We start from the raw sequence: 56,537 nt of genomic DNA, 5'->3' as shown, positions 1-56,537 counted from the left end.
GAAAGCGGTCAGAGTATTGGCAAGCAGGCAGGCAATGGTCATCGGCCCGACCCCACCCGGAACCGGGGTGATGGCGGCGGCATGGCCCGCTTCCTCGAACGCGACATCGCCGGTGATACGGGATTTGCCGTTCTCTTCGACGCGGTTGATGCCGACATCAATCACGGTCGCGCCCGGACGAATCCAATCGCCGCGCACCAGACCCGGACGGCCGACGGCCACGACCAGAATATCGGCCATGCGGCACAGATCGGGCAGGTTCTTCGTCTTGGAATGGGTGGTGATGACGGTGCAGTTTTCCGCCAAAAGCAGCTGCGACATCGGTTTGCCGACGATATTCGACTTGCCGATCACCACTGCGTTCAGGCCGGTCAGATCGCCCAGACGGTCCTTCAGCATCATCAGGCAGCCAAGCGGCGTGCAGGGCACGAGCGCCTCTTGCCCGGTGGCGAGACGTCCGGCATTGACCGCGTGGAAACCGTCAACGTCTTTGGCAGGATCGATACGCTCGATCACCTCCAAGGCGTCGAGATGGGCGGGCAGGGGCAGTTGGACCAGAATGCCATGCACAGCGGTATCGGCATTCAGTTGATCCAGCAGCGCCAGAAGATCGGCCTGCGAGGTTTCGGCCGGCAGGCGATGCACGAAAGAGGCCATGCCCACCGCCATTGTCTGGCGATGTTTGGCATTCACATAGACGGCGCTGGCGGCATCCTCTCCGACCAGAACCACGGCGAGGCCGGGAAGCAGGCCGGTGTCGGCGCGGATCTGCGCGACCTCGGCGGCCATGCGCGCGACCAGACCATCCGCAAAGGCCTTGCCGTCGATACGGTCCGCAGTCGCTGCGGCGAGAGCTTGATCTTCCATGAGCGTAGTCCTCCATGTTGGGCAGGGACAGGCCGCGCGGCCTGCAGGGACAAAACAGACGCCTTCTCAGGCAGTTAGGGCCGCACCTTTGGCCATGAACTCTTCAAACTGAGCTTCGGGCACGAAAGCGCCACCGGTCGTCCAGACGATATGGGTGGCGTCGTTCATCTTGCCCGCCAGACCTTCGGCGGCCTGATAGCGCTGGCCCGCCGCGCTTTCGACCAGAAAGCCGGGCCCCGCGATACCGGCGGTGGCTGAGGGCTCCAACCGGATGTCTTGCGTGGTTTGCGCCTGCCACAGCCAGCGGAAAAGATCGTCATCCGCGACGGTGAAAACGCCAGCCAGCATCGGCTTCATCACCTCGGCGACAAAGGCCGACATGCGCGCAACCGCCATGCCATCGGCCTCGGTCTGGTTGGTCAGCCCGACGTCATAGACCGAGACCAGCTCGTCACGGCCGCTCATCATCTGGACCATGGCGCAGGGCGATTGCACCGGCTCGACAAAGAAGCAATGCGCGGCATCGCCGAAAATCGCCTTGATCCCGTAAGCGGCCCCACCCGGCGCGCCACCGATGCCGCAGGGCAGATAAACGAAGAGCGGATGATCTGCGTTCACCGTGATTCCGGCCTTGGCCAGCTGCCCGGCCAATTCCTGCGCGGCGGCGCTATAGCCGAAGAAAAGAAGCTCGGACCGTTCGTCATCGACGAAATAGATCGTCGGATCGGCCTCGGCCCCCGCGCGAGCTTCCTCGACGGCGGTGGTGTAATCGGCCTGATGCTGAACGACCTCGACGCCGAGCTTCGTCAGCCGCTCGACCTTCCAGGCCTTGGCATCCGAGGACATATGGACAACGGCGCGGAAGCCCAAAGCGCGCGCGGCAATGCCGACGCTGAGGCCGAGATTGCCGGTGCTGCCGACCGCGATCGTGTGGCGCGCGAACAAAGCGCGGGCCGCATCGCTGCGCAAAGCCATGATATCGCCATCGGGCAAAAGCCCGTTCTGGCGCGCGAGGCTTTCGGCAAACATGAAGACTTCATAGACCCCGCCGCGCGCCTTGATCGAGCCCGCGACTGGCAAAGCATTGTCAGCCTTGACGAAAATCCGGCCGAATTCGGGCGCGCCATAGCCAAGCGCATCGCGCAATTCCACCGCCTCGATCAGATCTGAGCGGATCCGACCACCAGTCGCGGCGAGCTCGGGGAAGCTTGCGGTCAGAAGAGGAGCGAGGCGCTGCCAGTTCGCTTCCGCCAGTTCGACCTGAACCGGGCGGATCGGCAGGGCAGAGGAGTGAACCCCATCCGGGCGCCGCTGCGGGTTCAGCCACAGCACGGGCTTGCCCGCAAGGACCGCGCTGCGCGCCGGGTCATCGGGTAGGGTGATGCTCATCGCTCGCCTCATCTCCTGTTTGGCTTGACCTTTGGGCGTTCTCCGCCCTTTGGATCTGGCCGTGTCAGAGGAAGTTTAGGCAGGAGAATGCTTCAGAAAAAGAAAATATTTCTTGCCTATATGATTAGGGATCGTAAATATATCCCCGTGGTTGAAGCACCGGCTTTTCACCGCCAGAGTTCAGTGGGACGCATGAACAGGTTACGAACTCGCCGCAGAAATCTTCGGCTTTACTTGATCATTCATCATGCTTAGCTTAGATTTTCTTAATTAAAATCTTCGAAGGAAAGTTCACGGGATGGATCTGGGCCGGCTGCGCGCTTTGCGTGAACTGTCTGTGCGTGGCACGATGATCGCGGTTGCCGAGACGCTTTATGTCTCGCCCTCTGCCGTCTCGCAGCAGATCTCGCTTCTCGAAAAAGAGGCGGGTATTCCGCTGATCGAGCGGCGGGGGCGGCGCGTCGTGCTGACGGCGGCCGGGCAAAAACTGGCGCGACGTGCGGATAAGATCTTTGCCGAGATCGAGGCCGCTCAGGCCGATATTGCGGCGATGAAGGAGGTCATTACCGGCGAGCTTCGGGTTGCGGCCTTCCCGTCGGTTGCGGCGGCGATCCTGCCGCGCGCGATCCGCAGTATGCAGGCGCTTCATCCCCATCTGCTGATCCGTTTTGCCGAAATGGAGCCGGGCGAGAGCCTTGCCTCGCTGCGCAGCTGGCAGACGGATATTGCGCTGATCGACGATTTGAACGTGCCGCAGGGCGCGCTCGAGACGAATATTGAACGCATTCCCCTAATGACCGATGTCTTCAACGTCATGGTCGCGCCGGGGCATCCGCTTGACGGGCGCTCGTCGGTGACGCTGACCGAGTTGAAGGATGAGCTCTGGGTCGTCGATACTGCCTCGGGGCATTATACGGCGATGCTGACCGAGGCCTGTCAGGCGGTGGGCTTTACCCCGAATATCACCTCGCGTTGCAATGGGTTCGAGGTGGTGATCGCAATGATCCGCGAAAACTGCGGCATCTCGATCCTGCCCGGATTGCGGGCGAGCCATGACCTTGAAGATGTCTGGGTGGCGCGGTTGAAACCCGAGATCCGGCGGCAGATCTTCGTGGCCTTTCGCAAAAGCGAGCGCCAGAAACCGGCGCTGCAATCCTTCATCACGCAGATCCGCGCCCAAGCCAAAGCCTGAGCGCGGCGCGTTTTATCGTCGGGCTTAGTGCTTGAGCACGCGCGACAGGAACGCACGGGTGCGTTCGCTTTTCGGATTGTCGAAGAACTGCTCGGGCGTGCCGCTTTCGGTGATCCGGCCCTGATCGACATAGATGACGCGGTCGCTCACCTCGCGGGCGAAGCCCATTTCATGGGTCACGATCATCATGGTCATGCCTTCGCGGGCAAGCTCGCGCATGACGTCCAGGACCTCGCCGACCATTTCCGGATCGAGCGCCGAAGTCGGCTCGTCGAAGAGCATCAGATGCGGTTCCATCGCGAGCGAGCGCGCGATGGCGACGCGCTGCTGCTGGCCGCCTGAAAGCTGGCCCGGGAATTTATGGGCGTGATCGATGAGGCCGACCCGCTCGAGCAGTTTCATCGCCTGAGCTTCCGCCTCGGCGCGGGATTTGCCGCGCACGCGCATCGGCGCGAGGGTGATGTTCTGCGTCACGGTCAGATGCGGGAAGAGGTTGAACTGCTGGAAGACCATGCCGACGCCGCGACGGATCTCGCGCAGGCCTTTGACCTCGCCGAATTCGCGCTCTTCGGCGCGCGGCATCAGGAAGCCGTCAACCTCGAGCTCGCCCGATTGATATTCCTCAAGCCCGTTCACGCAGCGGATCAGGGTCGATTTGCCCGAACCCGAAGCGCCGACGATCACCAGAACCTCGCCCCGGGTCACGGTCAGATCGACTTCCTTGAGGACGTGGAAATTGCCGTAATATTTGTTCAGCTGATTGATGCGAACGATCGGCTCGCCATGTGCGGCTTTCATTTGCGCACCCCCTTGTTCAGTTTCTGCTCCAGCCGGCGGGCCTGGAAGGTGATGATGCTGCCGACCGCGAAATAGGTCAGGAACATGAAGACATAGATCTCATAGGTGCGGGCGCTGTTTTCCGGATTCGCAAGGATCATTTGACCCGCGCGCAGGAAGTCGGTCAGCCCGATGATGAAGACCAGCGGCGCATAGTTGAAGATGTCGAGAATATTGCCGACGAGCCCCGGCACCGCGACGCGCAAAGCTTGCGGCAAGATAACGATGCGCTTGAGATCGAAATCCGACAGGCCAAGCGCCTCGGCGGCTTCGGTCTGGCCGCGCGCGACCGATTGCAGGCCCGAGCGGATGAATTCGGCGGCATAGGCGCTATAGAAGAGCGTAAAGCCAATCAAACCGCGCACGACATCGGGGATCGGGAAGTTCGGCAGCACCAGCGGGAAAGCGACCCAGATGCAATAGACCACGAGGATCAGCGGCACCGAGCGCATGACCTCGATATAACCGGTGGCCAGCGCGCGCACGCTTGCGACCTTGCTTTGACGGCCGAAGGCCAGCAGGACGCCAAGCGGGATGGTCAAAAGTGCGGCGGTCAGTGTGATGAGGATCGACAGCAGCAAGCCGCCCCAGCTTGACGGACCCGCAGGCGACAGCACCAGCAGCACGGCGAAAAGCGTGCCAAAGGCGATGCCCGCCAGATGATCGCGCAAAAGGCTGACGCGTTGGCCGAGGATCCAAAGCCCGTAGAACGCCGCCAGCACAAGCAGCGCCTCGGGCGCGACATGGGGGCTGGTCAGCGCGCCGACCGTCACAGCGCCAAAGGCAAGAACCGCGATGATCGACGCAGTGCGGCCAAAGTCCATGCTGGTCGAGGTCGCAAGCCCGGCAAGGCCCGCGATCATCCCCGCTGCGACCCAGACGAGCCAGAGCTTGCTCACCGGGAACATGCCCGTCATCAGCACCTTGAGACTGTTGAGCACAACGCTCCAATCTGCGAGCGCGAAGGCCCAGTGCAGGAAGGCCCAAGCGGCCCAGACCAGTAGCGGCACGATGACCAGCGTCAGCACCGTATCCGAGGGTTTGGCAAAAAGGTTCACATGCACCCAGCGGATTTTCTTTTGCAGCGCGGTCATCAGCGGACTCCCGGGATCGTAAAGCGGCGGTTCACCAGGTTGACGAGCAGACTGATGCCCCAGCTCAGGACAAGATAGATCGCCATGGCGATCAGAATGCCCTCGAGGTTGCGCCCGGTCTGGTTCGAGACGGTGCCATAGACGTTGAAGAGATCGGGATAGCCGATGGCGATGCCAAGCGAGCTGTTCTTGGCAAGGCTGATATATTGGTTGCCAAGCGAGGGCATGACGACGCGGAAGACCTGCGGCAGGATGACATGGCGCAACTGGTCGCGGCGGGTCAGGCCAAGCGAATCCGAGGCCTCCCATTGGCCGCGGGGCAGGGCTTCGATCGAGCCGCGGATGATCTCGCCGATATAGGCCGCGCTATTGGCGGTCAGAGCGATCATCAGCGCGGTATATTCGGGGCTGACAGCGACGCCGCCACTGGCACGGAAGCGACCGGCCTCGGGGAAGTCGATGCCGATGCGGAAGCCGGCGATGAAGGCCGCGATCAGCACGAGACCCGCGGCCAGCAGGATATTGCGGCGCTGGGGCTTGAGGCTGCGCAGGCACGAGACCAGCAAGAGCGCGAAGGCAGTGAGCGCGATCCAGCCGCCGACGCCACCGGAAAAGACCGGAGCGGGCAGCCAAAGGCCCTGTTTGCTGATGAGCGCGCCGAAAAGATGCGGGGCATCCTTCAGACCGGGAAGCTGCAGCACGACCGCGACATACCAGAAGGTCAGCTGGATGAGCAGGGGCGTGTTGCGCAGGAATTCGGTGGCGGTGAAGGCAAGCTTGCGGATCAGCCAGTTGGTCGAAAGCCGGGCCACGCCAAGCGCGACGCCGAAGATCGTGGCGAGCAGGGTCGCGACGATTGCGACCTTGAGCGTATTGCTCAGGCCCGCGACCAGCGCCTGCCAGTTTGCCATATCCGACGAGAACGAGGCCGCGCCATTGGCGGTAATCGTATGGCCCTCGGAAATCTCGAAACCGGCGCGTTGCCACAGGAAGTCGAAGCTAAAGCTGACGCCCCGCGCCGCAAAGCCGTTGCGGACGGCAAGGCCAAGAAGCACCAGCGCCAAAAGCGCGAGCCCAAGGACGCCCGCCTGCACCGATGTTCGGCGCAATTTGCGCCAGCGAAGTGATGTGGATACCGTCATGCCAATTTTCGTTCGGGCCAGATTAGGAATGAGAATGAGCGCAGCCGCCGAAGGGGGAGTCCGGCGGCTGCGCTGTCAGGAGCACACGGGGGCGTGCACTCCTGATCCGGATCAGTTCCAGAGCGGCGAGATCATGGCCCCGCCATCGGCGCTGAGCGCATTCGGCGTGCCCTTGCGGTCGATATAGATCTTGGTGTCGGGCCCGAGGTTGCGCTCGTAGATCTCACCGTAGTTGCCGACTTGTTTGACGGCTTGGTAGATGAAGTCTTTCGGAATGCCGAAATCGGCGCCGAACGTGCCGTCTTCACCCAGGAACATGCGGGTGTTCGGATCTGCCGAGGCTTTGGCTTCGTCGACATTGGCCGAGGTGATGCCACGCTCTTCCGCTTCGATCAGGCCGTAGCTGATCCAGCGCAGAGCATTGCGCCAGCGGCTGTCATTGGCTGCGACGAAACCGGCGAAGGGCGATTTCTCGATGATCTCGGGCAGGACGACGTAATCGCTCGGATTGGCCGAGTTCGCACGCCACGCGGCCAAAGCCGATTTGTCGGTGAACATGGCATCGCAACGGCCGCTGTTGAGCGCGCCGAAAAGCTTCTCGAGGTTCTCGTAGGTCAGGACCTGGTTCGACCAGCCATTGGCCTTGAGCATATTGGCGAGCGCCGCTTCGGTGCTCGAGCCTTGGGTGGTGCACAGGTTCGCGCCGTCAAGATCTTTGATGCTTGCAACGCCGAGATCGGCCTTCACCATCGCGCCGGTACCGTCCCAGAAGTTGACGGGCAGGAAGTCGACGGTGATCGCGGATTCACGGCCCGGTTTCAGCGTGGTATGGGCGAAAACGACATCGACCTGACCGGTCTGAACCGCGGTGAAGCGGCTTTTGTCGGTGACGTTGACGAAGTTCACCTTGTTGGCATCACCCAGAACAGCGGCAGCCACGGCACGGCAGAAATCGACGTCGAGCCCCTCCATCTTGCTCGTCGTCGTATTCAGATAGCCGAAGCCCGGTGCGGTGTTGTCGGTGCCGCAGTTCAGCGTGCCGCGCTGCAGGACATTCTCAAGACCGCCCGCAAAAGCGCTGCCGGTGGCGGCCAGAGCCAGTGTCGCGCTGAGCGCCAAAGCCTTAGTCTTCATTCCTCGTCTCTCCCTGTAATGAAGCTGGGGTGCGGGGCGCGATGCCTCCGCAGGTGTCCGGGTTGACCGGTGATATTCTCGTCAGAGTAGATAGGCCAGAATATTCAAACCAGTTAATTTGATTCAGGTTATAGATTAGAAGATCTTCAATGACGAGTCTCGAGATTTGCCCTTCAAACCCGACCCGCGTGAATTTTCCACCAATGCCGCGCGGTTAGCTGCTGGATGCGGTTCTTCCCGCAAATAACGGTGTCATGCGGGCTGGGCAAGGCGTGGGGCAAACTGTGCTCTGCAATCTGGGCGCGTGAGGGCGGCGCGAGCATCGCCAGAAGCGGAAGGTGTATATCTTCAGATAAACTAATCATATAAGATAGAATTATTAACTGTAACGAAACCCAACCTGCATCTAGTTTCTACCGAAACCCAATCCCGTCCGGAGTACAGTCATGAATGATCTGACCAAGTCATTCTTCAACGCATCGGTTCAAGAGACCGATCCGCTGATCGCCGAAGCCCTTGCCAATGAGCGCAAACGGCAGATGAACCAGATCGAGCTCATCGCCTCGGAAAACATCGTGAGCCAAGCGGTTCTGGATGCGCTCGGGCACGAGATGACCAACAAGACGCTCGAAGGCTATCCGGGCAACCGCTTCCATGGCGGTGGTCAGTTCGTCGACGTGGTCGAGCAAGCGGCCATTGATCGCGCGAAAGAGCTCTTCAACTGCGGCTACGCCAACGTTCAGCCGCATTCCGGCACGCAGGCGAACCTTGCAGTCTTCTTCCTGCTCGTGAAGCCCGGCGACAAGATCCTGTCGCTCGATCTGGCAGCCGGTGGCCACCTCTCGCATGGGATGAAGGGCAACCTGTCGGGCCGTTGGTTCGAATCGCACAACTACAACGTCGATCCGCAAAATGAAGTCATCAACTATGACGAGATGGAGCGCATCGCCGAAGAAGTGCAGCCGAAGCTGATCATCACCGGCGGCTCGGCCTATCCGCGTGAACTCGACTTCGCGCGCATGTCCCAGATCGCGAAGAAGGTCGGCGCCTATTTCATGGTCGACATGGCCCATATCGCGGGTCTCGTCGCCGGTGGCGTGCATCCCTCGCCCTTCCCGCATGCCGATATCGTGACCTGCACCACCACGAAAACCCTGCGCGGCCCGCGCGGCGGCCTGATCCTCACCAACAACGAGGATTGGTTCAAGAAGCTCCAGACCGCCGTTTTCCCGGGCGTTCAGGGCTCGCTGCATTCGCAAGTGCTTGCGGCCAAAGCGATCTGCCTTGGCGAAGCGCTGCGCCCCGAGTTCAAGGCCTATGCCGCTCAGGTCGTGAAGAACGCCAAGGTTCTGGCCGAGACGCTCGCCTCGCGTGGGGTTCGCATCGTGTCGGGCGGCACTGACACCCATATCGTCCTGCTCGATCTGTCGAGCAAAGGGCTGAACGGCAAACAGGCCGAGGATGCTCTGGCCCGCGCCAACATCACCTCGAACAAGAACCCGATCCCGAACGACAGCCCGCGTCCGGCGGAATGGGTCGGGATGCGCCTTGGCGTCGCCGCAGCCACCACGCGCGGCATGACCGAAGACGATTTCCGTACCCTCGGCAATATCGTCGCCGATCTGCTCGAAGCTGAAACCGCAGGCAAAGGCGAAGAAGCCGCCGCCGTCGCGCGTGTGACCGTGCAAGAGCTGACCGAGCGTTTCCCGGTCTACGCGCACTAAGCACATCTGAAGACGAAATTGATCCGGAGGCGGCCCCCGCCTCCGGATTTTTCATGGGATATGGTCGGAGGGTAATTCTCCCCGTTTTAACGGGGCGCAGAAGAAGACTTCAGGCAGTCATCTGTAGTTGTTCGAGCGGGTGTAATGCCGCCGATGCCCGCGCTCATTGGCCTCGAGCCAATGGCGACACAATTCGCGCTGGGGCGCTCACTGTTGTCAGTCCGTGGCCAGTCGGTTGCGATCTTCTCCGCGTCCTCAATGGTGTCAAAGATGGAGGGGTCCAGCCATTCATGTCGGACCGTCCTGTTGTAACGTTCGACGTAGATCGAGCCCGAACGCCATGCGTTCAAGTGTGGGTGAGATGGTCCTGCTGCGGCTTTCCGGGCTGAGTGTGGTTCAAGGCAATGCCTTGCCTCTCGGTCCAGATCATCATCGTGGAGCTGGTGTATTCCGGGAGGTCGCTTGGGGAGGACTCGAACCGGTGGTCGCAACCCCTGACAACTCCACCCTTGTCGCTAGGGGCTTCCCCCGCCATTCGATGATCTGATTGAGGGATCGGACCACCCGCTCGGCTGGGAGCGAGAAGTCGACCTTGATCCCTAAGCCTTCGCGGTCGAAGTCGTCCAGCACGTTCAAGAGCCGGAAATGGCGGCCATCGGCCAAACGATCAGCCATGAACCGAAGGTCCGCGAAGCGAAACCCATTGACCAGACCGTGTTCGGGGGGGGCGTAAAGCAATCGATCCAGTGGATCGATTATAGCAAGAACGGAACACTGAGCTCGTCAGGCTTGTCGCGCTTGATCCTGCGCCGCTGCGTTCGCCATCGGGCTCGGACCAATTGCGCCTCGCTGGCTCGCTCCGCAGGTTCAACCTCAGCTCGCAGTGGACCCGATGGACAAGCTTATGGTTTCAAGGACGCCCCCGGACGTAGCGCATGCGCAGGAAGCACATTCCAAAGCTCTCGGTCAGGTGCGCCTTTGTCAGCCCTTCTAGCGATCTGCAATGAGTTCATTCTCGGCGTTGCGCTTCGGGCTGTGGCGAAAGCAGGTCTTGCTCACACCAAAGGCTCGGCAGGGCGAGACCATGTCCGCCATCGATCCGAGGACCATGCTAGAGCGCGATGCTGACCCTGTTGTCGCCACCGCCTTCTCTGCGTTTGCCTGCAGCCTCGAACTGGTGGCGGCGCGCAGGCTCACCCCAAGCGTTGAGCTGGCCGTGTCATTTTTCTCCAAGGCTTCCTTGAGCCGCTCGGTCTGCGTGCTCAGGTCGGCGAACATGCACCTAAGCCATCGGTTCTCGTCTTCGAGTACCTTCATCTGGCTCATCATCGACGCATTCAAACCGCCATATTTCGAGCGCCATTTGTAGAAATTTGCTGTGCCGATCCCACGCTCTCGACAGAGTTCAGTCACTGCCATGATCCGAGGCTCGGTGAAACGGCTCCTTCTCATTCGACTTTCTCAGCTCATGACTCACGAGAAAATTCTGCTTATAAAACCCCTTAACCATGGGCAGGATTACCGGGGCATCCAGCGAGGACTGAAGATGTCTGCAGAAACTTATTCCTTGCATCATCGGAGAACAGAAAATTACACACGAATGCCTTAAGTTTTCTGAATCCGCTCAACGAGCTATGGTCAATGCAGTTGACTCTGATCGTGAATGGGAGAGTTAGCGAGACAACACAATGACTAGGACATAAGCGGGCGTGTTAATTGACTATAAGTTCAGCATGAAGTGCCCCAGCTGAGTGGACTACTTTGAGAATTTCGATCAAATCTCTCGGCTTTACTCCGAGAGCATTTAGTCCCGCCACAACCTCTGAGAGTGAGCTAGGTGCGTCGACCTCGGCAAGGGATACTCCCGAATTTTGAACAATCTCGGCTTCCGAGCGGGGAACCATAACGGTCTCGCCAAGGGAAAACGGATTGGGTTGCGAGACAAGTGGGCTTTCTCTTACTTTAAGAGTCAACCCTCCCTGTGACACAGCGACATGAGATATTCTGACGTTCTGTCCGATTACGATCGTTCCAGATTTGTGATCGATTACGACCCTAGCTGCCATGTCTGGTTCCACCCGAATATTTTCAATCCTTCCGATCAATCTAGCTGTATTAACGGTTCCCAATTTTCTCGAATCTATTGAGATCGTCCCGGAATCAATCAAGCTAGCTATGCTAATAGAAAACTCTCGGTTGATGGCGGCCTCCATGCGGGTCGCTGTCGTGAAGTCTGGAACGCGAAGCGCGACTCTCAATGTCGTCATCGCCGATAGATCAAATGGAACTTCTCGCTCAACACGTGCGCCGGACGGGATTGTTCCTGTGGTGGGTGTCCCAATAACTACTTTTGCAGCCTCGCCTGTTGCCTCTACACCACCTGACAATATAGCTCCTTGGACGACCGCGTAGACATTTCCATCTGCAGCATTCAGTGCTGTCATAACGAGTGTTCCACCAAGTAAACTTTTCGCATCCCCAATGGCTGCAACATTGGCGTCGATCTGTGAGCCCGCGCGAGAAAATGGCGGAAGTGTTGCCGTAACAATAACTGCCGCAACATTCTTTGGGCGAAACGTCTCGTTGGTGACGTTTACGCCTAGGCGCTCAAGTAGTCCCGCCATTATCTCCTCTGTGAAAGGAGAGTTTCTTAGGCTGTCACCTGTGCCATTTAGGCCTACCACGAGTCCGTAGCCAACTAAGTCGTTTCCTCGAACGCCATCGAAATTTGCAAGGTCTTTGATTCTAACGGAATTAGCAAAAGTTAATGGCGGAAATAGGCAGATCACGACCAGAAAAAACCAATACCTCATCTGAGATAATCCGTAAGTGATAGAGTGGAAAGCCTAGCTGTTAGAGTGTAGATGTTCTTAAGGCCGGATTCCGCCTCCTTCAACGCCAGTGCTGTTTCAAAGGGGTCGGCGGAAATAAATTTATTGCGGGATATGGCCAGCGTGGTCATTTCGGATTCATTCTTGAGGATCGCCTTTGCTACAGTTTCTTGTGCAGCCCCGATTGAAGCCCTCTCAACGGATAGCCTATCGTTGCCATTGATAATATTTAGACCTGCATGGCGGAATAGTTGTTTTTTGTCGTCGACAGAAAAGGAAGAGCTTGAATCGCCCGCGATTGTAAATATTAGTGCACCTTTTATTATATCGCGAATTGATTGGTTGTGTGCCGTGAAGTTAATTGAAGCTGTTTGACCTGGAGAGACCGGAATCTTGAAAGGTGCTTGCTCATTTCCCTGATAAACGTTATCAAAAAATCCTCCATCTCCGAAGGGAGCATCTAACCACGAAGATAGAGCGGAATCTATATCGCTCGCTGTGGTCGCGCCACTAATGGTCAACCTGGCGCCGGCGATTATTTGGTCCAATGTGGGGAAGGGGGAGGTGCTTGTTATGCTTCCACCGAAGAGACTTCTGCCGGAAATTGAGGTGTTTAACGAGGAAATCACAGAGGACAGGAACTCCATCGCTTGCGTTCCTAAGATATCAATTTGATCTGCTGTTCCTGATGTGGAAGCAGCAAGTATCGACGGGCCCAACTTGGATGATTTATCCTGTATGGCTTGCAGAGAATCTTGGACGCTCGTGAGTAGAAGCTCTGCGTGATGGGCGTTCTTGTTTAGTATAGTAAGACGAGATATCTTATCTTCAAGCTGGGTTATGATGGAAAGATCTCCTCCCAAATGAGATGCAATATCTGCCCTTATGCCAGTTGAAACTTCTTTAGACAGAACTTCAATTTTCTTGTTTAAAAAATTATTCGCCAATCTTGTGTGAAACGCTCGTGATAGATCGCTAACTGAACTATAATTGCTCATGATATCCTCAGTATTTCGTCTAGCATTGCGCCGATTGCCTGGATAACTTTGGCGTTTGCCGCGTAGTTTTTCTCGAGCTGCAACAGCTGCGCCATCTCCTTATCGCGATCAACACCGTGTGAAAGTAATGATGCTTTGACTGTGTCGCGGTAGGTTGAATCGTGCTGTCTTCCGGTTTCAGCTCTGACTCTGTTGGTTGCAGCGGCGGAGAGCAGATCAGATGCGCTTTTAAAGATTGACTGCGCCTGTCCATTTCCGGGGGTGCTTGATGTGCTCGAGAATGCGGACTGGATTCTATTTAGGAGACTACTATCTGACACTGGACCCGGCGCGGATGCTTGCAATCCCGTGCGCACCTTCCAAAGATGACCACCTTGTGTCTCGTCGACTATAATCGATATCGATATGCGACTGGAGAAGCCAAGAGTGTTTTGCGGATCGAAGGCCGCCTGCCTATCTGCGAAGAGCCCAGGATCACCGGATTGTAGGGATAGATCGACCGAGGGATCTGCAAGCCGGTGGTAGAGATCCGAGGCAAGCTTATCTAAGCCAGATTGGTACTCAGGTATTAATCGGTCTCGCGTTAGGAAGTTAGCCTCTAAACTGCCGCCTTTAAACATGACCATTTGCGATTCGGTTAATGAAACACCGTCGATGCTTAAAAATCCCAATTGACCGGCAGCAGCGGACATTTGAGGAGTTACTACAACGTGGGCGGTGAAGGTGACCTTGATTGGCTCACTTCCGTCCAATAGGGTGGCGCCGCCTTGGGTAAAGAGAGATATGGCTCCGCCTGAGCGTGGTATTTCCTTAATCGGAATAATGTCAGATATACTATCTAGTGTTGATTGGCGCGCATCTATCAAAGAGGACGCGTCTTGCCCCTTTGCTTGTGCAATTGTGACCAGACGGTTTAGGCGGGCCACCTCGCCGAGGGCGGAGTTCAGACGATTAACGTCATTTTCTATGCTCTTTTCAGATATCGTCCTGGCCTTTTGAAGCTCCATGGCGATTGAGTTAATTTTGTTGCTGAGATCTTTGGCCGCGTCGACGACGCCCTGCAGGCGGACATCGTTCTCCGGAGCCGCTGCGGCAAAGATCAAGGCGGAATCAAAGGCGGTAATGATGCTGGTGAGGGAGTCGTCCTGGTTTGCCGTCCCGAAAGCAGATTCCATGGTGACGTGAAGCGAGTTCAGAGTATCTGAGTAGCCGAAGCGCGAATTTGCAATGCGGTTGTCCGCGACTATCTCTGCCGGAACGAGCCTAAGAACCCCTTCGACCTTTACCCCTCCGCCATTGCCGATCAGGGTGCGCGAGGAGAGCTGGAGCTCCCTCGCTGCATATCCGGGTGTTAGCGCATTGGCCAGATTGGAAGAGACGACTTCGGCTCCGCGCGAAACCGCAGTCAGGCCCGAAATGGCATTTGAAAGTGCAGCTGAAATGCTCATTCGTCATCTCCTTGTATGAGGCTTACGCGCCGCAGAAGGTTAGCGCTTAATGTTTGTGGTTTCCTGAAGCATTTCATCGACCGTCTGAATGACTTTGGCGTTCGATGAATAAGCGCGCTGGGTTTGGATCAGGTTGGTCAGCTCTGCAGCAACGTCGGTCGTCGAGCCTTCGCGCGCATAGCCGACGACTGCCCCAGTGGGGCCATCACCGGCGTCCCACAGGAAGAATGAGCCTGAGCTCGGGGAGACCTTGTAGGTTTGGTTGTTCAGTGCAATCAAGCCGTTGGGGTTGGGAACATCGACCAGTGGGACTTGGTAGATGGTCCGAATGAAGCCGGTATCATAGGTGGCGCGGATATATCCGTTTTCGTCAATCTCAACGGCCGTGAGGTTGCCGACTGGGGAGCCGTCTTTGGTAATGTTGGTCGGAGCGAAGTCGTCGCTGAGCTGGGTCAGACCATTCGGATCTCCAAGGCGACCGATTGCCAGAGTCATCGGCCCACCGCGAACGTTCAATGCCAGCGTGCCAGTTGCTGGGTCATAGGCGCCGCCACTCAGCATTGTAACCGAGGCAAGGGTGCCGCCGTTGGTCTGGGTGTCGTCGAAGACAAGTTCGTAGACGCCAATAACGTTGCTTGTTGGATCCATTGCCGAATCGCGGATTTCCATCGTCCAGGTGTTCGACATCCCGCTCGTCGGGCTGACCTGGGGAGTGAAGGTGAAGTTGAGCGACTCGGAGGTTCCGAGGTTGCCGAAATATTCGACTTTCAGGGGCCATGGGGCGCCGGAAGCACCAGCAAGGGTGTCGACGGCGGGGAGGTTGACGCCGAGGTTCATCGTCTTTGTCGGGTCGGCCGAGGTTTGGTTGGCATTGATAACGACGGGTTGGAGACCGGCTGCGGTGTCGCGCGGCATCACCGGGATCGAACCGTCGGCATTCGCAGGCCAGCCCATCAGCACCAGTCCCGATTCCGTTTTCAGGACGCCTTCCGCATCGGTGCGGAAAGAGCCGGTGGTCGTCATCATCAGAGGCCGGTCGCCATTCCCGAGCGAGGCGAGGCTGGAGGATTGAATCACCGGCAACATCCCGCGGCCAGAGATCGCGATATCGAGCGCGTTTCCAGAGGAGACCAGCGCACCGCGTTCATCGATCAGACGGCTGGTCATGGCGCGCACCCCGCCGGCCGAATAGACGCCTGCACCACGCGCCTGATTGATCACCATGCTTTCGAATTGTGTATTGACCCGCTTGTAGCCGTAAGTGCTCGAGTTCGCGATATTGTCGGAAATGCTGGCCAATCTGGTTGCATTGGCGGCGAGACCCGCGACGCCGGCGTTCAGGGCGGAAGAAATCGACATCGTCGTTTTACCTTTCGTGTGCTTCAGAAAGTACTGTGGAGCAGTACGGTTAAGATCGACCTAATGACCGGCCGGAATTTTCGCCTATCTGAGTAAGATCACTTCAATTCGATTGTTGCTTGGGTCCATCGGGTTCGTGGACCGATTGCGCCGGTCCGCGAAGCCCGTGACCCGCTGGACCCTGCGATCTTCCAGACCGCTTTCATTCATGAGATTGCGAAGCGCATGGGCCCGGGCGTCCGAGAGCGCCCAGACGGGGGAATGGATGAGCATTTCGGGGTAGGAGCGCACATGCCCGGCAATCGCGATATTGTTGCGCGTGCGGCCGAGGACGCGTGAGAGAATAGCCGCAAGCTCACGCATCACGCTGGTGGCCTGGGCGGTATCGCCTTCGAACAAAGGCTCTTCGGTCAGATCCGTCAGTTCGATCACCAGACCTTCGTCAGTCATGCGCGTGACGACATGGCGCAAAAGGTTTTTCAGCTGCATCGATTCTGCGCCGCTGCCGTCAAGCTCGTCCTGAAGTTGGCGGGCAATCGATTCAAACCCGGTTTCATCGGCCTGCTTGGCCTGTGCCTCACGCGGATCGCGGGCGGCACCTTCGCCTTGGCCGGCGCTTTCTTCGGATTTGCGATCCTTGCCACCGTCGGTTGCGGTCGAGCCACCGTTACTGGTCTGCACGATGGTTGGATTGAAGTAATCCGCTAGACCCTTCCGCTGCTTCTCTGTCGTGGCATTGAGCAGCCACATCAGCAGAAAGAAGGCCATCATGGCGGTGACGAAATCGGCATAGGCGACTTTCCAGGCGCCGCCGTGATGGCCACCCTCACCGGAGACGGTGATGCGTTTGATGATGATGGGCGAGTTGCCCCGGTCTGCGGCCATCTGCCGACCCCTTGTGATACGATTTGAGTTGAGGGTCTAACAGGCCGTCATTCAGGTCCAGTTAACGCATCAAATGCGTTGTATTTCGTGGAGATAGAGTGGCGGTGGCTTGGGTCTCAAGCCTCGCAATCGAGCGCTCTTTGCGGGTGAAAGACGGTCTGACGCGGTGTCTCGCAAATTTCCATGTGGCAGGTCTGCCCCTTTCCGCGACGGGGTTAGAGCAGAGGATTCATCGGCCTTGGCGCGGTTCGAAAGGTATGATTAACCTTCGTCATGGTGACCGAGGGCTCATATGATATCAGGACGGGCAGGGGGCTGATTGCATGCCCACGGTGCGACGCCCTACATCTTGAAAAAGAGCTCGCCTCTGGGGAAACTGCGCGCTGCATCCGCTGCAACACCGTGCTCGCGCGGCCCAGATCCGGGGCCTTTTCGCGAATCATCGCGCTCGCGCTGACCTCGCTCATTCTGATCACCGCGGCAATGTGCTTTCCCTTTCTCGAGATCTCGCGGATGGGGATCGGCAATGCGACCTCGCTGATTGGGGTTGCGCTGGCCTATTCGCAGGGATGGCTGGCGCCACTGACGGTGGTGATGCTGGCTTTCATCATCGGCCTGCCGGCGCTGCGCGCCATCCTGTTGGTCTATACGCTTTGGCCGCTGTCGCGCGGCCGACCACCCTATCGCCGCGTCGTCCCCGCCTTTCGGCTTTCCGAAGAGCTGCGCCCGTGGTCCATGGCCGAGATTTTCGTCATCGGCACCGCCGTGGCGCTGGTTAAGGTGGCGGGGCTTGCCAATGTGAGCCTTGGACCAGCTTTTTGGGCGTTTTGTGGCGTGATCGTGGTGAATGTTGCGAGCGATGCGTTCACCAGCACCGCGACAATCTGGGATGCGATTGAGGATGCCGGAATGGCGACCGATGGACGCGAAATGGTTGAGGGCCGGACATGACGCTTGATGTGCCCGAACCCAGCATTTCTGGCCGCGATGTCCCGTCCGAGCCAGCGCCGCACGACGATGCGCCCGTTTTGACTGCCCACCGTGCCGGGCTGATCGGCTGTCGCAGCTGTGGTCGGGTCTGGCCGCAGGGACAAGAGATCTGCTCGCGCTGTGGCAGCGGGCTTGTCCCGCCAGATCGGCGTTGCCTTCAGGCGGTTTGGGCCTGGATGGCCGCCGGGATTATCTTCTACATCCCCGCCAATCTCTTTCCGATCATGAAAACCCAGACCCTCGCGGGATTTCAGGGCAATACCAATGCCACGATTGTGCAGGGCGTGATCGAGCTGATCCGCTATGGCAACTGGGGCGTCGCGAGCATCGTCTTCGTCGCCTCGATCGTTGTGCCGATCAGCAAATTCATCGGCATCGCCTGGCTTGCCCGGGTCGCGGGACGCCCCGCGACGGTTCATGCGGCCCATAAACGGTTGCGCATCCTGGAGTTCGTCGATTTCATCGGACGCTGGTCGATGATCGACGTCTTCGTGGTCGCCATCCTGTCCGCACTGGTGCAGCTTGGTTTCGTCGCCTCGATCAACCCCGGTTCGGCAGCTGTCTGCTTTGCTTTGTCAGTTGCCTTTACCATGCTTTCTGCCCAAAGCTTTGACCCCAGACTGATCTGGCGAGGCTTGCCGCTGCGAAATCGTAAGGACAGTGACTGAACCGACATGAGCGATTCCACGCCTGATCTCAAACCCGCCAGCCCGATCCGCAAACCCGCCCGAAGCGCGACCCCGGCACGCACCTCGCTGATCTGGCTTGTGCCAGTGATTGCGCTGATCGTGACGCTCGGCCTTGCTTGGAACGCCTTCGCAGGGCGGGGCACGCTGATCAGCGTCGAGTTCTCTGACGCGACCGGCATCACCCCCGGTGAAACCGCGCTGAAATTCCGCGAAATCACCGTTGGCAAGGTCGAGAGCGTGCGCTTCACGCCCAATCTTCAACGCGTGGTCGTGAATATCCGCGTCGATAAGGATGTCTCGAAATATATCGATTCCAATGCCGAGTTCTGGATCGTGCGGCCGCAGGTGTCGACGCAGGGCATCCAGCGTCTCGACACGGTGCTGACCGGGGCCTTCATCGAAGGCTATTGGGATGACCGTATTGAAGAGCCGCAACGGACCTTCGTCGGTCTCGACCGGATGCCTTTGACCCGTGTTGGCGAGAAGGGAACGTGGATTATTCTGTCCTCGGACAATTCCAAAGGTCTGGCAGAGGGCGCGCCCGTGACCTATCGCGGCGTGCAGGTCGGGACCATGCAGAACCTGCGTCTTGGCGAAGATGACGAAACCGTGCTGGCGGATGTTTTTATTGCCTCGCCGCACGACAAGCGCCTGACCACGGCAACGGTTTTTTGGGACATTTCAGGCTTCTCGTTCTCGCTCGGGCCACAGGGGGTTGCGCTGAACGTGGCCTCGCTTGCCTCGCTTTTGCAAGGCGGCGTCGAGTTTGCGACGCTCACCAGTGGCGGCAAACCAGTGCCGCAGGGCTATCGGTTCGAGCTTCAGCATGACGAGGCGGCGGCGAAATCCTCGCTCTTTATCGACGATGAGGATCTCGTCCGCCTGACGGTGCTGATTGATGGGACGATCAAGGGGCTCGCGAAAGGGGCGGATGTCAAATTCCAGGGGCTGACCGTTGGTCGGGTGACCGATCTCTCGGTCCGGGTTGATCCCGATGCGCAGGGCGGGGCGGGCTCCATTCACCAGCAGGTGGCGATTGCGCTCACGCCCTCGCGGCTTGGTCTTCCCGAGGGCACGACGCCCGAGCAGACGCTCGATTTCCTGCAAAAGCGGGTTGAGCATGGGATGCGCGCGCGTCTCGCGAGCGCTGGCTTTTTCGGCACCTCTTTGGTCGTCGAACTCGCCGATGTTCCCGATGCTGCCCCCGCCGAGATCGACACGACGGCTCAGCCCTATCCGATCCTGCCCTCGGTGCCGGGCAAGATCTCGGATTTCAGCGATACGGCGCAGGGCTTCCTCGCGCGGGTCGGCAATCTGCCGATCGAAGAGGTGCTGAAATCGGCCAGCGACATGATGAATTCGATCACCGCCGTGACCAGCTCCGAAGACACCCGCGCCTTGCCCGCGTCGCTGAAGTCGGCAGTCGACGAAATTCAAGGCGCGGCCGCCGAACTGCGTCAGGCCACGGCCGAGCTGCGTCAGGGGGGCGCCATCGGACAGATGCGCGGCTTTGTCGATGAGGCGACGGCGGCGGCCTCTGCCGTTAAGGATGCGGCGGCCGATGTCCCGGATATGGTCGACAAGATCAACGCCGCGGCGGATTCCGTCTATGAATTCGACTTCGAAGGCACCAGCAATGAGGTTAAGGGTATCCTTGGCGATCTGCGCGCGATGCTGGGCACCGATGACGCGGCGCAGCTGCCGAAAAACCTGTCGGATGTGCTGAAATCGGCCTCGGGTCTGCTCAACGACCTGCGGGATGGCAATGCCACCGGCAGCCTGAACGAGCTTTTGAAATCGGCGAAGGTCACCTCTGATCAGATCGCGGAATCGGTCAAGCAATTCCCCGAGCTGACCGCACGGATCAACCAGCTTGCCGCCCGCGCCGATCAGGTGATCGCGGCCTATGGCCCGCGCTCGGACTTCAACAACGAAACGGTCAATATGATGCGGGAATTCCGCCGAGCCGCTACGGCGGTCAGCAGTCTTGCGAATATGATCGAACGCAATCCCCGCGCCTTTATTCTGGGACGATAGACAATGATGCGTCACACCTTCTACGCCCTTGCCTGCCTTGCCGCGCTCGGAGCCTGCTCGAATCCGTTGAAAACCGGTCGCTTTCTGATCGACCCACCCGATCAGGGCGTGCGCGTGCCTGACCGCATCGGCACCGCCGAATTGCGCGACGTGTCACTGCCCGATTACGCCTCGGGCGATGAGGTCGCCTGGCAGACGGCGGATGGCGCAGTGCGCATGGATACGAAAAACCTCTGGGCCGACAAGCCGCAGCGGGCCTTCACGCTGACCTTGGCGCGGACGATTTCGGATATTTCGGGGGCGACGGTGATTGCCGAGCCTTGGCCTTTGGCCGAGCCGCCGCGTCGCAAGCTCGAGGTGCGTGTCGAGAAGGCTTTGGCAATGCCCAATGGCGTCTATCGTCTGACCGGGCGGTATTTCGTCTCGGACAACAATGCCGGCGGTGCCAATCAGGCGCGCAGCTTCGACATTTCGGTGCCGCTGACCTCAGACAAGCCCGGCGAGATCGCGCGGGCCCAATCTCAGGCGATTGCCCAGCTCGCCCGCCAGATCGCGACCTTGAGCGGGCCGGGGCGTTCGATCAAGACGAGCGCGCCGAAGCTCGACACGATCTTCTCGGCCCCGCTTCCGGGTTTTGACGGGATGTAGGCCCGAAAGGGCCGCATCAGAGCACAGGCGTCAGAGCGGGTTGAACGTCCCGAACTGACCGGCGGCGAAGACCAGAGGGAAATCGCCCGGCCCGCCGATGGTGACGCGCAGAACGCGCCCGATGACAACCGTATGATCGCCCGCAGGATGGGCGGCGAAGGTCTCGCAGTCAAACCGCGCCGCTGTGCCAGAAATCGCGGGGATCCCTTCCGGGGTGATCTCATGGGGCAGTGCGTCGAACCCCGGGCCATTGCGGGTAAAGCGCTGCGAGATATGCAGCTGCTCGGCGCCAAGCACATGGATCGACCAATGTTTGGCCCCGGCGAACAGATCATGACGGCGCGAGGCCAGTGCCGGGCACCACATCACCAGCGGCGGATCCAGCGAGACGCTGGAAAAGCTGTTGGCGGTCAGACCTTCCGGGCCGTGGCTTGCCGCCGTCGTCACCACCGTTACCCCGGTCGCAAAGCGCCCGAGCGCATGGCGCAGCGCGCGGCCCTCCTCGGTCGAGGGGTGAAAGGTGATCGCATCGGCCAGACGGTCCAGCGCTTGATGAGGCAGGCGAGACATGTGAACGGTTCCACTCAGGATTTCGGACCCAGAGCCGGGCATAGGCCAAATGTCTGAAAAGGGAAAGAGACGAGACGCGGCTCAGGGTTCCAGCCGCGCCATGATCTCGGCGTGAAGGCGGGGCGCTGCAACCACCAGACCGTCCACCTGAGCCTTCGGCGAATTGAAGCGCATCGCCGCGCCATGGCGGTCGGTGACGGCGGCGCCCGCTTGGGCCGCGATCAGACTGCCCGCCGCAATGTCCCATTCCCAGGCCGCGCGCATCGACAAAGCGGCGTCGAACCGCCCCTCGGCGGCCAGACAAAGCCGCCAGGCGAGCGAGGGCCGAAACTCGCGCTTCATCGGCGGAGCGACGCCGCCGCGCCAGAAAGCGGGGACAAAGGCAGTCTTGTTCGTCAGCGCCGTCGCCCCTTCAATCTCGGTGTCATGAGGGGCAATCGGCGCGCCGTTCTTCAGCGCGGGCCCACCCGCCGTGGCGAGATAGGTCGTGTTGCGGGCTGGCAGAAAGACCACGGCGGCGATGATCTCTTCGCCCTCGGCAATGGCGAGCGAATGGGAAAACCCCTCTTGACCGTCGAGAAAGGCACGGGTGCCGTCGATCGGGTCGATGATGAAGCAGCGCCGCGCGTCGAGCCGCGAGGGATCATCCGCGCTTTCCTCGGACAGCCAGCCATAGTCGGGCCGTGCCCCGCGCAGCAACTGCTCGAGATGCTGGTTCACCGCCAGGTCGGCCTCGCTGACCGGACCCTGATCGCCGCCCTTGTCCCAAGCCCTTGGGTCCTGCCGCCAATAGCGCAGCGCGATGTCTCCAGCCTCTGCGGCGGCCTGTGCGAGAAGGGCGAGATCACGCTCCGGCAACGGTCATCCCTTCGACCAGCAGCCCCGGCACCGTCATCTGACGCCACTCGGGCAGGTCATTCGCCGCGGTGAGCCGCATCAGCATCTCGCGCAGGTTTCCGGCAATGGTGCATTCGTTGACGGCAAAGGCGATCTCGCCGTTTTCGACCCAGAACCCAGCCGCGCCGCGCGAGTAATCGCCGGTGGTGGCATTGATCGAGGCGCCGAGCATCGAGGTCACGATCAGGCCGCGACCCATCTGACGGATCAGCTCTTCCGGCGTGGCCTCGCCTGCATTCAGCGCAATATTCGTCACGCCGGGCGAAGGCGGAGCCGAGGCGCCGCGCATCGCATTGGCGGTCGAGCGCATCCCGAGCTTGCGCGCCGAAGCAAGATCCAGCGTCCATCCCGTCAGCGACCCGGCGTCGACCAGCGTGCGCGCCGAGGTAGCAAGACCCTCGCCATCGAAATAGCGCGATGAGGACATGCGCTTCAGATGTGGCTCTTCGCGCAGGGTGAAGCTATCGGGCAGCACCTGCTCGCCCAGATCATTGCGCAGCCAGCTCGCGCCGCGCGCAATCGCCGCGCCATTGGTGGCGCCCAGAAGATGGCCGATCAGCGAAGACGAGACGCGCTGATCGTAAAAGATCGGGAAGGTCCCGGTCGGCGGCTTGCGCGCGCCCAGACGCTCGACCGTGCGCCGGGCGGCCAATGCGCCGATCTCTTCGGGGGAGGGCAGATCCGCGCCGAAGACCCGCGATTCCCCGGCCCAGTCACGCTCCATACCTAGGCCTTCGCCCGCAATGGCGACGGTCGAGATCGACTGACCGCTGCGCGCATAGCCCGCCGAAAACCCATTGCTGGCCTGAAGCCACATCTCGCGGCGGGAATGACCGGCGCTCGCGCTTTCGATCTGGGAAATCCCCTCGACCGCCACGGCTGCGGCCTCGGCGCGCAAAGCGATATCGCGCAGCTCTTCGGGCGAGGGCGCAGGGGCTTCGCTGACGAGCTCAAGATCCGCGCTATCGATGCGTGTGGCCAGATCGCCGGGCTCGGCAAGGCCCAGAGTGTCATCCACCGGCGCTTCCCGCGCCATGGCGACGGCGCGGCTGGCGATCTCCGAAATGACGCGGTCCGAATGATCCGAAGCCGAAACACAGGCCTGCCTGCCGCCGATCAGCACGCGAAGGCCGATTTCGACCCCATCCGCGCGCTCGGCCTGCTCTAGCCGTCCTTGGCGCACATCGACCGAAACCGCCTGTCCGCGAACGGCGACCGCATCGGCCTGATCAGCCCCCGCGCGCCGCGCTGCGTCCAGCAATTTGCCGGTCAGCTCCTGCAGAATTCCCGTTTCAGCCATGGCATCCTCATATGCAAAGGGCCGGGACAAGCCCGGCCCCCGTGTCGACTGAGAACAGTCTTACTTTACTTGCTGGCCATTCGCAAAGACCGAGCCGTCTTCCTTGAACTCGAGATCGGTGGTCAGAACGTCATTGCCATCGGCGGGACGCGCAAACATCGCCAGCATCATGCGGACGCCAGCCATTTGATCGTCGGGGATCAGGCCCATCTTGCCGAGATTGTCGATCAGGCCGTTGACGCCTTCATAGCGTGCATTCAGCGAACCGACCGGAGTCTCGATGCCGCCGTCGCCCGCCGGTTTCAGCGTGCCGGTAGCCGAAACCTTGGCGCCAACCGCGCTGAGCGCAAGTTGGTTGATGGTGACTTCGCTCGGCTCGAAGGGCTGGGCCGCTGCGGTTTCATCGCCATCTGCGTCGGTTTCGCCGGTCAAAGCTTTTTCGTCGAAGAGATTGGCGACGACCTTGCCCTTGCCGGTGATGTCGATGTCGAGATTCGCCGGATCGCGCGAGAGTTGCTTGGTCGGATCGAAGAGATTCCAGATCTCGTCGCCAAGGGTCAACCCATTGAGCGAATAGGCGAATTTGAACGGCTGATCGGCATCCGATTTCGCGACCGGCATCTGGAAGTCGAAGCTCGACGAGTTGATGCCGTAGGTGACCGGGAAGGGCAGCGAATTCGCGGTGAGCTGAGCTGCGGTCTTGTCGCCATTGCCCTGATAGACAAGGCCGTCCTTCGACATTTTGAAGGTCAGGTCGAAGGCGTCGATCGTGCCGGTGCCCTTGACGGTTTCGGCTTCGGTCTGGGTTTCGGCGTCAGCAGGCTTGTCGACGTTAAAGTCGAAAGCTGTCTTGCCGGATTTGAAGGTCCCGGCCAGCGACAGACCCTTTTCCAGCGCCGCACCAAGATCGGCCTGCGCACCGGCGATGGCATCCATGCCCAAACCGGTGAAGTCCATGTCCAGAGCGTCCATGGCAAAGTTCAGGTTGAGATCGCCCTTGCCCGGACCGTCCGGCTCACCGCTGATCGCGATGGTGGCTTTTTCCGACTTCATTTTATAGTCGTATTTGCCTTCCGCGCCGGCAACCGTGTGGGCCGTGCCGGTCGAATTGGTCGCGGTGAACTTAACGTTCAGATCCTGCGTCTTGTCACCCGACTGCAGCTTGTCGACGGTGACGGTCAGCTCGGGCAGCGACATCTCGTTCACGAGATCGCCCTTCGCGCCCGAGGTCACGGTCGAGTTGCCCGGCAGCGAGACCGTCAGATCGGTCGAGAATGCTTCGTCATCGGCATTTTTGCCCGAGATCGAGACCGGGAAGCTCTCGGCATAGGTGGTCCGCACCTTGCCATCGCCGGTCGATTGCAGCGTGATCTGGGGAACCGTGAATTCGACCTTGTCGCCATCCGACTCATTGGCGAATTTCACGTCCTTGAGGGTCAGGGTTTCCCCTGCCAGATCGTGACCGCCTTCGGTAACGGTGTAACCGGTCGATTTGTAGTAATCCACCCAGGTCTGCCAGACCTCCTCGGGGGTTACATCGGCGAATGCGGGCATGGCGAAAGCCATCAGCGCCAGCGCGGAGCTTGTCAGTCGAAGGGACATCAGATTACCTTTCAGGATCGGCGCGACATAACGATTGGCCGGGTTCTGCCATATCAAAACCGGGCTTCCAAGGAGCGAATTGGTGATTTTACGGGAATTTACAGAGGGTTTGGGCATTGTGACCCTTGCGCGCACGCATAAGGCGAACTCTCTGACAGAGGATATGCTCCGCCAGTTGTGTGACGTTTTCGACGAAGCGGCGGCACGGCCCGATCTGCGCGCATTGATCCTGACGGGCGAGGGCAAAGTCTTTTCGGCGGGCGCTGATCTTGAAGAGGCCAAGGCCGGGCTCGCGCTCTCGCCGGAATGGGAGCGGCTCTCGTCGCGCGTTGCCGCACTCCCTTGCCTGACGATCGCCGCCTTGAATGGAACGCTGGCAGGTGGCGCCTTTGGCATGGCGCTTGCTTGCGATATTCGTCTCGCCGTGCCCGAGGCGCGGTTCTTTTATCCGGTGATGCGGCTCGGCTATCTGCCGCAGCCAAGCGATCCGGGCCGGTTGGCTGCGCTGGTCGGGCCGGGACGTACGAAAATGGTGTTGATGGCCGGTCAGAAGATCTCGGCGCAAGAGGCACTTGTCTGGGGGCTGGTCGACCGGCTGGTCGCGCCCGAGGATCTGATGGCGGAAGCCAAAGCGTTGACGGCCGATGTACTCACGGCCAAGGCTGCTCATGTCGCGGGGATCAAGCAGATGATCAGCTAGAGCGGCCCTGACGGACCGCTCTAAACTGCATGACGCGCGAATCAGGCGTAAGCCGCCTGTTTCTTGAAATGAACGCAGAGCTGATAGTAGATCACCGCGCGATATTTGTGCCGGTTCGACGAACCATATTTCGTGAGCACATCCTGAATGGCGGCCATCAGCTGGGGCCCATCGGGCAGGCCGAGCTTTTTCTGAAGGTAGTTTTCCTTCACGCGTTCGACTTCCGAGCTGTCTGACGCAGCCACGGTTTCGCTGTCCGCGTTATAGATCGAAGGTCCGCACCCGATCACCACTTTGGTGAGCAGGTCCATGTCGGGGGTCACGCCCAGCTTGTCTTTGAGGTCCGAGGCGTATTTGGCAATCAGTTCGTCACGTTTGCTCATATCATCAGCCATCTGAAAGTGAAGCTAATCCGAGGATGGGCCAGCATCCTCGGATTATCAACATTATAGTGGCGTCCGCCGAGCGGTTGCGCGAAATTCGCGGATCAATAGCGGTAGTGTTCCGCCTTGAACGGGCCTTCGGGGGTGACCCCGATGTAATCCGCCTGCTCTTTCGACAGGGTCGTCAGCTTCACGCCGATCTTGTCGAGATGCAGACGCGCGACCTTTTCATCGAGATGTTTGGGCAGGATATAGACGCCCGGTGCGTATTCATCGCCCTTCACGAAGAGCTCGATCTGCGCCAGCACCTGGTTGGTGAAGCTCGCCGACATCACGAAAGACGGATGGCCGGTGGCATTGCCGAGGTTCAGCAGACGGCCCTGCGACAGCAGGATGATCCGGTTGCCCGAGGGCATCGAGATCATGTCGACCTGATCCTTGACGTTGGTCCATTTGTGGTTGCGCAGCGCCGCGACCTGAATTTCATTGTCGAAATGGCCGATGTTGCCGACAATCGCCATGTCCTTCATCTCGCGCATATGCTCGAGCCGGATGACGTCCTTGTTGCCGGTGGTGGTGACGAAGATATCGGCCGAAGCCGCGACATCTTCCAGCACCACGACCTCGAACCCGTCCATTGCGGCTTGCAGCGCGCAGATCGGATCGACCTCGGTCACTTTCACACGCGCGCCCGCGCCTTGCAGCGAAGCCGCGCAGCCCTTGCCGACATCGCCATAGCCGCAAACCACCGCGACCTTGCCCGCCATCATCACATCGGTGGCGCGGCGGATGCCGTCCACGAGCGATTCCTTGCAGCCATATTTGTTGTCGAATTTCGACTTGGTGACCGAGTCGTTCACGTTGATCGCCGGGAAGGGCAGGCGGCCCTGTTTGTGCAGATCATAGAGGCGGTGAACGCCGGTCGTGGTTTCTTCGGACACGCCTTTGATCGCAGCGCGCTGCTCGGTGAACCAGCCGGGGCTTGCGGCCAGACGCTTCTTGATCTGAGCAAAAAGCGCCTCTTCCTCTTCGCTGGTCGGAACCGCGATCAGATCGGTCTCGCCGGCCTCGACCCGCGCGCCGAGCAGGATGTAGAGCGTCGCATCGCCGCCATCGTCGAGGATCATATTCGCGGTGCCTGCGGGGAATTGGAAAATCTGGTCGGTATAGGACCAGTATTCCTCGAGCGTCTCGCCCTTGATGGCGTAAACCGGCACGCCCGAGGCCGCGATGGCCGCCGCCGCATGGTCCTGGGTCGAATAGATGTTGCACGAAGCCCAACGCACATCCGCACCAAGCGCCGTCAGCGTTTCGATCAGCGCGGCGGTCTGGATCGTCATGTGCAGGCTGCCCGCGATGCGCGCGCCTTTCAGCGGTTTGCTCTCGCCATATTCGGCGCGCAGAGCCATCAGGCCCGGCATTTCGGTTTCTGCAATATCAAGTTCCTTGCGACCGAAATCGGCAAGCGAAATGTCACGGATGATATAGTCGGTCATGGCCGGTTCCCGCATGAAAATGTCAGGCGCGGGCTTAGCACTGCATCGGTAAAGTTACAATGAACGGGCGGGGACTGAGCGAATCTGCGCTCCGGGCGGAGGCCGGGATCAGCTCTTGAGCCCGGCCTGATGATAGTAAAGCTCGGGACTGGAATGTTCGCTATAGCCTATCCCCGAGGCGACGACGCAGCTTGTCCGGTCAGACCGGTTCAAGACCAGCGTCCAGGTCCCCATCACGTTCGAGCCCCAGAGCGTGGTGCCATCTGTGCCCTGCGCGACCAGCTTTTCGTCGAATTCCTGCTTGAGCGTTCGCGCCAAGGCGGGGGCGTGGTCGCAATAGGGCTGATCGACCTTGGCATCGCGCGACAGCGGCAGAGTGCGTGCGATTTCCATCACCTGACGGGTGTCGAGCCCGGCAATCGCGGACCAACCGCGCGGATTGGCTTCATTTTCGGCCTTCGAGGTGATGGCTGCGAAGGTTGGCATGCCGGTCAGGGCGATCGCGGTGGCAAATGCCGCGGCGACCGCAGTCCGGCCGAGGCTGTGTTTGCGCATCGGTCTTTCCTGCATTCGTCGTTTGAAGGAAAACCTAGAAAATGCGGGGAAAGTTCCTCGCGACGGCGCGTCACTTCTCCTTGCGCGGCCTGTGCTGGCGCGGTGTAAAAGCCGTGTAACGCCCTCAGCGACGGGGCTTAAACCGCCGAGGCGAAGGTGCGCATCTGATACTCGATCGGAATTGCCGAACGCCAAGCCGTACCAGCGAGAAAAAACGCGATCTCTTCTGTTCGTGCACCGATGGCGAGGTCGATCTCTGTGCCATGATTGTTGGCCGACGGGCCGATGAAGACATTGGAATCGGTCCAGCACATCTCGTTGGCGACAGCGGTCCATGCGCTGGCGCGTTCTGCGCCATGGGCTTTCGTCTGGGCGTTGCGGGCGAGGGGCTCGACGCCGAAATGCGAGAAGACTTGCGAGATCAGGCCATAGACCTCGCGCGAGGACGGATCGGGATTGAGACGCGCGCAGGCAAGGGCAAAGCTCTTGATCGTTTCCCAGGAGATGATGTGGCGGCGATGCAGTTGATTGAGCGTGCCCTGTTCGAGCGCGAAACGATGCTCTCGGATGAAGGTCGCCAATGAGGTGTGATTGGCGTATTGGGAAAGAAGGAACCCTTCGACGAGACGGGCGCTGAAGGCGTCGGTTCGCGCCGGTCGGCCGGGTCCGGACCAGTAATATCCGACACCGGGCTGATAGTTCATCGGCATATCTGTCTCTCCGCTGGTTGGCTCGCGGCATTTTCGCCCAATATGTTCGATATGCCAGCGAGTGGCCGAGCCCTAGGCGAAAGCTCGCCAAGCGCCTTATCAGGGTTGAGCGGCGGGCAAATCGGCTCGCGTCAGGGCGATGCGCGGGTTTTCTGCGCTGCCTCTCGCCTCAGGGGGCGCAATCGCGTAAACGTCGCTTGGGCTTAACTTTCTGAGGACCGGGGACGATATGGCGATCTTGCTGGCGGATGTAGGCGGAACCAATGCACGGCTGGCGCTGGCACGGGACGGGCGGGTCGATCCGGCCTCGGTCACGCGCTTTCGCGGCGATGATTATCCGAGCTTTGACGATGTCATCCGCGCCTATCTGGACCAACAGGGGCATCCGGCGCTTGAGGCGGTCTGCGTCGATGTGGCGGGCCCGGTCTCTGGCGGGGTGGCGCGGCTGACCAATCGCGATTGGGATTTCACCGAGGCGCGGCTGCGCGAACTCACCGGCGCTCCCGTCGCGCGGCTGATCAATGACCTGACCGCGCTTGGCTATGCGACGCCCTCGCTCGGAGAAGACGGCGTCACGGTTTTGCGCGCCGCGCCCGAGACGCGTCCGCGCAATGGTCAGGCTTTGGTTGTCAATGCCGGGACCGGCTTTAACGTTTGCGCGGTCAAGGTGTTGCCTTCGGGCGGCATCGTCTGCCTTGAGGCGGAAGAGGGCCACACCCGGCTGCCGGTCAATATCGCGACCCGCCTGCTGATCGAATTGGGCGAGCGCGCCGCGCCCTTCACCTCGACCGAAGAGCTTTTTGCGGGCCGTGGTCTGGCGCGTCTGCACGAGGCGCGCACCGGCGAGACCGGGATGCGCGCCGAGGATGTCGTGACCGCTGCGACCGCCGGTGACCCCGAGGCGTTGCGCACCCATTTGCTTTATACGGAAATCTTCGGGATTCTCTGTCGCGAGCTTGCCATGCGCTTCATGCCGATCGAGGGCATGTATCTGGCGGGCTCAGTGGCGCGCAGCTGCGCCGACCGCATGGATGTCTTCGGCCCGGCCTTCCTCTCGGACCCGCTGATGCGCCAGATCCCCGAGCGGGTTCCGGTGCTGATGATCCGCGACGATCTGGCCGCGCTCTATGGCTGTCTTGCCGCAGTCGGTTGAAAAACGCTGGCGAAGGACTTCACGGGTTGGACTCTGGGCCGGAATTTGGCAAGTTTGTTGCAAAACGCGCAAAAGGACGGGCAGGGATGAAGCGGGTAATCGGCATCGGAGCGGCGGCAGCGCTTGGCTTGGGAACCTTGGCAAGCGTGGCCCATGCGCAATCTTCGTCCTCATCCTCCTCGATGTCTCCGGCATCTTCACCCTTTTCCGGCCTCTTCGGTGGCAAGAAGGGCAATGAGAGCTCTCCGGTCGATCTGAACTTCAAGATCACTGGCGGCGATGCCGATTCGATGGATTCGGCGCTGAAGCAGGCCTCTCTGTTGGAAAGCGCGCAAGAAGAGGGTCGGGTCACCGGTCAGGATCTTCTGGCGGCGGCGCGCGCTGATTATGCGCGTCTGCTCGGCGTGCTTTATGATGCGGGCTATTATGATGCGGTGATCCGGATCACGCTCGACGGGGTTGAGGCGGCACAGGTCGCGACGCTGGACGCGCCGCCGGTTGTCAAACGCGTCGATGTCACCGTGGTGACCGGCAACCGCTTCAAGTTCAGCCGCGCTCAGATCGCGCCGGTCGCGCCGGGCAGCGAAATTCCCAAGGGTTATGCGGTTGGCAAGGTCGCGGGCACCGGCATCATCAAACAGGCCGCGACCAAGGGCGTCGAGGGCTGGCGCAATGCCGGTCACGCCAAGGCAGATGTCGCCGAAACCCAGATCACTGCCAATCACGAGGACCATCGCGTTGACAGCCGGGTCGTGCTGACCCCCGGCCCGGAACTGACCTTCGGCAAACTGACCATTCGGGGCTATGAGCGCATGGACCCGCGCCGTCTGCGCAAGATCGCGGGCTTTCCCGAAGGCGAGCGCTTCGATCCGGCCAAGATCGACGACATGCGCAAACGCCTGCGCCGCAGCGGGGTTTTCTCGGCGATCACCTTGACCGAGGCGGACGGCGTCGGGCCGGGCAATACTCAGGATGTCGATCTGCTGGTCATCGAGCAAAAGCCGCGCCGGATTGGCGGCGGCTTCGAGATTTCCAGCTACGAGGGCGTCATGCTGTCGGGCTATTGGATGCATCGCAACCTCTTCGGCGGCGGTGAGCGGCTGCGTTTCGATGCGCAGGTCGCCGATATCGGCGCGAAGACCTCGGGGCGGGATTATTCGCTCGGCGTCCGTCTCGACCGTCCGGCGACGCTGAACGCCGATACGACGGGCTATCTCCAGTTCCAGCTGCAGCGCCTGCGCGACGAGGATTACGATCTCGACGGCGCGACCTTCGGCTTTGGCTTCACCTACCTGCCGAGCGATCGCTTCAAGGCCGATGCCGCTTTGCAATATTCGGCGCAGCGTGTGAATGACGAAGGCGAAAAGACGAATTTCCGCTTCTTCTCGTTGCCGATGTCGGTCACCTGGGACAAGCGCGACAACGACACCGATCCGAAGCGCGGCTATTGGCTTCAGGGCAATCTCATTCCCTTCTTCGGCCTCAAGGGCACGGGCACCGGGGCCAGCATCGCGGGCGAGGGGCGCAGCTATTTCAGCTTCCTGCCGCAAGACAAGTTGACGCTCGCAGGGCGTTTGCGCCTAGGCACCATTGTCGGCTCGAATATCGAGGACACGCCGCGCGACTATCTGTTCTATTCGGGCGGCGGTGGCACCGTCAGGGGGCAACCCTATGAATCGCTGGGGGTCGAGGTCATTCCCGGTCCCAATGGTCCGATCCTGACCGGCGGCATGAGCATGGCCATTGTTTCGACCGAAATGCGCTATCAGCTGCGCGAAAAGATCGGCCTTGCGGCTTTCGTCGATGCGGGTCGGATCTGGGCCGAAAGCGGCTTTTCGGGCTCGAATGATTGGCAGGCCGGTGCGGGCGTGGGTGTGCGCTACAAGACCCCGATCGGACCGTTGCGCTTTGACGTCGCGGGTCCCGCGGGCGGCAATACGGGCAAAGGGGTGCAGGTCTATCTCGGTCTTGGGCAGGCGTTCTGATGCAGATGATGATCCTTCCCCGCTTCATGCTCCGCCTCGCCATGGCCTTTTGGCTGCTGGCCGTAGTCACCCCGTTTGCCCAAGCTCAGTCGGCGGCCGAGATCTCGGCCCAGACAGAGGATGACAAGGGCTTCATCACGCGCTTCCTGCAAGAAAAGCTCTCGGGTGCGGGGCGGCAGGTCACGATTGACGGGTTTGAGGGCGCGCTGTCCTCGACCGCGACCTTCACCCGCATGACCATCACCGATGATGACGGGGCCTGGATCACGCTGGAAAACGGCGCGATCCAATGGACGCGCTCGGCGCTCTTCGCGGGCCGGGTCTCGATTCAAGAGCTGTCGGCCGAGCGGGTCATCCTGCCGCGTCTGCCGAAAGGGGACGCTTCGGCGCCTCAGGCCGAAACCCGTGAGTTCAAGCTGCCGGAACTGCCGGTTGGCGTGAATATCGAACATATCAATGTCGGCCGGGTCGAGCTGGGCGAACCGGTGATCGGTGTCGCCGCGACGGTGTCGATCGACGGTTCGATGCGGCTTTCGGGCGGCGAGGGCGAGGCGAAGCTGACGATCAACCGCGTGGACGGGCCGCGCGGTCAGTTCGCGCTGGATGCGAATTTCTCGAACGAGACCCGGATTCTGAAATTCGGGCTTGATCTCGATGAAGATGCCAACGGGCTTTTCGTCAATCTGGTCAATCTCGAGGGCCGTCCTTCGGTCAAAGCCTCGATCAAGGGCGAGGGGCCGCTGAACCAGTTCAAGGCGGATTTGACGCTGGCGACCAATGGGCAGGATCGGATTACCGGCAATCTCGCCATCGAGCCGCAAAATCAGGACAATCTTGCGGGCACCGGCTTCCGCATCCAGATGGGTGGCGATATCGCTGCATTGGTGCCGCCGCAGCACCGCGATTTCTTCGGCACGAATTCTCAGCTTCTGGCCGAAGGCTGGATCAGCGAAACCGGCGAGATGCGGGTTCCGACGATCTCGGTCAAGACCGATGCGCTGAACCTGACCGGCTCGGTCTCGACCAACGAGCAGGGCGCGCCCAAGACCGCACAATTGCTGGTGCTGTTCGGCGAAGACGCCCAGGCGCCGATCTTGCCGGTGCGTCTGCCTTGGGCCGACAAGCCGACGACCGTGCAATCGGGCCGCTTGCAGCTTTCTTATGACGCGACGCGGGATTCAAGCTGGACGCTCAAGGGGCGGGTCGGCCAGATTTCGCGCGAAGAGCTTCAGCTGCAAGAGCTGCGTCTCGACGGGCTCGGCAAGGTCGATCTGACCAATGATGCGCTGAATTCGATCCATGGTTGGGTCGCCTTCGGCATCGACGGTTTGAAGCCCGCCGACGCGGCCTTGGCGCGCGCGGTCGGCGATACGCTTAACGGCGGTCTGAACTTCGACTTCCGCCCGGGCAATGCGCTGCAGCTTTCGGGCGTGAACGTCAACGGCAGCAGCTATGGCCTCAAGGGCGACCTCGCCATGGACGGGCTGTCGAGCGGCATTACCCTTTCGGGCGATCTGACAGCGGCTTACCGTGATCTGGGCGATCTCTCGGGTCTCGCAGGGCGTGAGCTCGCCGGTCGCGGCGAGGCCCATATCGCGGGTTATTACCAGATTTTGACGCGCGGCTTTGACGCCGATGTCCATGTCACCGGCACGGATATCAAGGTCAGCCAGCCGCAAGCCGACCGGCTGCTGGCCGGGCAGTCCACGATTGAAATCAGCGCCCGTCGCGACGAAACCGGGATCGAGCTGCGCAACCTTGCGGTCAATGCGCAAAACCTCACGGTCAAGGGGCAGGGCTATCTCAACAGCAACGCCTCGGATGTGACGGCGACGATTGAGATGCCGAGCCTTGCCGCAGCCGATCCGGGCATGTCGGGGGCGATCCGCGCCGAGGCCAAGCTGAGCGGGCCTGACAAGGCGCGCAAGCTGACGGTGAACGGCAAGGCGGTTGATTTGGTCACGGGCGTGAAGCAGATCGACGGCGCTTTGCGCGGCGAGACCGACCTGTCAGTCATGGCAGCCGAGCAGAACGGCAATTTCGAGCTTGAAGAGCTGACGCTCGCCAACCCGCAGCTTAAGCTCGACGGCGCAGGCAGCTTTGCCACTGGCGCCATTCAGGCCAAGCTCAACCTCGCCGTGGCCAATCTCGCGGTGCTCGAAAGCGGCCTGTCGGGCGGGCTGAATGCGGTTGCGACGGTGTCTGAAAAGGACGGGATCCGCCTGATCACCGTCGACGGCACCGGCCAAGAGCTGCGGCTTGGGCAGGACAGCGTCGATGGCGCGCTGACCGGCGAGACCAAGCTCAACCTTGCTGCCGAACAGCAGGGAGATACATTTACAATCAAGAGCTTCACGCTCAACAACCAGCAGATGGACGCGACCGCCTCGGGGGTTTACGGCCCGGCGAAAACCGATCTGCGCGCCAATCTCAACCTCAGATCGCTCGCTTCGTTCGGGCGCGGCTGGCGTGGTGCGGTGACGGCGGATGCGAGCTTTGCCGATGACGGTTCGGGCGCGCGTCGCCTGACGGTCAGCGGTCAGGGCGAGAACCTCTCCTTCGGGCAGGCGCAGGTCGACGGCGCGTTGGCCGGGACGACCCAGCTCAACCTCAACGGCACCGAGCGCGATGGCGTTTTCACCATCGACACGGCAACGGTCACCAACCCGCGCCTGAATGTCGCGGCGAATGGCAAGGTCGGGAAGGGCGTCACCGATATTACCGCCGAGCTGAATGCGCAGGACCTCCGCTTCCTCGGTCATGGCTTCCGCGGGGCGGTCAAAGCCAATGGCCATGTGCTCGATCAGGGCGGCAATCGCCAGATCACCGCGACCGGCTCGGCCAATGGGCTGGCGATCGGCAATGAAAAGGCGGATGCCCTGCTGCGCGGTCAAACCAGTTTCGACATTGCCGCGACCATGGACGCACAGAACCGTCTGTCCTTCCAGCGCCTGAATGCCCGCAATCCTCAGCTCCAGATCGAGGCGAACGGCGATTCGACCAGCCGGTTGAACGTCAACGGGCGGCTCGCGGATGTGGCTTTGGTCGCGCCGGGCTTTCCGGGGCCGGCGCAGGTCACCGGCACGATTGCCGAGACGCCGCAGAATTTCGCGGTCAATCTCAATGCGACCGCGCCCGGCAACACCCGCGCCAAGATCGAGGGCACGCTCGCGCGGACCTTCCAGACCATGGATCTGCGGGTGAATGGCACGAGCGACATTGGCATCGTCAATCCGATCCTGCGCACCCGCAGCGTCGAAGGGCCGCTGGCGATTGATCTGCGCATCAACGGCAAACCCTCGCTTGAAGCCTTGAGCGGCAGGGTTTCGCTGCGCGGCGGACGGCTGTCCGATCCGAAATTCGGTCTTGCCGTCAGCTCGCTCAACGCCACGGCCGAGCTGAACGCGGGTCGGATTGCGGTCGATGTGCAGGGTGCGGTCGAAAATGGCGGCACGATCACGGCGAAGGGGCCGGTGACTTTGACCGGAGACCGGCCGCTCAATCTGGAAATCGGGCTCAACAATGTCGTGCTGCGCGATCCCAACCTCTACGAGACCCGGGTGCGCGGCCAGTTGACGGTGGGCGGCTCGCTGGTTGGCGGCATGGTGATCTCGGGCCGGTTGAATGTCGGCGAGACCGAGCTGCGCATTCCCTCGACCGGGTTTGGCGGTGCGACCTCGATTCCGGCGATCAAACATCTTTATGATCGCCCGCCGGTGCGCGCCACGCGCGCCAAGGCAGGCCTCGCCGGCTATCCCAGTGCGGATGCGGCGGCGGCGGGGATGAATGGACCGGCGGCGACGGCAGGGGCCAAGCCCGCGCGGCTTGATCTCGTGATTTCGGCGCCGCGTCAGGTCTTTGTGCGCGGGCGCGGCGTTGATGCCGAGCTCGGCGGTGAGATTCGCGTCACCGGCACCTCGGCGCAGGTGATCCCGGTCGGCCAGCTCGAGCTCATTCGCGGACGGGTTGATCTTCTGGGCAAGCGCTTTGACATGACCGAGGGCCTGATCGAGCTGCAAGGCAGTATGATCCCGGCGCTGCGTCTGGTTGCCGAGACGGTGCAGGATGGCGTGACCACCCGCATCATCATCGACGGCGAGGCGCGCGACCCTGAGGTGAAGTTCGAATCCGATCCGGAGATGCCGCAGGAAGAGGTGATCTCGCATCTGCTCTTCGGTCGTGGTCTCGACAGTATTTCCGCGCTTCAGGCCGCGCAGCTTGCCAATGCGATCGCGGTTCTGGCGGGCAAAGGCGGTGAAGGGATCGTCGGCGCGTTGCGCAATGCAACCGGGCTCGACGATCTCGACCTCTCGACCGATGATCAGGGTCAAGTCTCTGTTCGCGCAGGAAAATATCTGTCGAAAAAGCTTTATACCGATGTGCAGGTCGGCCAGAGCGGCAAGACCGAGCTAAACCTCAACCTCGATATTTCGCGCAGCCTGCGCGCGCGCGGCACGGTTGATTCCGAGGGCGATAGCAAGCTTGGCCTCTATTACGAGCGCGATTATTGATCCAAGAGGCGGGGGCGCGCGCGTCCCCGCCGTTCTGCCTCAGGCGCGCCGTCCGCGCAGTGGGATCGGCGGCACCTCGATCCTGCGGATCTCGGGCTTGCCTGTCTCGATCAGGCGAAACAGCGTCGTTAGCATGGTTTCGACATCCTGACGCATCATCACGATGCCGTCGCTCAGCATCTCTGCGAACGGGTCCCAGTCGAAACAACCTAGGCGGATGTCGCCGAGATCGGGCGAATCCGGCTGGCGAAACCAACGAATGACCCCTTCGAGCGAAATCGTTGAATTGACAAAGAGGCCGCGCGGCAGCGGATGTCCGGCGGCGACAAAGCCGCTTAACGCCTCGGCGGCCTTGGTCGCGGCATAGCCGCAGGTGAGGATCTGATGGGGCTCGGGCCGCAGGCCGCGCTCTTCATGGGCGGCCAGAAAACCGCGCAGACGTTCGCGTGTGTTGTGGTCCGAGCCGCGACCGCCAATGAACAGCGCCGGGGAGGGGGCTGCACCGACTGACGCGCGATCAAGAATGTCGCGAGTCAATTCGCGCGCGCCGGTGAAGTTGTCCGAGATCACCGAAGGTGCAAGGCTGCCCGGCAGGTCGAGGTTGATCGTCGGCACCCCCGCCGCACTGCACAAGCGAGAGATGCGGTCGGGATCGGTCGCGCCGGTGCAGACCAGATATTCGACCTGATAGGCCAGCAGAGAGCGCGCCGCCGCGAGCTCCAACCTCGGATCGCGCTGCGTGCAGGTGACGATCGGAAACAGACCGCGCGCCCGCGCCATATCCTCGAAGGTCTGGGCAATCGAGCTGAAATAGCGGTTGTCATACATCGGCAGAATCATCCCGATGATCCCCGACCGCGCCCGCCGCAAGGCCCGCGCCTGCATGTTCAGCGCATAGCCTTGCTCTTCGGCAATGCGGGTGACGTGATTGGCCAAACGCTCGCTGATCCGCCGCTTCTGCCAGCTGCCGTTGAGCACGGCGCTGACGGTGCTCGCCGAGGTTCCTGCCAGTTCGGCAAGATCATGAACGGTGGTCCGGCGGGCCGAAGGCGGATTGGTCACGTTGCGTCTCTCCCTTTCGCGATCTGTCTCTGGCTTGACATTTTTGTGTCTCATATTCTACTTGCACCATCGATTGCGCAAGAGAGCACAATCGATGGTGGAGAGGGATGAGCCGAATGTCGGAAAACAGGACCCCAGCTTGCCAGGTCGTCACGACCGGCGCTGATGCTCTGTTTCCAGAGATTCGGAGAGCTTCCATCTGGCTTTTGGGCGATGTGCCGGTGCCGTTTTTCGCAGGTCCAAGGGCCAAAGTGAGCGGTGTCGGCGCGGCGTGCACATAGGGTTCGGGAAACGGAACCAGACTTTTTCAATGGTGGAGGAAAGACCTATGAAACTCAAAGCGACAATGTTGGCCGGTGCTGCGGTCCTTGCGGGCGGCTTTGCTGCGGGCGCATTCGCGCAGGACGCCGCGACGGTGGCCTTCCTGATGCCCGACCAGGCGTCGACCCGTTACGAAGAGCATGATTTCCCGGGCTTCAAAGCCGAGATGGAAAAGCTCTGCAAAGACTGCAAGGTGATCTATCAAAACGCCAATGCCGACGTGAACCTGCAGCAGCAGCAGTTCAACTCGGTGATCGCGCAGGGCGCGAAGGTCATCGTGCTGGATCCGGTCGATTCGGCAGCCGCTGGCGGTCTGGTCACGCTGGCGCAGTCGCAGGGCGTCAAGGTCATCGCCTATGACCGTCCGATCCCGGACACGCCGGCCGATTTCTATGTCTCGTTTGACAATGAAGGCATCGGCAAGGCCATCACCGATTCGCTGGTTGCCCATCTGAAAGCTTCGGGCGTTGCTGAGGGCTCGGGCGTTCTGGAAATCAACGGCTCGCCCACCGACGCGGCGGCTGGTCTGATCCGCGACGGGATCCACAAGGGCCTCGAAGGCTCGGGCTTCAAGACGCTGGCCGAGTTCGACACGCCGGAATGGGCGCCGCCGAAAGCGCAGGAATGGGCGGCTGGCCAGATCACCCGCTTTGGCGCCGACATCAAAGGCGTGGTTGCGGCCAATGACGGCACCGCAGGCGGCGCGATCGCAGCCTTCAAGGCGGCGGGCGTGAACCCGGTTCCCCCGGTCACCGGCAATGACGCGACCATCGCGGCGCTGCAGCTGATCATCTCGGGCGATCAATACAACACGATCTCGAAACCCTCGGAAATCGTGGCAGCGGCGGCGGCCAATATCACCGTTCAATTCCTGAAAGGTGAGACCCCGGAAGCCAAGACCACGCTTTACAACACTCCCTCGGAGCTTTTCGTCCCGGCGGTTATCACCTCCGAGAACATCAAGGCCGAGATTTTCGACAAAGGCATCCAGACCGCTGCGCAAGTGTGCACCGGCGAATATGCCGACGGCTGCAAAAAACTGGGCATCCAGTAAGCACGGCTGAACCGGCCATCCGACTGGCGCGTTCCGGTCGGATGGCTCTTTCATTTCAACACGGGCGCAAATGGCATGACCGACTTATCATCAGCTTCCCCCGCGCGGGGCGAACGCATTCTGAGCCTGCGGGGCGTGACCAAGAAATTCGGTGCCGTTTCTGCGCTGACCGATATTGAACTCGATGTCCACGCGGGCGAAGTGGTTGCCCTGGTGGGCGACAACGGCGCGGGAAAATCGACGCTGGTCAAGGTTCTGGCCGGGGTGCATCAACCCACCTCGGGCACGATTGAATTCATGGGGAAAGAGGTCAATCTCTCTGATCCCGGCGCGGCCCTGAGCATGGGGATTGCTACGGTTTTTCAGGATCTTGCTTTGTGCGAGAACCTCGACGTGGTCGCCAACCTGTTCCTTGGCCACGAGATCAACCCGCTCGCGCTTGACGAGGTTCAGATGGAGGTCCGGGCCTGGACCCTTCTGAAAGAGCTCGCGGCCCGCATTCCTTCGGTGCGCGAGCCCATTGCCTCGCTCTCGGGCGGCCAGCGTCAGACCGTCGCGATTGCGCGCTCGCTGCTCCTCAATCCCAAGATCATCATGCTGGACGAGCCGACCGCCGCGCTTGGCGTCGCGCAGACCGCCGAGGTTCTGAACCTGATCGAGCGTGTTCGCGATCGCGGGCTGGGCGTCATCATCATCTCGCATAACATGGAAGATGTCCGCGCCGTCGCCGACCGGATCGTCGTGCTGCGTCTGGGCAAGAACAACGGCATTTTCACGCCGGAATCGAGCAATCAAGAGCTCGTCGCCGCCATTACCGGCGCCAGCGAAAACTCGGTGTCGCGCCGTCAAGAGCGCAAGGCCGCCGAGGCCCATCCGCAGGAGAACCTCGCATGAGCCAGACCAATCCCCCCGCCGCCCTCGACCGCAGCGACGAGCGTGTGCGCCATGACGACACGATTGGCGGCGCGCTGCGTGCCTTCATCGATCGCGTCAAGGCGGGCGATCTCGGCGTTCTGCCCGTGGTCGTCGGTCTGATCGTGATTTCGGTCGTCTTCACCAGCCTGAACCCGGTCTTTCTGGCGCCGAACAACCTGGTGAACCTGCTCTTTGATTGCGCGACGGTGGGCGTGATCTCGCTTGGCATTGTCTGCGTGCTGCTTTTGGGCGAGATCGACCTTTCGGCCGGTTCGGTCAGCGGCTTCGCCTCTGCGGTCACGGGCGTTCTTTGGGTGAATATGGGCTTTCCGGTCGCGGTTGCGATTCTGGCAGCCATCTTGGCCGGTTCGGTGATCGGCCTGATTTATTCGCTTCTTTTCAACAAGATCGGGATGCCGAGCTTCATTATCTCTCTGGCCGGTCTGCTGGCCGTTCTGGGGATGCAGCTTTATATCCTCGGCCCGACCGGCTCGATCAACCTGCCCTATGCCTCGCCTTTGGTGAAGTTCGGCCAGATCCTGATCATGCCGAAATGGTTGTCGCATTCGCTGGCGCTTCTGCCCGGCATCGTCATCATCCTGTCAGGTCTCTCGACCGCGAAACGCCGGATCGCGGCGGGTCTGAGCGCGCGGCCGATGTCGCTTCTGCTCGTCAAGGCCGGTGCGATCACGCTTGGCCTTGAATTCGCGGTCTATTACCTGAACCGTGGCCGCGGCGTGCCTTACATGTTCATGCTTTTCGTGGTTCTGGTCGTCGCGCTGCAATATGCGCTGACCCGGACGCAATGGGGCCGCTCGATGTTCGCCGTTGGTGGCAACCGCGAGGCCGCGCGTCGCGCCGGCATCAACGTCAAGCGCATCTATATGTCGGCCTTCATCCTCTGTTCGAGCCTTGCCGCCCTTGGCGGCGTGCTCTCGGCCTCGCGTCTGGCCTCGTCGAGCCAGCAGGCCGGGACGGGTGACGTGAACCTCAACGCGATTGCGGCGGCGGTCATCGGCGGCACCAGCCTCTTTGGCGGCCGCGGCAGTGCCTATTCGGCGCTTTTGGGGATCATCGTCATTCAGGCGATCTCGAACGGGCTGACGCTGCTGAACCTGTCGTCTTCGCTGCGCTACATGATCACCGGCGCGGTTCTGGCGATTGCCGTCATTGTCGATTCGCTTGCGCGCCGGTCGCGTGTGAGCCACGGGCGCGCTTAAGCCGCGCCCACCACAGGAGCTGAAGAAATGGCTGAAGAACTCAAGGGCAAGGTCGCCGCGATCACCGGCGCGGCATCGGGGATCGGTCTGGCTTGCGCGCGCGCGATGCTGGATGCGGGCGCCAAGGTCGTGCTGGTGGACCGCGACGAGAAGCGGTTGGGCGAGCTGGTCGCCGAGCTGGGCCCGAACGCCTTCCCGCTGGTTGTCGATCTGCTGAACCCCAAAAGTGTCGCAGGGATGCTTGAGGGGATCAAATCCCTTGCAGGTGGGCTCGACATCTTCCACGCGAATGCCGGTGCCTACATTGGCGGCCCGATTGCCGAGGGCAATCCCGACGCCTGGGATGTGATGCTGAACCTCAACATCAATGCGGCCTTCCGCTCGGTCCATGCGGTCATGAACCACATGATCGCGCAGAAATCTGGCGATATCATCATGACTTCGTCGGTCGCGGGCGTCGTGCCGGTGGTCTGGGAGCCGATCTACACCGCCTCGAAACATGCGGTTCAGGCCTTCACCCATACCGTGCGCCGCCAGATCTCGCCCCATGGCGTGCGCATCGGCGCGGTTCTGCCCGGTCCGGTCGTGACCGCGCTTCTCGACGATTGGCCGAAAGCCAAGATGGAGGATGCGTTGGCCAATGGCTCGCTGATGCAGCCCAAGGAAGTCGCCGATTGCGTCATGTTCATGCTGACCCGCCCGCGCGGTGTGGTCGTCCGGGATCTGGTGATCCTGCCGAATAGCGTCGACCTCTAAGGTCCGCGCACGCCCTCTCCGCATCCTCCCCTGCGGAGGGGGCATCTTTTTCCAGAAGTTGAAAGGCCAGCCCATGACCCAGCGCGGCAAATATCTCATCGGTGTGGATGTTGGGACGGGCAGTGCCCGCGCCGGGGTCTTTGACCTTGCCGGGCGCATGTTGGGTTCGGCCAAGCAGGACATCACCATTTGGCGCGAGCCGGGCTCGATCGTCGAGCAATCGGGCAACCAGATCTGGCAAGCCGTCTGCGCCTCGGTCAAGGGCGCGGTGGCGCAAGCTGCGATTGCGCCCGAGGATGTCGCGGGGATCGGCTTTGATGCGACCTGCTCGCTGGTGGTTCTGGACGGTGACGGCGCGCCCTTGGCGGTCGGTCCCTCGAACGATCCTGAGCGCAATATCATCGTCTGGATGGACCACCGCGCCATTGCTCAGGCCGAGCGGATCAATGCGCAGGGCCATGACGTGCTGAAATATGTCGGCGGTGTGATTTCTCCGGAGATGGAGACGCCGAAGATCCTCTGGCTCGCCGAAGAAAAGCCCGAAACCTTCGCCAAGGCCGGTCATTTCTTCGATCTCGCCGATTATCTCGGCTGGCGCGCGACGGGCAGCCTTGCCCGCTCGACCTGCACCGTGACGTGCAAATGGACCTATCTCGCCCATGAGGGCCGTTGGGACGACAGCTATTTCCGCCAGATCGGGCTGGGCGCTTTGGCCGATGAAGGCTTTGCGCGGATCGGCACGGAAATCGTCGCGCCCGGCACCCCGCTTGGCGCGGGTCTGACGGCGGCAGCGGCCGCCGATCTGGGCCTTGTTGCCGGGATCGCAGTGGGCGCGGGCCTGATCGACGCTCATGCGGGCGGCGTCGGCACCGTGGGGGCCGAAGGCGCGCCGACCGACAGCCTCGCCTATGTCTTCGGGACCTCGTCCTGCACCATGACCACGACCAAGGATCCGGTTTTCGTGCCGGGTGTCTGGGGGCCTTATTATCAGGCGATGGTGCCGGATATGTGGCTGAACGAGGGCGGCCAATCGGCAGCAGGCGCGGCCATCGATCAGCTGATTGCCTTCCACCCTGCGACGACCGAGGCAGCTTCGGCTGCGGCCAAGGCGGGCCAGCCGCTGCCGGTGTGGCTGGCGGATCGTGCGCTTGAAAAGGCCAAGGCCGCAGATGCGATTGCGCTGGCGGGCGAGATCCATGTCGTGCCGGAATTCCTTGGCAACCGCGCGCCCTTCGCCGATCCCCATGCCCGCGCCGTCATCGCCGGTCTGGGGATGGAGCGTGATCTCGACAGCTTGATTGCGCTTTACGTCGCGGGTGTGGCCTCGATCGGCTACGGCCTGCGCCAGATCATCGAGACTCAGGCGGCGAATGGCGCGGTGGTCAAGCAGATCGTCATCTCGGGCGGTGCCGGTGCGCATGACCTGACACGCCAGATTCTCGCCGATGCCACCGGCCTGCCGCTGGTCGCGACCGAGGCGGAAGAGCCTGTTCTGCTCGGTTCGGCCATTCTGGGCGCGGTTGCCTCGGGCAAAAACGATAGCATGACACAGGCGATGGCGGCGATGACGCGGACCGAAAAGACCTATCTGCCCGAGCCTCAGGCCGTCGCGCGTCATGACGCCCGTTTCGCGGCCTTCCGCAAGCTTCAAGACTGCGTCCGCACTTTGCGGGCCGCGTCCTGATCAGGCAAACAAACCGCGCAATCTGATCCGGCTCAACGCCGGATCGGCCCCGTCGGATCCATCACATTGAGTTGGCTTGAAGCCGCTTTCGTGCCTTTCTAGGTTGAAAGCGGGACATGGGCTCTTGGGTAAGTCCCTGACGAAACATCGAAAGGAATGAGAACATGCTCTCTTCTCTGCGCGCTGCCGGAGCTTTGGCGCTGATCCTTGGTCTGACGCCAGCGGCTTTTGCCGAAAGCGCTGAACCGACCCTCGCCGATCTGTCGACGAACAGCGAAATGCGCGCGAGTTTCGACAAAATGGCGACGGGCTGGACCGTGCCGGATTGGGTTCTGAGCGGCCCGGTGACCTCGCCGAGCCAGATGGTGCAGTTCGGCGGCAAGGAGTATCTGGTGATGACCGGCTGCAAGAAGCACGATTGCGGCAACAACCAGATCGCGGTGCTCTATCAAAAGACCGACAAGGTGATGTTCGGCCTGCTCTTGCGCGCGGATTCCGCGGATGGGCCGCAGACCTTGAACTGGATGGGCATGGGTGGGAATGCCGAAACCGTCGATGGCCGGACCATTCTTTACGCCGCGACCACCGGCAGTCTGGCGAACCACCCCAAATCTTTCGATTACACCGATTAAGCCGCACCGTGGCAGAATAAACCTAACAAACAGGCAACTTACGCGCGGTCGGGCTTCGCTCTAACGTCGCGCGAAGCAAGAAGATGATCGCCCCGAACCAGTTTGGAAGGGTCTGTGTCGCCCGCTTGCCTGTTTGGTGTTGAGGTTATTATGACGCGCGAGATCATGGGCTCGGATTGGGATGTGATTGTCATCGGCACCGGGATCGGGGGCGGGCTGGCCGCGCGGCGGCTGGCCGAGCTCGGGCTCTCGGTTCTGATGATCGAGAAGGGCAAGGATCTCGGCGACACCCCCTCTGGCCTGCCGATGACCTCGGCGCAGACGGCGGAAGAGCGGCTGGACGCTGGCGCTTGGCCAAGCCCGCTGGTCGCGCATCTCGACAACCGCCGCGTCGAGCTGGAAGGCGTGATCGGCGCGGCCGTCGGGGGCACGTCGCTTTATTACGCGGCAACGCTTGAGCGGCCCGAGCGTCACGACCTCGACGATCTGCCCGAGCGCCCGCATCCGACCGGCGGCTGGCCGGTGGGCTACGGCGAACTCGCGCCCTATTTCGAACGCGCCGAGCGTTATTTCCACATCAGTGGCGAAACCGATCCGCTCGATCCGCAGGCGCCCGCATTACCCTATCCGGCGCGCGCGCTCTCGTCCACCGATCAGACCATTTGCGACTCGCTGCGGCGCGACGGGCTGCACCCCTACCAGACCCATATGGCCGCGCGTTTCCTGCCGGGATGCGAGAACTGCTTCGGGCGGCGCTGCGCGAAACGCTGCAAGATGGACGGGCGCACCGCGGGGGTCTTGCCCGCGCTTGAAACCGGGCGGGTCGCGCTTTTGGACCGCTGCGAGGTCGTCGAGATCACCGCGGGCGATCAGGTCAGCGCGATCACCTGCAGGCGGGAGGGCGAGGAGTTCACCCTGAGCGCGCGTGCCTATGTCGTGGCGGCGGGCGGTCTTGGCACGCCCGCGCTGCTGGCGCGCTCGCGCAGTGAAAGCTGGCCTGCGGGCATCGGCAACCGTCACGATGTGCTCGGTCGCAACCTGATGTTTCATCTCAGCGAGATTGTCGCAATCTGGCCGGGCAAAGGCGCGGATCGGGATGATGGCGAAAGCCGCTCGATCAGTTTCCGCGATCTCTATTATGGCAACGGCCAAAGATTCGGGCTGATCCAGTCGATGGGCCTCACCGCGGGCTATGGCGAGGTGCTGTTCGCCCTGCAAAACCGCTTCGATGTCTCGCGGCTGCGCGCGCTGCGGCCTTTGCGGCAGGCGCTGCGGATCCCGGCCCTTGCGGCGGCCAAGCTTTTGGGTCCGGCGCGGCTTTTTGTCGGCGTGCTCGAGGATCTGCCCTATGCCGACAACCGGTTGATCGCGGGCGATCCGGGCAGCGACCGGCTCGAGTTCAGCTATCGCATCTCGCCCGAGCTGCAAAATCGCCGCGCCGCCTTTCGTCAGGCGATGCGCAAGGCGTTTCGCGCCAATCGGCATATTTTCATGGGCAACAGCCCGCAGCTCAACTTTGCTCATCCCTGCGGAACGGCGCGGTTTGGCGAGGATCCGAAGACGAGCGTGCTTGACCGTGACTGCCGCGTGCATGGGGTCTCGAACCTCTATGTCGCGGATTCGTCTTTCATGCCGACCTCGAACGGGGTCAATCCCAGCCTGACGATCGCCGCCAATGCCCTGCGCGTGGCCGAGCGCATTGCCGCAGGCCTGAAAAGCTGATCGGCGCGCCTAGGTAAGGCGCGCCGCATCATGGATCACAGGCTCGATTGCCCGGGCGACGGTCTGTCAATCGCCCGGTTTCTCGCATCTGGCTCAGGTGAAATCGAAGATGTTGCTCAGAAGGATGCTGTCACCGTGGCCGAAATCCAGCAGCGTGCCGCGGGCGGTCTGGCTCACGGAATAGCTGCGGCCATCGACCTGCAGGATGTCGATGCCGACGTCAAAGCCCAGCACGGTATCCGCGCCATCACCCCGGTGGAAGATCAGCGTATCGGCGACGCCATCGCCCGGAGCGCGCCAGTTATAGGCCTCGCCATTGGCCGAGATCAGGTCGTTGCCCTTGCCGCCGGTGATGGTGTCGCGCCCCTCACCACCCTGCAGCGTGTCATTGCCGCGCGAGCCGATGAGGATGTCATCGCCCCAGCGTGCGCTGAAGTTGACGCCATGCATATTGGCCCCGATCTTCGCCCCCGAGGCGTCGATCGTGTCATTGCCGCGATGGGTCCAGCCGTTCTCGAAATCGTAGAAATGCAGCGTGTTGGTGCGCCCGCCCATGGTCGAGGTGGCGACGCCATCTTCGGCCGTGGTGAAGCGGACATGGGCACCGGTTCTCTGGTCGCCGTTCACGACCCAGATGTTGATGAGATCGCCGATCCCTTCCTGCGTGTTGCCGCCATAGATCGTGTCATTGCCCGGAGCGACGTTGTCGCCCAGCCCCCAGCGGATGTTGTCATTGCCCGCGCCGCCATAGATCAGATCGTCGCCGGTGCTCGACTGGATGAAATCGTCACCCGCGCCGCCAAAGATCGTGTCATTGCCCGAACCACCGTCGAGGACATCCGCGAAGGCCGTGCCGGTGATGCGGTCATTGCCCGCGCCCGCATAGATCGACAGGCCGTGTTGCGGGGTGCCGTCATGAGCCGGCGCAAGGGTCGCGCGGGCGGCGTTGATGATATCATTGCCCGCAGAGCCATGAAGCCGTTCGATCCCGAAGAATTTCAGCGATTCGCCGCCACCGGTCGCGACGCCCGATTCCGTCGTGATGAAACGGACGGTGATGCCCTGTTTGCCGGTCAAATACAGGCGATCACCCCCCGGGTTGCCGTTGTGATAGGGATCGGGATCGTAATGCTCGCCCGTATCGCCGCCGTAGACGATGCCGCTTCCGCTCGCCGGGCCCCAATAGATCTTGTCGTCTCCGCCCAAAGCATAGATCGGTTTGGACGAATAGGGTCCACGAATCACGTCATTTTTGTTGCTAGGCATCCAGTTCCTCTTTGAGTTCTCGAATGTTGGTGTTTGGCACGATTGCACCAGGCGCTTGTTTGGGGCCGCCCTGATTGCCCTGATTGCGGCAGAGATAACATTTCTTAACTCATTCCGGCAGCCGGGTTTAAAGGATCGGCAATTCCCGGCTGATCCTGTCTTTTTATCGGCAACCTCTGGCCGAGCCGGTTTTGATCGGGGCTTGCTTTAAGTGCTAAGTCTCGAAATCCGCCGCAAAAATATCCCCGCGAAAATGTGAAGCACGCCGATGTGGATTTTGGCTCTGGCGCGATTGGTGCAAGTGGATAAATCTGATTGGCGCGAGAACCGCGCAGGGGCAATCGGGAGTTTCGACGCAGATGAGCAGACGGATTTCGGGGGCCGCGCGGGCTTGACAGCATCGCCCGCGAAGCGCCTTTTCTCGGGGGAAGACAGGAGGTTCGATGTCTGGACAATTTGATCATGAACTCGAGGCGCGCTTGGTCCGCTATGCGGCGATCGACAGCCAAAGTGACGCCGCCAGCGCCAGCTCTCCCAGCAGCGAGATCCAGTTCGCCATGTTGCGTCTGCTTGAACGCGAGCTGACCGAAATGGGCGCAAGCGACGTGCAGCTGACCGCCTATGGCACGGTTTTGGCGACGATTCCCGGCACGGCCCCGGGCCCGGTCATCGGCCTTTTGGCCCATGTTGATACCGCGCCGCAATTCAACGCAACCGGCGTGAAGCCGCGTGTGATCCGGGGATATAACGGTGGCGATGTGACCTTCCCCGATGATTCCGCGCTGGTCCTTTCGCCCGAGGAGTATCCCTATCTCTCTGAAAAGATTGGTGACGATCTGATTACCGCTTCGGGAACGACCCTGCTTGGCGCCGATGACAAGGCGGGCGTCGCCGTTTTGATGACGCTTGCGCGTCACCTGCTAAGCAATCCGCAGATCGCCCATCCGACGCTTCGCTTGGCCTTCACGCCGGACGAAGAAATCGGGTGTGGCGTCAATCCGCAATTGCCCAAAGATCTCGGCGCGGCTTTTGCCTATACGCTCGACGGCGGCTCGGTGGGAGAGATCGAGTATGAGAGTTTCTCGGCCGATGGCGCCGAAATCACCGTGACCGGCGTCTCTATTCATCCAGGCCTGGCCAAGGACAAGATGGTGAACGCGATCCATCTTGCCGCGAAAATCATCGCGACGCTGCCGCAAGCCGCGATGGTGCCAGAGCTGACTGAGGGCCGCGACGGCTTTATCCATGCGACGGGGATGAGCGGGGGCTCGTCCGAGATGAAGATCAGCCTCATCATTCGCGATTTCGAGCTCGCAGGTCTGGCCGCGAAAGGCGAGCTGATCCGGCAGGTTTGCGCAGCGGTTCAGGCCACCGAACCCCGCGCCACGATTCAATGCGAGATCCGCCCGCAATACCGTAATATGCGCTATTGGATCGAGAAAGATATGACCCCGGTCAATCTTGCTTATGCGGCCTGCCGCAAGCTTGGGATCGAGCCGATTTCCGTACCGATCCGGGGCGGCACCGATGGGTCGCGCCTGACCGAGATGGGCGTGCCGACGCCGAACCTCTTTACCGGCATGCAAAACATTCACGGGCCGCTCGAATGGGTTTCGGTGCAGGATATGGCCAAAGCAACCGCGCTTTGTCTCAATTTGGTCGAATTGGCGGCAGAGACCTAGGCCCCTTCGGATCATCACCGCCGCGGGCGATGAGGCCCGCAGACGGCTTTTCCGGATCAGAAAAGAAGCGTCCTGCATTCGAAAAATGCAAGACGCTTTGATAAGGCAGATATTGAACCGATTAACGAATCACACTCTTTAACTTGGATTAATTTAGCCAGAATCCTGCTTGTTCTATGTGCCGTTGCGCACAAATCGGAAAAGATTTCCCCGCGCGCGGTTGTTTTCGATCTCTTTTGTCCGGATCAGGGCTGAAAGGGATCGAGCAGGCGGCATCCTGAAGGGGTGAAATCGGACATATTCCCGGTGACAACGATCGCATCGCGGGCCAGCGCGGTGGCCGCGATCATCAGATCCGCGCCATCATGGCCGATCGTCGCGGACAACCGGCCCCAGATCCGCGCCTCGACGCTGCCGAAGGGCAGGATGCGGTCGGCGAAAAGCTGGGTCGTGCGGTCGAGCCAGTCGTTCAGATCGCGCGCAAAGCCCGGATTGATGATCTCTTGCCGAGCAATGCCGCGCTCGATCTCGCCCAGAGTGATGACCGAGAGGTAAAGCTCCTGATCCGGCTGGCCGCGCAGCCATTGCGCGACCGCGGGCGCCCGTTCGGGGCGTCGCAGCGCCGAGATCACATTGGTATCAAGGAGATACATTTCAGAACTCGACATCCCGCGGGCGAGCTTTCGGCCGCTGGTCCAGATCGAGGCCCGGAAAACCAAGGAGGTGATCGGTGAAGGTGCCGCGCGCCGCCCGGGCAGCGGCGGTCATGCGGGCATAATCCTCGGCCGAGAGGACGACGACCGCAGGCTTCCCCCGGCGCGTGACCTCTTGCGGCTCGCCCGACAGCGCGGCATCCACCACGGCCGAGAAGCGGTTCTTGGCATCTTGCAAAGTCCACATGGCGCACCTGTCTAGCTAACTGGCTAGACATATAAGCGGTGCGGCGATGCAGATCAAGCGCCTTGCGGCGGGGCGAGGGATCGGGGAACCTGCGGCAAAAGGCCAGAGCATGACACTCGAACAACTCCGAATTTTCCTGATGGTGGCCGAACTTGAGCACGTCACCCGTGCAGCCGAGCGGTTGCATCTGACTCAATCCGCTGTCAGCGGTGCCATTCAGACGCTTGAAAATACGCATCAATTGCGGCTTTTCGACCGCGTCGGACGTGGCATCCGCCTGACCGATGAGGGCCGTGTGATGCAGCGCAAGGCGCAAGAGATCATGGCGGTGGTCAAGGATACCGAGGCGACGCTTGGCGACCTCTCGGGGCTGAAACTCGGAGAGCTGCGCATCCATGCCAGCCAGACCGTCTCAAGCCACTGGCTGCCCCGTTTCGTCATGCGCTTTGCCGCGCGCCATCCCGGCATCGCGCTGACGGTCGAGGTCGGCAATACGGTGCAATGTCTCGAGGCAGTGCGCAAAGGGCTCTGCGATCTCGCTTATGTCGAGGGCGCGGTCGAGGGCGATCTCGGCCCGGACGAGGCGAGCCGGATCGCGCAGCAACCGGTGGCGCAAGACCTTCTGGTGCTGGTCTGCGCGCCCGGCCACCCTTGGGCCGCCGAGCCGCCCAAGGATTTGCGCCGTGCGTTTGCCACGCAGGGTTGGGTCACGCGCGAGCGTGGCTCGGGCACGCGATCGAGCTTTGAAACCGAGCTGCGCCGTAGTGGCGTCGATCCGGATCGTCTGTCGGTGGTCATGGAGTTTTCGACCAATGAAGCGGTCTGTTCCGGGATTGAGAACAGCGATTGCATTGGCGTGGTCTCGGGCCTTGTCGCCGGGCCCCTGATTGAGGCGGGGCGGCTCAGGGCGCTGCCCTATACGATCGGGGCGCGCCCGTTTTTGCAACTGCGCCGGTTGGACCGCCATTTCAGTCGGGCGGCGCGCGCCTTTGCGATGCTGATCGACGAGGCGGGGGCTTTGGCGGAGGGATCGTGATTCGTGACGCAAGGGGTCAGTTGCACGCGATTGTGGCGAAATTATGATCCCCAGTTGCGAAAGAACGAAGAAAATTATCACTCTTTGATCGCGCGCATCGAGAAAGTAATTCTGCGCGTCCTTCTTATTGCGCTGATATTATTGATTTATTTCTGATCCCGGACGCGATGGCATCAATCAATCTAAAATTCAGATCAATCCGATAGAAAACTTCTGTTTTTCTTCTTGAATGCAAGGGCGCAAGAGCGAGTCCGAGCAGTGAGGAAAGACATCGCCATGCAGGTTAGCCAGCTTCAACGCCCCGCACGGGACTTGCCCTTCATGGGCCATATTCCCGGTCTGACGCTGGTCGCTTTGTTCGCGGCTGCGGCTTATGGGCTGCGGTCCCTGCCGGGGCTCGGGACCTTCAGCCCGATGATCATTGGCATTCTGGTCGGGATGCTCTTTGCCAATATTTTCGCTTTGCCCGAAACCGCCGTGACCGGGGTTAAATTCGCGGCCAAGACCCTGTTGCGTGCGGCTGTTGCGCTTTTGGGCCTCCAGATCACCCTAAGCCAGATTGGCGCGCTGGGGGTCGGCGGTTTTGCCGTGGCGGCGATTGCGCTTTTCTCGACCTATTTCTTCACGCTCTGGGTCGGTCGCCGCATGGGGATCGGGCGCGAGTTGACCGGCCTGATCGCAGCGGGCTCGTCGATCTGCGGGGCGTCTGCGATTGCCGCGGCCGATCTGACGATCCGGGGCAAGGATGAGGATGTCGCTTATGCCGTGTCCTGTGTCACGATTTTTGGCACGCTTGCGATGTTCGCCTTCCCGCTTTTGATGCCGGTGTTCGGGCTTAGCCCTGCGCAATATGGCGTCTGGTCGGGCGCGGCGGTCCATGAGGTCGCGCAAGTGGTTGGCGCGGGTTTTCAGGGCGGCGAAGAGGCGGGCACGATCGCCATCGTCGTCAAATTGTGCCGGGTGGTGATGCTCGCGCCGCTGCTGATCCTGATGGGGCTGATGATCAACCGCAAAGGCGGGGGCGACAAATCCACCGCGCGCCCGCCGCTGGTGCCCTTCTTTCTGATCGCTTTCGTCGCGATCATGTTGGTCAACAGTCTGGGCGTTATCCCGGCGCCCGCCCATGACGGGCTGGTTACGATCACGCCGATCCTCCTGACCATGGCGCTGACCGCTTTGGGGATGAACACCAATTTCGCCAAACTCAAAAGCCTCGGCCTGCGTCCGCTGGTGCTGGGTGGTCTTGCGACGATCTGGATTTCGGCGGTCAGTCTGGGTGCGGCGGTCTTCTTCTTCTGACCGAGCCGCCACGCTGTCCTCGCGCCGTCACGCCCTCGCGGGTGCGGCGGCGTCAGGCGTGGCGAGGGTTTCCAGAATACGCTCCCAGAGCGGATGTCCCCGCCCCGGATCCTCGCCGCGATAGGCGTAAAGCCGGATCTCGACCGACAGACGCCACTGCGCCAAGGGCGAGGCGAGCATCAAGCGGCCCGCATCGAGATCCCCGCGCACGAGGCTTTCGGGCAGCCAGCACAGCCCCCAGCCTTGCAGCGCGAATTCGCGCAGGCCGAAGGAAATCGAGTTTTCAAAGATGATGCGGCGGCGGAACGGATATTGGGTCATCAGCCGCTGCAAGGTCGTGCCAAAGAACGAGGCGCGGCCATAATCGAGATAGGGGATCTCGCAATGGCCCTGCGCGGCCTCGTCGAGAATACCCGGCGTGACCGCTGCTGTGCGGTCACGCAGGCGGGGCGCGATCACCGGCAGGATGGTTTCCGTTCCCAGCGTGATCCAGTCGAACTGCTCGGGGTCGAGCAGCATCGGCACATTGGGATGGGCATAGGTCAGAAAGACATCGGCCTCGCCGCTGACCAAAGCGTCGATATTGGCCTCGATGCCGCCGCGATCGGGAATGACCTTGGCGGTCACGCCTGGCAAAGCGCGCTCGAGCCGTTCGAGCAGTTGGGGCAAGAGCGTGACAGTCAGCGACAGCAAGGCCGCGAGGTTCAGCGTCGGATGGCGGCCCGATCCCATCGGGCGCAGGCTGTCGCGGGTCGCGTAGAAGGTGCGGATTGCGTCCTGGGCGACCGGCAGGAAGGCCTTGCCTTCGGGGGTGAGATCGGCGGGGATACTGGCACGGTTGATCAGGGCGGCACCGAGCCAGGTCTCAAGCTGTTTGATGCGGCGCGAAAAGGCCGATTGCGTGATATGACGCGCCTCGGCCGCGCGCGAGAAGCTTGCCGTGCTGGCCAGCATGACGAAGTCTTCCAGCCATTTCAGTTCCATGGTGTTCCCTTTCGAAGCCGCGCCTTTAGTCCTCTGGCGCGGCCCTGACCAGCCCCATGTCAGTGCCCTGACCAGCCTCATGCAAATTCGGTCTGACCTTGGGTAAAACCGGCATTGGCCATTTCGCGGCGGGGGCCCTAGCTTCGCCATTCTCTTCAGATGCGGGCAATGGACATGACGCGGCAGATCTTCCTGAACGGTTCCTATATCAATGAAAGTGAAGCGAAAATTTCGGTCATGGACCGGGGTTTTCTCTTTGGAGATGCGATTTATGAGGTCACGGCCGTGCTTGACGGCCACCTCATCGACAACGATTTGCACCTCGCCCGCTTTGCTCGGTCACTGTCGGAGCTCGGGATTTCGCTGCCGATGGCTCTCGAAAATGTGCGTGAAATGCAGATCGAACTGATCCGCCGCAACCAGATGCGAGACGGCACGGTCTATCTGCAGGTCTCGCGCGGCGTGGCCGAGCGCAATTTCCACCCGGCGGGTGATCTGGTGCCGACCTTCGTCGCTTTCACTCAGCCCGCGAAACTGTCGGGAACGCCGGCGCAGCGTGAGGGCATTGCGGTTGCGCTCATGCATGACCCGCGGTGGGAGCGGCGCGATATCAAGACGGTGATGCTGCTCGGGCAGGTTCTGGCCAAGATGTCGGCGAAATCCGGCGGCTTCAACGATGTCTGGCTGCATCAGGACGGTTTCATCACCGAAGGCGCCTCATCGACGGCCTTTATCGTGACCCATGACGGCAGGATCGTGACGCGGGGCAATTCTCAGGTGACGCTGCCTGGCTGCACCCGTCGCGCCGTGCTGACTTTGGCCGAGCGGCGCGGCCTCATCTTCGACGAACGCCCCTTCACCATCGCCGAGGCGGAAGGGGCCGCCGAGGCCTTCCTGACCAGCGCGTCAAGCTTTGTCACCCCGGTCGTGCGAATTGGCGAAACGGTGATCGGGCAGGGCGAACCCGGGCCGGTCACCCGCCATCTGCAAGAGATCTATCTTGAGGCGGCGCGGGCCTGCGAACAGGTGATCTAAGGCGAGATGAGACGAAAAAGGGGCCGATTGGCCCCTTTTTGCGGCGCGGGTCTCAGCCGCCCCAGGTCTCAGCCGCCCCAAGTCCGTTCCAGCACCCGCAGCCAGTTGCCATGGGTGATCTTGGCAAGATCGTCGCCGTCATAGCCGCCGCGCTTGAAGACATCGACGAGCTTCGGCAGATCCGAGGCATCGCGCAGCGCCGCCGGAATCGTGGTGCCATCGAAATCAGAGCCGAGCGCGACATGGTCGATGCCGATCCGGTCGACGATATAATCGATATGGCGCAGCATGACCTCGAGCGGCAGGGCAGTGTCGCGCTCGCCGGTGGGGTTCAGGAAGGCCACGCCGAAATTGATCCCGACAAGGCCGCCGGTGTCCTTGATCGCGTCGAGTTGGCGGTCGGTGACATTGCGGCTGTGCGGGCAGATCGCATGGACATTCGAATGCGAGGCGACGAGCGGCGCATCCGAGATCTTGGCAATGTCCCAAAAGCCCGCGTCGTTCATATGCGACAGATCGACCATGATCTTCAGCTCATTGCAGGCGCGGATCAGCGCCTTGCCCTGCGCGCTTAAGCCCGGCCCGATTTCGGGCGTCGAGGGGAAGCGGAAGGGCACGCCGAAGGCAAAGAGGTTCGGGCGGCTCCAGACCGGGCCGAGCGAGCGCAGCCCGGCGGCATGGAGCAGATAGAGCAAATCGAGATCGGCGCCGATCGCCTCGACCCCTTCGATATGAAACACCGAGGCGAACGATCCCGCGGCCATGGCCCGGCGGATATCGGCGGCCTTGCGGCAGATGGTCAGGCCGCCCTCGGACTGGCGCTCGATCCGGGTCAGGATCCCGGCCATCGCCGTGGTGATCTCGAGCGCCTCTTGCCGCGAGGGGGTCGGCCAGTTGCCCTCGCTGTCGAGCACGCGTTCCGAGGGGACATAGATCGCGCAAAGCCCGCCCGCGAGCTTGCCCTGACGCGCGCGCGGCAGATCGATATGGCCGATCTCGTCACCCTCGATGAAGCGGCGAATCGCATCGGGGCCTCCGGCGTGCCAAATCCGCAAAAGGGCATCGTTGTGGCCGTCGAAAACGGCATCAACCTGCAAATCGGACATATCTGATCTCCCTCAAAGTCGCGCCCCTGTCTCGGACTGAAAGCGCTGCGACGCAACCGCGCAGTTGCGCCCGTCGGGTCAGAGAGGCTGACGCAACTGGCTGATCTTCTACGGTTATGCAAAATTGGACTGATCCAATCTCCAAATGGCATTGGCCGTGGTTGAAACCTGCGTGATAGCGCAACTCCCGGGTGGTGGCGCCTGCGCGGCCCCGTCGCTTTGCCTCGTCAGAAGAACCGGTGTATGGACCCCAGCTTCGTCCATTCGAACGGTCGTGAAATTAGGGATTCAACCATGCTCTCCAGACGTCATTTCCTTGCCGGAGCCGCCGCATTCCCGGCGTTGTCCTATCTTTCGCTCGGGACGGCCTTCGCGGCCAATCCGAAGACCGTGCTGGTTGTCGCCCAGCAGCTCGACAATATGACGAGCCTTGATCCGCATGAAAGCTTCGAGGCGATCGGCTCGGAAATCTGCGGCAACATGTATCACAAGTTGGTCATGCCGAACTACGAGGACGCCAATAAGGTCGAGCCTCAGATCGCGGAAAGCTGGAGCGCAGGCGAAGACGGCAAGACCTTCACCTTCAAGATCCGCACCGGGCTGAAATTCTCCTCGGGGGGCGCGCTCAGCGCCGAAGATTGCGCCTGGTCGCTTCAGCGCAGCGTGTCGATGAACAAAGGCCCGGCCTTCATCATCACCCAATTCGGCTGGAATGCCGAAAACGCCGCCGAGATGAT

Annotated in this window: 47 protein-coding genes and 1 pseudogene (2 of these 48 cut by a window edge); 22 read left to right on the top strand and 26 right to left on the bottom strand. The window is 61.3% G+C overall.

The window, feature by feature from the left end; all coding sequences use genetic code 11:
* Positions 1 to 867, bottom strand: partial view of a bifunctional methylenetetrahydrofolate dehydrogenase/methenyltetrahydrofolate cyclohydrolase FolD gene (folD, locus tag JCM7686_RS21340; protein WP_020953093.1) — the 5' portion only. It extends 45 nt beyond the left edge of the window; 867 of the gene's 912 nt are visible here — the first part of the coding sequence; its start codon is at positions 865 to 867; its stop codon lies off the left edge, out of view.
* A gap of 66 nt (positions 868 to 933) precedes the next feature.
* Positions 934 to 2,256: a D-serine ammonia-lyase gene (locus JCM7686_RS21335; protein WP_020953092.1), complete on the bottom strand. Its 1,323-nt coding sequence runs from the start codon at positions 2,254 to 2,256 to the stop codon at positions 934 to 936.
* Positions 2,257 to 2,554: 298 nt separating this feature from the next.
* Between JCM7686_RS21335 and JCM7686_RS21330 the strand changes: the two genes are divergently transcribed.
* A complete protein-coding gene (locus tag JCM7686_RS21330; RefSeq protein WP_020953091.1) occupies positions 2,555 to 3,448 on the top strand; it encodes a LysR family transcriptional regulator in 894 nt (297 codons plus the stop codon).
* A 24-nt stretch (positions 3,449 to 3,472) separates the two neighbouring features.
* Here the strand turns inward: JCM7686_RS21330 and JCM7686_RS21325 are convergent, their stop codons facing one another.
* From JCM7686_RS21325 to JCM7686_RS21310, 4 genes are all read right to left on the bottom strand, one after another.
* On the bottom strand, positions 3,473 to 4,246 hold the full coding sequence (locus JCM7686_RS21325) for an amino acid ABC transporter ATP-binding protein (protein WP_020953090.1): 774 nt from the start codon (positions 4,244 to 4,246) through the stop codon (positions 3,473 to 3,475).
* Entirely contained in the window at positions 4,243 to 5,379 is a 1,137-nt protein-coding gene (locus JCM7686_RS21320) for an amino acid ABC transporter permease (protein ID WP_020953089.1), read from the bottom strand. Before JCM7686_RS21320 ends, JCM7686_RS21325 begins: the two co-directional genes overlap by 4 nt.
* Entirely contained in the window at positions 5,379 to 6,521 is a 1,143-nt protein-coding gene (locus tag JCM7686_RS21315) for an ABC transporter permease subunit (RefSeq protein WP_020953088.1), read from the bottom strand. Before JCM7686_RS21315 ends, JCM7686_RS21320 begins: the two co-directional genes overlap by 1 nt.
* A gap of 111 nt (positions 6,522 to 6,632) precedes the next feature.
* Complete coding sequence (locus tag JCM7686_RS21310) at positions 6,633 to 7,655, bottom strand: transporter substrate-binding domain-containing protein (RefSeq protein ID WP_020953087.1); 1,023 nt, start codon at positions 7,653 to 7,655, stop codon at positions 6,633 to 6,635.
* A gap of 446 nt (positions 7,656 to 8,101) precedes the next feature.
* On the opposite strand from JCM7686_RS21310, the gene JCM7686_RS21305 reads away from it, so the two are divergent.
* Complete coding sequence (locus tag JCM7686_RS21305) at positions 8,102 to 9,379, top strand: serine hydroxymethyltransferase (RefSeq protein ID WP_020953086.1); 1,278 nt, start codon at positions 8,102 to 8,104, stop codon at positions 9,377 to 9,379.
* Positions 9,380 to 9,465: 86 nt separating this feature from the next.
* On the opposite strand, the pseudogene JCM7686_RS23715 reads toward JCM7686_RS21305, so the two are convergent.
* From JCM7686_RS23715 to JCM7686_RS21280, 6 genes and pseudogenes are all read right to left on the bottom strand, one after another.
* Positions 9,466 to 10,831, bottom strand: a pseudogene (locus JCM7686_RS23715) (transposase).
* A 260-nt stretch (positions 10,832 to 11,091) separates the two neighbouring features.
* Positions 11,092 to 12,192: a flagellar basal body P-ring protein FlgI gene (locus JCM7686_RS24195; RefSeq protein WP_020953083.1), complete on the bottom strand. Its 1,101-nt coding sequence runs from the start codon at positions 12,190 to 12,192 to the stop codon at positions 11,092 to 11,094.
* On the bottom strand, positions 12,189 to 13,208 hold the full coding sequence (locus tag JCM7686_RS24190; RefSeq protein WP_084621274.1) for a flagellin N-terminal helical domain-containing protein: 1,020 nt from the start codon (positions 13,206 to 13,208) through the stop codon (positions 12,189 to 12,191). Before JCM7686_RS24190 ends, JCM7686_RS24195 begins: the two co-directional genes overlap by 4 nt.
* Positions 13,205 to 14,656 (bottom strand): flagellar hook-associated protein FlgK, encoded by a 1,452-nt coding sequence (gene flgK / locus JCM7686_RS21290; protein ID WP_020953082.1) that lies wholly within the window; start codon positions 14,654 to 14,656, stop codon positions 13,205 to 13,207. The genes JCM7686_RS24190 and flgK overlap by 4 nt, the downstream gene beginning before the upstream one ends.
* Positions 14,657 to 14,695: 39 nt before the next feature.
* Positions 14,696 to 16,015, bottom strand: a complete 1,320-nt coding sequence (locus JCM7686_RS21285) for a flagellar hook protein FlgE (RefSeq protein ID WP_020953081.1) — start codon at positions 16,013 to 16,015, stop codon at positions 14,696 to 14,698.
* 84 nt (positions 16,016 to 16,099) lie between these two features.
* Positions 16,100 to 16,900, bottom strand: a complete 801-nt coding sequence (locus tag JCM7686_RS21280) for a flagellar motor protein MotB (RefSeq protein WP_020953080.1) — start codon at positions 16,898 to 16,900, stop codon at positions 16,100 to 16,102.
* A gap of 402 nt (positions 16,901 to 17,302) precedes the next feature.
* Between JCM7686_RS21280 and JCM7686_RS21275 the strand changes: the two genes are divergently transcribed.
* From JCM7686_RS21275 to JCM7686_RS21260, 4 genes are read left to right on the top strand one after another with little or no spacing between them, the layout of a single operon-like run.
* Positions 17,303 to 17,851 carry a paraquat-inducible protein A gene (locus JCM7686_RS21275; protein ID WP_328286688.1) on the top strand — a complete coding sequence of 183 codons (549 nt, stop codon included), beginning with the start codon at positions 17,303 to 17,305 and terminating at the stop codon, positions 17,849 to 17,851.
* Positions 17,848 to 18,558, top strand: a complete 711-nt coding sequence (locus tag JCM7686_RS21270) for a paraquat-inducible protein A (protein ID WP_020953078.1) — start codon at positions 17,848 to 17,850, stop codon at positions 18,556 to 18,558. The genes JCM7686_RS21275 and JCM7686_RS21270 overlap by 4 nt, the downstream gene beginning before the upstream one ends.
* 6 nt (positions 18,559 to 18,564) lie before the next feature.
* Entirely contained in the window at positions 18,565 to 20,616 is a 2,052-nt protein-coding gene (locus tag JCM7686_RS21265; protein ID WP_020953077.1) for a PqiB family protein, read from the top strand.
* Between the two features lie 3 nt (positions 20,617 to 20,619).
* Positions 20,620 to 21,264 (top strand): PqiC family protein, encoded by a 645-nt coding sequence (locus JCM7686_RS21260; RefSeq protein WP_020953076.1) that lies wholly within the window; start codon positions 20,620 to 20,622, stop codon positions 21,262 to 21,264.
* Positions 21,265 to 21,294: 30 nt separating this feature from the next.
* Here the strand turns inward: JCM7686_RS21260 and JCM7686_RS21255 are convergent, their stop codons facing one another.
* The 4 genes from JCM7686_RS21255 to JCM7686_RS21240 all read right to left on the bottom strand — a co-directional run bounded on the left by JCM7686_RS21255 (position 21,295) and on the right by JCM7686_RS21240 (position 25,633).
* Positions 21,295 to 21,834, bottom strand: a complete 540-nt coding sequence (locus JCM7686_RS21255; protein WP_020953075.1) for a flavin reductase family protein — start codon at positions 21,832 to 21,834, stop codon at positions 21,295 to 21,297.
* An 81-nt stretch (positions 21,835 to 21,915) separates the two neighbouring features.
* Positions 21,916 to 22,692 (bottom strand): inositol monophosphatase family protein, encoded by a 777-nt coding sequence (locus tag JCM7686_RS21250; RefSeq protein WP_020953074.1) that lies wholly within the window; start codon positions 22,690 to 22,692, stop codon positions 21,916 to 21,918.
* A complete protein-coding gene (locus JCM7686_RS21245; protein ID WP_020953073.1) occupies positions 22,679 to 24,031 on the bottom strand; it encodes a TldD/PmbA family protein in 1,353 nt (450 codons plus the stop codon). The genes JCM7686_RS21250 and JCM7686_RS21245 overlap by 14 nt, the downstream gene beginning before the upstream one ends.
* Before the next feature lie 60 nt (positions 24,032 to 24,091).
* Positions 24,092 to 25,633: a DUF2125 domain-containing protein gene (locus JCM7686_RS21240; protein ID WP_020953072.1), complete on the bottom strand. Its 1,542-nt coding sequence runs from the start codon at positions 25,631 to 25,633 to the stop codon at positions 24,092 to 24,094.
* Positions 25,634 to 25,715: 82 nt separating this feature from the next.
* Between JCM7686_RS21240 and JCM7686_RS21235 the strand changes: the two genes are divergently transcribed.
* The gene (locus JCM7686_RS21235; protein ID WP_020953071.1) at positions 25,716 to 26,333 is read left to right on the top strand and encodes an enoyl-CoA hydratase/isomerase family protein; all 618 of its coding nucleotides are present in this window, start codon (positions 25,716 to 25,718) and stop codon (positions 26,331 to 26,333) included.
* A 41-nt stretch (positions 26,334 to 26,374) separates the two neighbouring features.
* Here the strand turns inward: JCM7686_RS21235 and JCM7686_RS21230 are convergent, their stop codons facing one another.
* The 4 genes from JCM7686_RS21230 to JCM7686_RS21215 all read right to left on the bottom strand — a co-directional run bounded on the left by JCM7686_RS21230 (position 26,375) and on the right by JCM7686_RS21215 (position 29,471).
* Positions 26,375 to 26,716 carry a DUF2853 family protein gene (locus tag JCM7686_RS21230; RefSeq protein WP_041528352.1) on the bottom strand — a complete coding sequence of 114 codons (342 nt, stop codon included), beginning with the start codon at positions 26,714 to 26,716 and terminating at the stop codon, positions 26,375 to 26,377.
* Between the two features lie 104 nt (positions 26,717 to 26,820).
* Positions 26,821 to 28,212 carry an adenosylhomocysteinase gene (gene ahcY / locus JCM7686_RS21225; protein ID WP_020953069.1) on the bottom strand — a complete coding sequence of 464 codons (1,392 nt, stop codon included), beginning with the start codon at positions 28,210 to 28,212 and terminating at the stop codon, positions 26,821 to 26,823.
* 108 nt (positions 28,213 to 28,320) lie between these two features.
* Positions 28,321 to 28,767 (bottom strand): hypothetical protein, encoded by a 447-nt coding sequence (locus JCM7686_RS21220; RefSeq protein ID WP_020953068.1) that lies wholly within the window; start codon positions 28,765 to 28,767, stop codon positions 28,321 to 28,323.
* A 137-nt stretch (positions 28,768 to 28,904) separates the two neighbouring features.
* Positions 28,905 to 29,471 carry a hypothetical protein gene (locus JCM7686_RS21215; RefSeq protein ID WP_148292712.1) on the bottom strand — a complete coding sequence of 189 codons (567 nt, stop codon included), beginning with the start codon at positions 29,469 to 29,471 and terminating at the stop codon, positions 28,905 to 28,907.
* A 235-nt stretch (positions 29,472 to 29,706) separates the two neighbouring features.
* Between JCM7686_RS21215 and JCM7686_RS21210 the strand changes: the two genes are divergently transcribed.
* The 3 genes from JCM7686_RS21210 to JCM7686_RS21200 all read left to right on the top strand — a co-directional run bounded on the left by JCM7686_RS21210 (position 29,707) and on the right by JCM7686_RS21200 (position 37,126).
* Positions 29,707 to 30,630 (top strand): glucokinase, encoded by a 924-nt coding sequence (locus JCM7686_RS21210; protein WP_020953066.1) that lies wholly within the window; start codon positions 29,707 to 29,709, stop codon positions 30,628 to 30,630.
* An 86-nt stretch (positions 30,631 to 30,716) separates the two neighbouring features.
* Entirely contained in the window at positions 30,717 to 32,615 is a 1,899-nt protein-coding gene (locus JCM7686_RS21205) for an autotransporter assembly complex protein TamA (RefSeq protein ID WP_020953065.1), read from the top strand.
* A complete protein-coding gene (locus JCM7686_RS21200; RefSeq protein ID WP_020953064.1) occupies positions 32,615 to 37,126 on the top strand; it encodes a translocation/assembly module TamB domain-containing protein in 4,512 nt (1,503 codons plus the stop codon). Before JCM7686_RS21205 ends, JCM7686_RS21200 begins: the two co-directional genes overlap by 1 nt.
* Before the next feature lie 39 nt (positions 37,127 to 37,165).
* Here the strand turns inward: JCM7686_RS21200 and JCM7686_RS21195 are convergent, their stop codons facing one another.
* On the bottom strand, positions 37,166 to 38,188 hold the full coding sequence (locus tag JCM7686_RS21195; RefSeq protein WP_020953063.1) for a LacI family DNA-binding transcriptional regulator: 1,023 nt from the start codon (positions 38,186 to 38,188) through the stop codon (positions 37,166 to 37,168).
* Between the two features lie 328 nt (positions 38,189 to 38,516).
* Between JCM7686_RS21195 and JCM7686_RS21190 the strand changes: the two genes are divergently transcribed.
* The 7 genes from JCM7686_RS21190 (at position 38,517) to JCM7686_RS21160 (ending at position 46,492) form a co-directional block, all read left to right on the top strand.
* The gene (locus JCM7686_RS21190) at positions 38,517 to 39,563 is read left to right on the top strand and encodes an ABC transporter substrate-binding protein (RefSeq protein ID WP_020953062.1); all 1,047 of its coding nucleotides are present in this window, start codon (positions 38,517 to 38,519) and stop codon (positions 39,561 to 39,563) included.
* A 75-nt stretch (positions 39,564 to 39,638) separates the two neighbouring features.
* Positions 39,639 to 40,457: an ATP-binding cassette domain-containing protein gene (locus JCM7686_RS21185; protein WP_020953061.1), complete on the top strand. Its 819-nt coding sequence runs from the start codon at positions 39,639 to 39,641 to the stop codon at positions 40,455 to 40,457.
* Positions 40,454 to 41,698 carry a sugar ABC transporter permease gene (locus JCM7686_RS21180; protein WP_020953060.1) on the top strand — a complete coding sequence of 415 codons (1,245 nt, stop codon included), beginning with the start codon at positions 40,454 to 40,456 and terminating at the stop codon, positions 41,696 to 41,698. The genes JCM7686_RS21185 and JCM7686_RS21180 overlap by 4 nt, the downstream gene beginning before the upstream one ends.
* 27 nt (positions 41,699 to 41,725) lie before the next feature.
* Positions 41,726 to 42,454: an SDR family oxidoreductase gene (locus tag JCM7686_RS21175; protein ID WP_020953059.1), complete on the top strand. Its 729-nt coding sequence runs from the start codon at positions 41,726 to 41,728 to the stop codon at positions 42,452 to 42,454.
* Positions 42,455 to 42,527: 73 nt separating this feature from the next.
* Complete coding sequence (locus tag JCM7686_RS21170; protein WP_020953058.1) at positions 42,528 to 44,138, top strand: FGGY-family carbohydrate kinase; 1,611 nt, start codon at positions 42,528 to 42,530, stop codon at positions 44,136 to 44,138.
* A 164-nt stretch (positions 44,139 to 44,302) separates the two neighbouring features.
* Positions 44,303 to 44,770 carry an Ivy family c-type lysozyme inhibitor gene (locus JCM7686_RS21165; protein ID WP_020953057.1) on the top strand — a complete coding sequence of 156 codons (468 nt, stop codon included), beginning with the start codon at positions 44,303 to 44,305 and terminating at the stop codon, positions 44,768 to 44,770.
* 150 nt (positions 44,771 to 44,920) lie between these two features.
* Positions 44,921 to 46,492, top strand: a complete 1,572-nt coding sequence (locus tag JCM7686_RS21160) for a GMC oxidoreductase (protein WP_020953056.1) — start codon at positions 44,921 to 44,923, stop codon at positions 46,490 to 46,492.
* A 93-nt stretch (positions 46,493 to 46,585) separates the two neighbouring features.
* Here JCM7686_RS21160 and JCM7686_RS21155 read toward each other — a convergent pair whose 3' ends face one another.
* The gene (locus JCM7686_RS21155) at positions 46,586 to 47,758 is read right to left on the bottom strand and encodes a calcium-binding protein (protein WP_020953055.1); all 1,173 of its coding nucleotides are present in this window, start codon (positions 47,756 to 47,758) and stop codon (positions 46,586 to 46,588) included.
* Between the two features lie 443 nt (positions 47,759 to 48,201).
* Here JCM7686_RS21155 and pepT point away from each other — a divergent pair, with 443 nt between their 5' ends.
* The gene (gene pepT / locus JCM7686_RS21145; protein WP_020953054.1) at positions 48,202 to 49,440 is read left to right on the top strand and encodes a peptidase T; all 1,239 of its coding nucleotides are present in this window, start codon (positions 48,202 to 48,204) and stop codon (positions 49,438 to 49,440) included.
* A 245-nt stretch (positions 49,441 to 49,685) separates the two neighbouring features.
* Here pepT and JCM7686_RS21140 read toward each other — a convergent pair whose 3' ends face one another.
* Positions 49,686 to 50,093, bottom strand: a complete 408-nt coding sequence (locus tag JCM7686_RS21140; RefSeq protein ID WP_020953053.1) for a type II toxin-antitoxin system VapC family toxin — start codon at positions 50,091 to 50,093, stop codon at positions 49,686 to 49,688.
* A 1-nt stretch (position 50,094) separates the two neighbouring features.
* Entirely contained in the window at positions 50,095 to 50,340 is a 246-nt protein-coding gene (locus JCM7686_RS21135) for a type II toxin-antitoxin system Phd/YefM family antitoxin (protein ID WP_020953052.1), read from the bottom strand.
* A gap of 109 nt (positions 50,341 to 50,449) precedes the next feature.
* Between JCM7686_RS21135 and JCM7686_RS21130 the strand changes: the two genes are divergently transcribed.
* A complete protein-coding gene (locus tag JCM7686_RS21130) occupies positions 50,450 to 51,376 on the top strand; it encodes a LysR family transcriptional regulator (RefSeq protein ID WP_020953051.1) in 927 nt (308 codons plus the stop codon).
* 276 nt (positions 51,377 to 51,652) lie between these two features.
* On the top strand, positions 51,653 to 52,675 hold the full coding sequence (locus tag JCM7686_RS21125) for a YeiH family protein (RefSeq protein ID WP_020953050.1): 1,023 nt from the start codon (positions 51,653 to 51,655) through the stop codon (positions 52,673 to 52,675).
* A 27-nt stretch (positions 52,676 to 52,702) separates the two neighbouring features.
* Here JCM7686_RS21125 and JCM7686_RS21120 read toward each other — a convergent pair whose 3' ends face one another.
* A complete protein-coding gene (locus tag JCM7686_RS21120; protein WP_020953049.1) occupies positions 52,703 to 53,659 on the bottom strand; it encodes a LysR family transcriptional regulator in 957 nt (318 codons plus the stop codon).
* Positions 53,660 to 53,833: 174 nt separating this feature from the next.
* Here JCM7686_RS21120 and JCM7686_RS21115 point away from each other — a divergent pair, with 174 nt between their 5' ends.
* Positions 53,834 to 54,694 carry a D-amino-acid transaminase gene (locus JCM7686_RS21115; RefSeq protein ID WP_041528347.1) on the top strand — a complete coding sequence of 287 codons (861 nt, stop codon included), beginning with the start codon at positions 53,834 to 53,836 and terminating at the stop codon, positions 54,692 to 54,694.
* Between the two features lie 68 nt (positions 54,695 to 54,762).
* Here JCM7686_RS21115 and JCM7686_RS21110 read toward each other — a convergent pair whose 3' ends face one another.
* The gene (locus JCM7686_RS21110; RefSeq protein WP_020953047.1) at positions 54,763 to 55,800 is read right to left on the bottom strand and encodes a dipeptidase; all 1,038 of its coding nucleotides are present in this window, start codon (positions 55,798 to 55,800) and stop codon (positions 54,763 to 54,765) included.
* Between the two features lie 294 nt (positions 55,801 to 56,094).
* Here JCM7686_RS21110 and JCM7686_RS21105 point away from each other — a divergent pair, with 294 nt between their 5' ends.
* Positions 56,095 to 56,537, top strand: partial view of an ABC transporter substrate-binding protein gene (locus JCM7686_RS21105; RefSeq protein ID WP_020953046.1) — the start only. It continues 1,156 nt past the right edge of the window; the window shows 443 of its 1,599 coding nt (coding positions 1-443); its start codon is at positions 56,095 to 56,097; the stop codon falls past the right edge of the window.

The organism is Paracoccus aminophilus JCM 7686, from assembly GCF_000444995.1.
Taxonomy (GTDB): domain Bacteria; phylum Pseudomonadota; class Alphaproteobacteria; order Rhodobacterales; family Rhodobacteraceae; genus Paracoccus; species Paracoccus aminophilus.
The sequence above is the reverse complement of the archived record's forward strand: the minus strand, read 5'-3'. Positions and strand labels throughout refer to the sequence as shown.

What these genes read in the sequence shown, in the direction of transcription:
- JCM7686_RS21320 (WP_020953089.1), bottom strand. Translation starts at nt 5,379, where the DNA reads ATGACCGCGCTGCAAAAGAAAATCCGCTGGGTGCATGTGAACCTTTTT.
- JCM7686_RS21310 (WP_020953087.1), bottom strand. Translation starts at nt 7,655, where the DNA reads ATGAAGACTAAGGCTTTGGCGCTCAGCGCGACACTGGCTCTGGCCGCC.
- JCM7686_RS21210 (WP_020953066.1), top strand. Translation starts at nt 29,707, where the DNA reads ATGGCGATCTTGCTGGCGGATGTAGGCGGAACCAATGCACGGCTGGCG.
- JCM7686_RS21215 (WP_148292712.1), bottom strand. Translation starts at nt 29,471, where the DNA reads ATGAACTATCAGCCCGGTGTCGGATATTACTGGTCCGGACCCGGCCGA.
- JCM7686_RS21260 (WP_020953076.1), top strand. Translation starts at nt 20,620, where the DNA reads ATGATGCGTCACACCTTCTACGCCCTTGCCTGCCTTGCCGCGCTCGGA.
- pepT (WP_020953054.1), top strand. Translation starts at nt 48,202, where the DNA reads ATGTCTGGACAATTTGATCATGAACTCGAGGCGCGCTTGGTCCGCTAT.
- JCM7686_RS21170 (WP_020953058.1), top strand. Translation starts at nt 42,528, where the DNA reads ATGACCCAGCGCGGCAAATATCTCATCGGTGTGGATGTTGGGACGGGC.
- JCM7686_RS21155 (WP_020953055.1), bottom strand. Translation starts at nt 47,758, where the DNA reads ATGCCTAGCAACAAAAATGACGTGATTCGTGGACCCTATTCGTCCAAA.
- JCM7686_RS21270 (WP_020953078.1), top strand. Translation starts at nt 17,848, where the DNA reads ATGACGCTTGATGTGCCCGAACCCAGCATTTCTGGCCGCGATGTCCCG.
- ahcY (WP_020953069.1), bottom strand. Translation starts at nt 28,212, where the DNA reads ATGACCGACTATATCATCCGTGACATTTCGCTTGCCGATTTCGGTCGC.
- JCM7686_RS21125 (WP_020953050.1), top strand. Translation starts at nt 51,653, where the DNA reads ATGCAGGTTAGCCAGCTTCAACGCCCCGCACGGGACTTGCCCTTCATG.
- JCM7686_RS21135 (WP_020953052.1), bottom strand. Translation starts at nt 50,340, where the DNA reads ATGTGGACTTTGCAAGATGCCAAGAACCGCTTCTCGGCCGTGGTGGAT.
- JCM7686_RS21245 (WP_020953073.1), bottom strand. Translation starts at nt 24,031, where the DNA reads ATGGCTGAAACGGGAATTCTGCAGGAGCTGACCGGCAAATTGCTGGAC.
- JCM7686_RS21305 (WP_020953086.1), top strand. Translation starts at nt 8,102, where the DNA reads ATGAATGATCTGACCAAGTCATTCTTCAACGCATCGGTTCAAGAGACC.
- JCM7686_RS21200 (WP_020953064.1), top strand. Translation starts at nt 32,615, where the DNA reads ATGCAGATGATGATCCTTCCCCGCTTCATGCTCCGCCTCGCCATGGCC.
- JCM7686_RS21160 (WP_020953056.1), top strand. Translation starts at nt 44,921, where the DNA reads ATGACGCGCGAGATCATGGGCTCGGATTGGGATGTGATTGTCATCGGC.
- JCM7686_RS21165 (WP_020953057.1), top strand. Translation starts at nt 44,303, where the DNA reads ATGCTCTCTTCTCTGCGCGCTGCCGGAGCTTTGGCGCTGATCCTTGGT.
- JCM7686_RS21190 (WP_020953062.1), top strand. Translation starts at nt 38,517, where the DNA reads ATGAAACTCAAAGCGACAATGTTGGCCGGTGCTGCGGTCCTTGCGGGC.
- JCM7686_RS21330 (WP_020953091.1), top strand. Translation starts at nt 2,555, where the DNA reads ATGGATCTGGGCCGGCTGCGCGCTTTGCGTGAACTGTCTGTGCGTGGC.
- JCM7686_RS21115 (WP_041528347.1), top strand. Translation starts at nt 53,834, where the DNA reads ATGACGCGGCAGATCTTCCTGAACGGTTCCTATATCAATGAAAGTGAA.
- JCM7686_RS21185 (WP_020953061.1), top strand. Translation starts at nt 39,639, where the DNA reads ATGACCGACTTATCATCAGCTTCCCCCGCGCGGGGCGAACGCATTCTG.
- JCM7686_RS21110 (WP_020953047.1), bottom strand. Translation starts at nt 55,800, where the DNA reads ATGTCCGATTTGCAGGTTGATGCCGTTTTCGACGGCCACAACGATGCC.
- flgK (WP_020953082.1), bottom strand. Translation starts at nt 14,656, where the DNA reads ATGAGCATTTCAGCTGCACTTTCAAATGCCATTTCGGGCCTGACTGCG.
- JCM7686_RS21285 (WP_020953081.1), bottom strand. Translation starts at nt 16,015, where the DNA reads ATGTCGATTTCTTCCGCCCTGAACGCCGGCGTCGCGGGTCTCGCCGCC.
- JCM7686_RS21175 (WP_020953059.1), top strand. Translation starts at nt 41,726, where the DNA reads ATGGCTGAAGAACTCAAGGGCAAGGTCGCCGCGATCACCGGCGCGGCA.
- JCM7686_RS21335 (WP_020953092.1), bottom strand. Translation starts at nt 2,256, where the DNA reads ATGAGCATCACCCTACCCGATGACCCGGCGCGCAGCGCGGTCCTTGCG.
- JCM7686_RS21120 (WP_020953049.1), bottom strand. Translation starts at nt 53,659, where the DNA reads ATGGAACTGAAATGGCTGGAAGACTTCGTCATGCTGGCCAGCACGGCA.
- JCM7686_RS21180 (WP_020953060.1), top strand. Translation starts at nt 40,454, where the DNA reads ATGAGCCAGACCAATCCCCCCGCCGCCCTCGACCGCAGCGACGAGCGT.
- JCM7686_RS21325 (WP_020953090.1), bottom strand. Translation starts at nt 4,246, where the DNA reads ATGAAAGCCGCACATGGCGAGCCGATCGTTCGCATCAATCAGCTGAAC.
- JCM7686_RS21265 (WP_020953077.1), top strand. Translation starts at nt 18,565, where the DNA reads ATGAGCGATTCCACGCCTGATCTCAAACCCGCCAGCCCGATCCGCAAA.
- JCM7686_RS21255 (WP_020953075.1), bottom strand. Translation starts at nt 21,834, where the DNA reads ATGTCTCGCCTGCCTCATCAAGCGCTGGACCGTCTGGCCGATGCGATC.
- JCM7686_RS21240 (WP_020953072.1), bottom strand. Translation starts at nt 25,633, where the DNA reads ATGTCCCTTCGACTGACAAGCTCCGCGCTGGCGCTGATGGCTTTCGCC.
- JCM7686_RS21230 (WP_041528352.1), bottom strand. Translation starts at nt 26,716, where the DNA reads ATGAGCAAACGTGACGAACTGATTGCCAAATACGCCTCGGACCTCAAA.
- JCM7686_RS24190 (WP_084621274.1), bottom strand. Translation starts at nt 13,208, where the DNA reads ATGAGCAATTATAGTTCAGTTAGCGATCTATCACGAGCGTTTCACACA.
- JCM7686_RS21205 (WP_020953065.1), top strand. Translation starts at nt 30,717, where the DNA reads ATGAAGCGGGTAATCGGCATCGGAGCGGCGGCAGCGCTTGGCTTGGGA.
- JCM7686_RS24195 (WP_020953083.1), bottom strand. Translation starts at nt 12,192, where the DNA reads ATGAGGTATTGGTTTTTTCTGGTCGTGATCTGCCTATTTCCGCCATTA.
- JCM7686_RS21280 (WP_020953080.1), bottom strand. Translation starts at nt 16,900, where the DNA reads ATGGCCGCAGACCGGGGCAACTCGCCCATCATCATCAAACGCATCACC.
- JCM7686_RS21140 (WP_020953053.1), bottom strand. Translation starts at nt 50,093, where the DNA reads ATGTATCTCCTTGATACCAATGTGATCTCGGCGCTGCGACGCCCCGAA.
- JCM7686_RS21315 (WP_020953088.1), bottom strand. Translation starts at nt 6,521, where the DNA reads ATGACGGTATCCACATCACTTCGCTGGCGCAAATTGCGCCGAACATCG.
- JCM7686_RS21220 (WP_020953068.1), bottom strand. Translation starts at nt 28,767, where the DNA reads ATGCGCAAACACAGCCTCGGCCGGACTGCGGTCGCCGCGGCATTTGCC.
- JCM7686_RS21130 (WP_020953051.1), top strand. Translation starts at nt 50,450, where the DNA reads ATGACACTCGAACAACTCCGAATTTTCCTGATGGTGGCCGAACTTGAG.